Annotated in this window: 54 protein-coding genes (1 of these 54 cut by a window edge); 22 read left to right on the top strand and 32 right to left on the bottom strand. The window is 71.7% G+C overall.

What is annotated here, in order from left to right; translation table 11 throughout:
* The 3 genes from J5Y09_RS11345 to J5Y09_RS11355 all read right to left on the bottom strand — a co-directional run.
* A partial coding sequence (locus J5Y09_RS11345; RefSeq protein ID WP_209351876.1) for a type VI secretion system-associated FHA domain protein occupies positions 1 to 473 on the bottom strand: 473 nt, incomplete at its 3' end.
* A gap of 37 nt (positions 474 to 510) precedes the next feature.
* Positions 511 to 1,194 (bottom strand): DUF6931 family protein, encoded by a 684-nt coding sequence (locus J5Y09_RS11350; protein ID WP_209351877.1) that lies wholly within the window; start codon positions 1,192 to 1,194, stop codon positions 511 to 513.
* A 1-nt stretch (position 1,195) separates the two neighbouring features.
* Positions 1,196 to 3,319 carry a type VI secretion system Vgr family protein gene (locus tag J5Y09_RS11355; RefSeq protein ID WP_209351878.1) on the bottom strand — a complete coding sequence of 708 codons (2,124 nt, stop codon included), beginning with the start codon at positions 3,317 to 3,319 and terminating at the stop codon, positions 1,196 to 1,198.
* Positions 3,320 to 3,497: 178 nt separating this feature from the next.
* Between J5Y09_RS11355 and hemN the strand changes: the two genes are divergently transcribed.
* Positions 3,498 to 4,847, top strand: a complete 1,350-nt coding sequence (gene hemN, locus J5Y09_RS11360) for an oxygen-independent coproporphyrinogen III oxidase (RefSeq protein WP_209351879.1) — start codon at positions 3,498 to 3,500, stop codon at positions 4,845 to 4,847.
* A 22-nt stretch (positions 4,848 to 4,869) separates the two neighbouring features.
* Here hemN and smpB read toward each other — a convergent pair whose 3' ends face one another.
* Together smpB and dapA are read right to left on the bottom strand one after the other, a co-directional pair.
* Positions 4,870 to 5,349: an SsrA-binding protein SmpB gene (gene smpB / locus J5Y09_RS11365; protein ID WP_209351880.1), complete on the bottom strand. Its 480-nt coding sequence runs from the start codon at positions 5,347 to 5,349 to the stop codon at positions 4,870 to 4,872.
* Positions 5,350 to 5,509: 160 nt separating this feature from the next.
* Positions 5,510 to 6,388, bottom strand: a complete 879-nt coding sequence (dapA, locus tag J5Y09_RS11370) for a 4-hydroxy-tetrahydrodipicolinate synthase (protein WP_209351881.1) — start codon at positions 6,386 to 6,388, stop codon at positions 5,510 to 5,512.
* Between the two features lie 91 nt (positions 6,389 to 6,479).
* Here dapA and J5Y09_RS11375 point away from each other — a divergent pair, with 91 nt between their 5' ends.
* From J5Y09_RS11375 to J5Y09_RS11395, 5 genes are all read left to right on the top strand, one after another.
* Positions 6,480 to 8,441: a lytic transglycosylase domain-containing protein gene (locus tag J5Y09_RS11375; protein ID WP_209351882.1), complete on the top strand. Its 1,962-nt coding sequence runs from the start codon at positions 6,480 to 6,482 to the stop codon at positions 8,439 to 8,441.
* Positions 8,442 to 8,452: 11 nt separating this feature from the next.
* Complete coding sequence (locus J5Y09_RS11380) at positions 8,453 to 9,289, top strand: alpha/beta fold hydrolase (protein ID WP_209351883.1); 837 nt, start codon at positions 8,453 to 8,455, stop codon at positions 9,287 to 9,289.
* Positions 9,286 to 9,720 (top strand): phosphatidylglycerophosphatase A family protein, encoded by a 435-nt coding sequence (locus J5Y09_RS11385; protein WP_342451459.1) that lies wholly within the window; start codon positions 9,286 to 9,288, stop codon positions 9,718 to 9,720. The genes J5Y09_RS11380 and J5Y09_RS11385 overlap by 4 nt, the downstream gene beginning before the upstream one ends.
* Positions 9,721 to 9,722: 2 nt before the next feature.
* Complete coding sequence (locus tag J5Y09_RS11390; RefSeq protein WP_209351884.1) at positions 9,723 to 10,202, top strand: CinA family protein; 480 nt, start codon at positions 9,723 to 9,725, stop codon at positions 10,200 to 10,202.
* A gap of 119 nt (positions 10,203 to 10,321) precedes the next feature.
* Positions 10,322 to 10,861, top strand: coding sequence for a YcbK family protein (locus J5Y09_RS11395; RefSeq protein WP_209351885.1), 540 nt, complete (start codon positions 10,322 to 10,324; stop codon positions 10,859 to 10,861).
* 196 nt (positions 10,862 to 11,057) lie between these two features.
* Here the strand turns inward: J5Y09_RS11395 and J5Y09_RS11400 are convergent, their stop codons facing one another.
* Positions 11,058 to 12,122 (bottom strand): threonine aldolase family protein, encoded by a 1,065-nt coding sequence (locus J5Y09_RS11400; protein ID WP_209351886.1) that lies wholly within the window; start codon positions 12,120 to 12,122, stop codon positions 11,058 to 11,060.
* 75 nt (positions 12,123 to 12,197) lie between these two features.
* On the opposite strand from J5Y09_RS11400, the gene J5Y09_RS11405 reads away from it, so the two are divergent.
* From J5Y09_RS11405 to J5Y09_RS11415, 3 genes are all read left to right on the top strand, one after another.
* On the top strand, positions 12,198 to 12,725 hold the full coding sequence (locus J5Y09_RS11405) for an amino acid synthesis family protein (protein ID WP_209351887.1): 528 nt from the start codon (positions 12,198 to 12,200) through the stop codon (positions 12,723 to 12,725).
* A gap of 31 nt (positions 12,726 to 12,756) precedes the next feature.
* Positions 12,757 to 13,602, top strand: coding sequence for a glycosyltransferase 61 family protein (locus tag J5Y09_RS11410; RefSeq protein ID WP_209351888.1), 846 nt, complete (start codon positions 12,757 to 12,759; stop codon positions 13,600 to 13,602).
* 111 nt (positions 13,603 to 13,713) lie between these two features.
* Positions 13,714 to 14,274 (top strand): DUF4337 domain-containing protein, encoded by a 561-nt coding sequence (locus J5Y09_RS11415; protein WP_209351889.1) that lies wholly within the window; start codon positions 13,714 to 13,716, stop codon positions 14,272 to 14,274.
* 39 nt (positions 14,275 to 14,313) lie between these two features.
* Here the strand turns inward: J5Y09_RS11415 and J5Y09_RS11420 are convergent, their stop codons facing one another.
* A complete protein-coding gene (locus J5Y09_RS11420) occupies positions 14,314 to 15,819 on the bottom strand; it encodes an amidohydrolase family protein (protein ID WP_209351890.1) in 1,506 nt (501 codons plus the stop codon).
* 232 nt (positions 15,820 to 16,051) lie between these two features.
* Here J5Y09_RS11420 and J5Y09_RS11425 point away from each other — a divergent pair, with 232 nt between their 5' ends.
* The gene (locus J5Y09_RS11425; RefSeq protein ID WP_209351891.1) at positions 16,052 to 16,714 is read left to right on the top strand and encodes a hypothetical protein; all 663 of its coding nucleotides are present in this window, start codon (positions 16,052 to 16,054) and stop codon (positions 16,712 to 16,714) included.
* Positions 16,715 to 16,721: 7 nt separating this feature from the next.
* Here the strand turns inward: J5Y09_RS11425 and J5Y09_RS11430 are convergent, their stop codons facing one another.
* From J5Y09_RS11430 to J5Y09_RS11480, 11 genes are all read right to left on the bottom strand, one after another.
* On the bottom strand, positions 16,722 to 17,201 hold the full coding sequence (locus tag J5Y09_RS11430) for a type II toxin-antitoxin system RatA family toxin (RefSeq protein ID WP_209351892.1): 480 nt from the start codon (positions 17,199 to 17,201) through the stop codon (positions 16,722 to 16,724).
* Position 17,202: 1 nt separating this feature from the next.
* Entirely contained in the window at positions 17,203 to 18,186 is a 984-nt protein-coding gene (gene lipA / locus J5Y09_RS11435; RefSeq protein WP_209351898.1) for a lipoyl synthase, read from the bottom strand.
* Between the two features lie 124 nt (positions 18,187 to 18,310).
* On the bottom strand, positions 18,311 to 18,721 hold the full coding sequence (locus tag J5Y09_RS11440) for a hypothetical protein (protein ID WP_209351900.1): 411 nt from the start codon (positions 18,719 to 18,721) through the stop codon (positions 18,311 to 18,313).
* 94 nt (positions 18,722 to 18,815) lie between these two features.
* Positions 18,816 to 20,210: a dihydrolipoyl dehydrogenase gene (gene lpdA, locus J5Y09_RS11445; RefSeq protein WP_209351901.1), complete on the bottom strand. Its 1,395-nt coding sequence runs from the start codon at positions 20,208 to 20,210 to the stop codon at positions 18,816 to 18,818.
* Positions 20,210 to 20,698, bottom strand: coding sequence for a GNAT family N-acetyltransferase (locus tag J5Y09_RS11450; RefSeq protein ID WP_209351903.1), 489 nt, complete (start codon positions 20,696 to 20,698; stop codon positions 20,210 to 20,212). The genes lpdA and J5Y09_RS11450 overlap by 1 nt, the downstream gene beginning before the upstream one ends.
* A gap of 49 nt (positions 20,699 to 20,747) precedes the next feature.
* A complete protein-coding gene (locus J5Y09_RS11455) occupies positions 20,748 to 22,031 on the bottom strand; it encodes a pyruvate dehydrogenase complex dihydrolipoamide acetyltransferase (RefSeq protein WP_209351905.1) in 1,284 nt (427 codons plus the stop codon).
* Positions 22,032 to 22,047: 16 nt separating this feature from the next.
* Positions 22,048 to 23,430, bottom strand: a complete 1,383-nt coding sequence (locus tag J5Y09_RS11460) for a pyruvate dehydrogenase complex E1 component subunit beta (RefSeq protein WP_209351906.1) — start codon at positions 23,428 to 23,430, stop codon at positions 22,048 to 22,050.
* A gap of 1 nt (position 23,431) precedes the next feature.
* Entirely contained in the window at positions 23,432 to 24,379 is a 948-nt protein-coding gene (pdhA, locus tag J5Y09_RS11465) for a pyruvate dehydrogenase (acetyl-transferring) E1 component subunit alpha (RefSeq protein ID WP_245217071.1), read from the bottom strand.
* Between the two features lie 390 nt (positions 24,380 to 24,769).
* Entirely contained in the window at positions 24,770 to 25,093 is a 324-nt protein-coding gene (locus J5Y09_RS11470; RefSeq protein WP_209351910.1) for an FtsB family cell division protein, read from the bottom strand.
* Between the two features lie 124 nt (positions 25,094 to 25,217).
* Entirely contained in the window at positions 25,218 to 26,498 is a 1,281-nt protein-coding gene (gene eno, locus J5Y09_RS11475; RefSeq protein ID WP_209351912.1) for a phosphopyruvate hydratase, read from the bottom strand.
* A gap of 71 nt (positions 26,499 to 26,569) precedes the next feature.
* Entirely contained in the window at positions 26,570 to 27,436 is an 867-nt protein-coding gene (locus J5Y09_RS11480; RefSeq protein WP_209351914.1) for a hypothetical protein, read from the bottom strand.
* A gap of 91 nt (positions 27,437 to 27,527) precedes the next feature.
* Between J5Y09_RS11480 and J5Y09_RS11485 the strand changes: the two genes are divergently transcribed.
* A complete protein-coding gene (locus J5Y09_RS11485; RefSeq protein ID WP_209351915.1) occupies positions 27,528 to 27,971 on the top strand; it encodes a MaoC/PaaZ C-terminal domain-containing protein in 444 nt (147 codons plus the stop codon).
* On the opposite strand, the gene J5Y09_RS11490 is transcribed toward J5Y09_RS11485, so the two are convergent.
* Genes J5Y09_RS11490 through J5Y09_RS11500 form a run of 3 tightly spaced genes read right to left on the bottom strand, consistent with a single transcriptional unit; the run spans position 27,961 to position 29,748 of the window.
* Positions 27,961 to 29,253, bottom strand: a complete 1,293-nt coding sequence (locus J5Y09_RS11490; RefSeq protein ID WP_209351916.1) for a hypothetical protein — start codon at positions 29,251 to 29,253, stop codon at positions 27,961 to 27,963. The two genes, J5Y09_RS11485 and J5Y09_RS11490, sit on opposite strands and share 11 nt — an antisense overlap.
* A complete protein-coding gene (locus J5Y09_RS11495) occupies positions 29,250 to 29,495 on the bottom strand; it encodes a hypothetical protein (RefSeq protein WP_198378266.1) in 246 nt (81 codons plus the stop codon). The genes J5Y09_RS11490 and J5Y09_RS11495 overlap by 4 nt, the downstream gene beginning before the upstream one ends.
* A 7-nt stretch (positions 29,496 to 29,502) precedes the next feature.
* Positions 29,503 to 29,748: a hypothetical protein gene (locus tag J5Y09_RS11500; RefSeq protein ID WP_209351918.1), complete on the bottom strand. Its 246-nt coding sequence runs from the start codon at positions 29,746 to 29,748 to the stop codon at positions 29,503 to 29,505.
* Between the two features lie 242 nt (positions 29,749 to 29,990).
* On the opposite strand from J5Y09_RS11500, the gene J5Y09_RS11505 reads away from it, so the two are divergent.
* On the top strand, positions 29,991 to 30,743 hold the full coding sequence (locus tag J5Y09_RS11505) for a class I SAM-dependent methyltransferase (protein ID WP_209351919.1): 753 nt from the start codon (positions 29,991 to 29,993) through the stop codon (positions 30,741 to 30,743).
* 90 nt (positions 30,744 to 30,833) lie between these two features.
* On the opposite strand, the gene fusA is transcribed toward J5Y09_RS11505, so the two are convergent.
* Positions 30,834 to 32,915, bottom strand: coding sequence for an elongation factor G (gene fusA / locus J5Y09_RS11510; RefSeq protein ID WP_209351921.1), 2,082 nt, complete (start codon positions 32,913 to 32,915; stop codon positions 30,834 to 30,836).
* Between the two features lie 218 nt (positions 32,916 to 33,133).
* Here fusA and J5Y09_RS11515 point away from each other — a divergent pair, with 218 nt between their 5' ends.
* The 3 genes from J5Y09_RS11515 to J5Y09_RS11525 all read left to right on the top strand — a co-directional run bounded on the left by J5Y09_RS11515 (position 33,134) and on the right by J5Y09_RS11525 (position 36,480).
* Entirely contained in the window at positions 33,134 to 34,432 is a 1,299-nt protein-coding gene (locus tag J5Y09_RS11515; RefSeq protein WP_209351922.1) for a DUF1800 domain-containing protein, read from the top strand.
* A gap of 38 nt (positions 34,433 to 34,470) precedes the next feature.
* A complete protein-coding gene (locus J5Y09_RS11520; RefSeq protein WP_209351925.1) occupies positions 34,471 to 35,745 on the top strand; it encodes a DUF1501 domain-containing protein in 1,275 nt (424 codons plus the stop codon).
* A gap of 66 nt (positions 35,746 to 35,811) precedes the next feature.
* Positions 35,812 to 36,480, top strand: a complete 669-nt coding sequence (locus tag J5Y09_RS11525) for a hypothetical protein (protein ID WP_209351926.1) — start codon at positions 35,812 to 35,814, stop codon at positions 36,478 to 36,480.
* Between the two features lie 150 nt (positions 36,481 to 36,630).
* Here the strand turns inward: J5Y09_RS11525 and uraH are convergent, their stop codons facing one another.
* The 3 genes from uraH to J5Y09_RS11540 all read right to left on the bottom strand — a co-directional run bounded on the left by uraH (position 36,631) and on the right by J5Y09_RS11540 (position 39,837).
* Positions 36,631 to 36,993: a hydroxyisourate hydrolase gene (uraH, locus tag J5Y09_RS11530; RefSeq protein ID WP_209351927.1), complete on the bottom strand. Its 363-nt coding sequence runs from the start codon at positions 36,991 to 36,993 to the stop codon at positions 36,631 to 36,633.
* A gap of 15 nt (positions 36,994 to 37,008) precedes the next feature.
* Complete coding sequence (locus J5Y09_RS11535; RefSeq protein ID WP_209351929.1) at positions 37,009 to 38,190, bottom strand: urate hydroxylase PuuD; 1,182 nt, start codon at positions 38,188 to 38,190, stop codon at positions 37,009 to 37,011.
* Positions 38,191 to 38,268: 78 nt separating this feature from the next.
* Positions 38,269 to 39,837, bottom strand: a complete 1,569-nt coding sequence (locus J5Y09_RS11540; protein ID WP_209351931.1) for a peroxidase family protein — start codon at positions 39,835 to 39,837, stop codon at positions 38,269 to 38,271.
* Between the two features lie 173 nt (positions 39,838 to 40,010).
* On the opposite strand from J5Y09_RS11540, the gene serA reads away from it, so the two are divergent.
* Complete coding sequence (gene serA / locus J5Y09_RS11545; RefSeq protein ID WP_209351932.1) at positions 40,011 to 41,261, top strand: phosphoglycerate dehydrogenase; 1,251 nt, start codon at positions 40,011 to 40,013, stop codon at positions 41,259 to 41,261.
* 36 nt (positions 41,262 to 41,297) lie between these two features.
* Here serA and J5Y09_RS11550 read toward each other — a convergent pair whose 3' ends face one another.
* From J5Y09_RS11550 to J5Y09_RS11565, 4 genes are all read right to left on the bottom strand, one after another.
* Positions 41,298 to 42,278: a TerC family protein gene (locus tag J5Y09_RS11550; protein WP_342451460.1), complete on the bottom strand. Its 981-nt coding sequence runs from the start codon at positions 42,276 to 42,278 to the stop codon at positions 41,298 to 41,300.
* Between the two features lie 143 nt (positions 42,279 to 42,421).
* A complete protein-coding gene (locus J5Y09_RS11555; RefSeq protein WP_209351933.1) occupies positions 42,422 to 42,721 on the bottom strand; it encodes a hypothetical protein in 300 nt (99 codons plus the stop codon).
* Complete coding sequence (locus tag J5Y09_RS11560) at positions 42,718 to 43,101, bottom strand: hypothetical protein (protein WP_209351935.1); 384 nt, start codon at positions 43,099 to 43,101, stop codon at positions 42,718 to 42,720. Before J5Y09_RS11560 ends, J5Y09_RS11555 begins: the two co-directional genes overlap by 4 nt.
* A gap of 161 nt (positions 43,102 to 43,262) precedes the next feature.
* Complete coding sequence (locus J5Y09_RS11565) at positions 43,263 to 44,285, bottom strand: amino acid ABC transporter substrate-binding protein (protein WP_209351937.1); 1,023 nt, start codon at positions 44,283 to 44,285, stop codon at positions 43,263 to 43,265.
* A 216-nt stretch (positions 44,286 to 44,501) separates the two neighbouring features.
* On the opposite strand from J5Y09_RS11565, the gene J5Y09_RS11570 reads away from it, so the two are divergent.
* Positions 44,502 to 46,175, top strand: coding sequence for a peroxidase family protein (locus tag J5Y09_RS11570; RefSeq protein ID WP_209351939.1), 1,674 nt, complete (start codon positions 44,502 to 44,504; stop codon positions 46,173 to 46,175).
* A gap of 33 nt (positions 46,176 to 46,208) precedes the next feature.
* Here the strand turns inward: J5Y09_RS11570 and J5Y09_RS11575 are convergent, their stop codons facing one another.
* Positions 46,209 to 48,107, bottom strand: coding sequence for a TRAP transporter permease (locus tag J5Y09_RS11575; RefSeq protein WP_209351941.1), 1,899 nt, complete (start codon positions 48,105 to 48,107; stop codon positions 46,209 to 46,211).
* Positions 48,108 to 48,123: 16 nt separating this feature from the next.
* The gene (locus J5Y09_RS11580) at positions 48,124 to 49,125 is read right to left on the bottom strand and encodes a TAXI family TRAP transporter solute-binding subunit (protein ID WP_209351943.1); all 1,002 of its coding nucleotides are present in this window, start codon (positions 49,123 to 49,125) and stop codon (positions 48,124 to 48,126) included.
* 174 nt (positions 49,126 to 49,299) lie between these two features.
* Here J5Y09_RS11580 and J5Y09_RS11585 point away from each other — a divergent pair, with 174 nt between their 5' ends.
* Both J5Y09_RS11585 and J5Y09_RS11590 read left to right on the top strand, forming a co-directional pair.
* Positions 49,300 to 49,719: a CBS domain-containing protein gene (locus J5Y09_RS11585; protein WP_209351945.1), complete on the top strand. Its 420-nt coding sequence runs from the start codon at positions 49,300 to 49,302 to the stop codon at positions 49,717 to 49,719.
* Positions 49,716 to 50,159, top strand: coding sequence for a CBS domain-containing protein (locus J5Y09_RS11590; protein ID WP_209351947.1), 444 nt, complete (start codon positions 49,716 to 49,718; stop codon positions 50,157 to 50,159). Before J5Y09_RS11585 ends, J5Y09_RS11590 begins: the two co-directional genes overlap by 4 nt.
* Positions 50,160 to 50,731: 572 nt before the next feature.
* Here J5Y09_RS11590 and pdxY read toward each other — a convergent pair.
* Positions 50,732 to 51,580 carry a pyridoxal kinase PdxY gene (gene pdxY, locus J5Y09_RS11595; protein ID WP_209351952.1) on the bottom strand — a complete coding sequence of 283 codons (849 nt, stop codon included), beginning with the start codon at positions 51,578 to 51,580 and terminating at the stop codon, positions 50,732 to 50,734.
* A gap of 204 nt (positions 51,581 to 51,784) precedes the next feature.
* Between pdxY and J5Y09_RS11600 the strand changes: the two genes are divergently transcribed.
* The 3 genes in view from J5Y09_RS11600 to J5Y09_RS11610 are tightly spaced (at most 13 nt apart) and all read left to right on the top strand, a layout consistent with a single transcriptional unit that may run on beyond the window.
* A complete protein-coding gene (locus tag J5Y09_RS11600) occupies positions 51,785 to 53,089 on the top strand; it encodes an ABC transporter substrate-binding protein (RefSeq protein WP_209351953.1) in 1,305 nt (434 codons plus the stop codon).
* Positions 53,090 to 53,102: 13 nt separating this feature from the next.
* On the top strand, positions 53,103 to 54,038 hold the full coding sequence (locus J5Y09_RS11605) for a branched-chain amino acid ABC transporter permease (protein WP_209351955.1): 936 nt from the start codon (positions 53,103 to 53,105) through the stop codon (positions 54,036 to 54,038).
* On the top strand, positions 54,035 to 54,625 hold the 5' portion of the coding sequence (locus J5Y09_RS11610) for a branched-chain amino acid ABC transporter permease (RefSeq protein ID WP_209351956.1). Its footprint extends 345 nt past the window's final position; the window shows 591 of its 936 coding nt (coding positions 1–591); its start codon is at positions 54,035 to 54,037; its stop codon lies beyond the right edge, outside the window. The genes J5Y09_RS11605 and J5Y09_RS11610 overlap by 4 nt, the downstream gene beginning before the upstream one ends.

A 54,625-nucleotide genomic window follows, 5' to 3' on the forward strand; every position in this document is an offset into this window, starting at 1 on the left:
GGATGGCCCCAGGCGGGCTGTTCGGGCGCCTGGCCCCAGGCGCCGGGCGGCGGCGCGGCCGGGCCGGCGGCCCAGGCGGGGGGTGCGGCCGGCGCCTGCTGTTCCCAGCCGGTGCCGGGCAGCGCGCCACCGGTCCAGCCGCCCGGCTGGGCCCCGGCCATGGCGACATGCACCTCGATCTCATAGGCGCCGAGCCGCAGCCGGTCGCCATCCTCGAGCATCTTGACCTGGTCGCGCCCGACCGGGACGTCGGCATGGTTCACGAAGGTGCCGTTGGTCGACAGGTCGCGCACCTGCCAGCCGCCGTTGCGGAATTCCACGACGCAATGGTGCTTGGACAGCAGCCGGTCAGGGTCGGGCAGCACCCAGCTCGCATCCGCGCCGCGGCCAATGACGTAGTCGCCCCCGGGCACGCGGCGCTGTTCCGGCACCACGGACTCCGGGCAGCGGATCACGGTCAGCGTCAGTTCCATCGGCGCCCCCTTCCGGTCGCGGGCCCAGGCCCGGGCGTCATTGCAGCCGCACCGGCGGCGCCGGGGGCGGCGGCGCGGGCGGCTTCGGCGGTACGGGCGGCGGCGGCGGCGGCGGGGCCGCGGCGGGCGCGGGCGGCGGATCCTCCGGCTGCAGGCGGCCGGCGCCGCCCACCGCGATGTCGCGCGCGCTCGCGATGAAGCGCGGCAGCCTGTCCTTCTGCTTCGGCGGCTCGTGCCGGACCGAGGCGAGGATCACCGCGCCGGTCACCGCGGTGCCGGTCAGCGTCTCGGCCGGCGGCACCACGGGCTGGCCCTCGGGCGACATGGACCCGCCCGACCAGAAGGCGCCCATGGCGGCCCAGGCCTCGGGCGAGGCGAACTTGGTCTTGTCCGCGCTCGCCTGGCAGGCGCGGCGCGCGGCTTCGTCCGGCTTGCGCACCCAGCCCTCGGCGGCGTCGATCGCGACGCGGTCCTCGGGCGGCAGGGCGGCGTCGGGAACCGACCGCGCGCACATGCAGGCCCACCAGACGGCTTCGCGCTTCGGCAGGGCGTGGGCGATCAGCCGCACCGCGTCCTGGGCGCGGTCGGCGGCGAGGAGCTTGTCGATCGCGGTGGCGGCGTCGGCCACGCCGGCCAGCAGCTTCTGCCCGTCCGCGTCGAGTTCGAGGCGGGGGACGAGAGGCGCGAGGGGGACGGCGAGCTTGGAGGGGGATTGGTTCATCTCAGTTGATCAGGACGACCGCTCCCTTGATCATAGTCGGGCCGCTGCCCTCCACCGTAACCATTGTGCCCTTAAAGGTGGCCGCTAGGCCAGACTCCGCTTTCAGCGCCGTCTGCGCCTTGATCGTCACCATCGGCGCCTCGATGGTCACGCCCATCGTGTCGATCTTGATCGACGACCCCCCGACCTTCAACGTGATGCTCTGCGCGGCGGTGATGTCGATCTTGCCCGCCGTCGCGTCCATCGTGATGTTGCCGGTCTTGGCCTTGGTCGTGATGTTGCTGTTGACCTCGGTGAACTGGTCGCCCTGCTTGACGAAGGTGTTGCTGTCGCCCTGGTCGACCACGAGGGCGCGGTCGCCCTGCTTGACGAAGTCGTTGTAGTCGCCCTGCTCGACGACGGTGCCCCGGTCGCCCTGCTTGACGAACAGGTTGTCGTCGCCCTCGCCCGTGACGCGCGCGTAGTCGCCCTTGTCGACGAAGGTGTTGAAGTCGCCTTCGGCGACCGTCACCCACTTGTCGCCCTTCATGATCTTGTAGGTGTCGTCGCCGTCGTTGTCGCCGACGTTGATGAGTTCCGTCCGCGCATCCTCGACGACGACGTTCATGTCCTTCTGGGCGCGGAGATACACCTCCTCCGCCCCCTTGTTGTCGTCGAAGTAGATGATGTTCGCGAGGCTGCCGGACCCGCCCTTGGACGACCGCGAATGCATCCCCGTGCGCGTCTTCTTGGACGGCATGGGGAAGCTCCCGGCCAGCGGCGCGTCCTCGCTGTAGAGCGAGCCCACCACCACCGGCTTGTCCGGGTCCCCGTCCACGAAGCCGACCAGCACCTCGTCGCCCATGCGCGGCAGGAAGAAGGTGCCGCCCCACTTGCCCGCCGCGGGCTGCGCCACGCGCACCCAGATCTCGCAGGCCGTGTCGTCCTTCTTGGTCAGCCGGTCCCACAGGAAGCGGATCTTGATGCGGCCATAGGCGTCGGTGTGGATTTCCTCCCCCGCCTTGCCCACGACGATCGCCGACTGCAGCCCCGGCACGACGGGCCTGGGGCGCGGCGAGGAAGGGCGAAAGGGCCGCTCGGCCGGGATCATGGTGATCGCGGCCGTGTAGGAGGACCCGCCGCCGTCGGTCAGGTGCGTCTCGTCATGCGCGCTGTGGACCACGCGCGTCAGCAGGTATTCCTTGGTGGTGCCCGGCGCGTTCTGGTCCAGCGCCACCTTGATCTTGCAGCCCGACGTCATCACCGGGTCGAAGGCCACCGCCTGGGCGATGTCGGCCTCGGCCTCGTAGGTCTGCATGGCGCCGACATCGGGCGAGGCCTCGGGCTTCACCTGCTGCCCGCCCGGCCAGGCGCGCATCTCGAAGGACGCGGCGTTCTGGATGTCGGTGATCGCCGTGTTCGTGGTCGAGGTGAAGGGCTGGCTGTGCTTGATCAGGTTGTAGTCCATCGCGGCGACGGCGCCGGGCTGGACCTGCGTGCGATGGCGGAAGCCCGACAGCGCGTTCCAGTCGCTCGATCCGGACTTGACGATGTAGTTGCCGCTGATCGGCAGGTAGTCCGCGGCGGCCGAGGCGACCATCATCGTGTGCTCGCCTTCGCCGAACAGCCAGTAGTAGCCGCAGCCGGTCTCGTCCATCAGCCGCTGGCAGAAGTCGAGGTCGGTCTCGTTGTACTGGATGCAGTAGGGGCGCGGCGTGTCGGGCGCGGACATGAAGACCGGCGCGTCCGCCCCGCCTTCCTGCACCAGCTTCTTCACGATGGTCGGCACCGATTCGTTCTGGAACACCCGGCAGTCCGATGTGCGCGACAGGTTCCAGAACTTGGGCACGATCTCGAGCCCATAGGCGGCGTATTCGGTGCCGAACGACCCGATGACGCGGAAGGCCGAGATGTAGCCGTTGAACCAGCGCGGTTCCTCGCCCTCGCCCCGCTGGATGCTGACCGAGGCGGTGTGGCCGACGACCTCCGATGCCTTGATCGCCTTGTTCTTGCTCAGGACCTCGACCTGCACGAGGAAGGGGCGGGAGATCGCCTCCACGGCCTCGACCCGCCGCAGGACGAATTCCTTGCCGGTCGAGGTCGTGATCGCCAGCGTACGCGGTTCCTGGCTCAGATCGCCGGACATCCAGCCGCTCCTTTATTCCAGCCGTATCCTAGCCGGGCTTTCCCGCGGGGTGGAACAGCCGCTCGGGGGGCGACGCGCCGACGGCTGAAGCGTTTCATCCTTGCCGGCCGCGATATCCAGCATGGCGACTTGCGCCAGCGCAAGGCGTGCCCCGGATCACAGCCGCCAATCTGGCGTCATGAGCGCCACCTCCGCCCCGGCCGAACCCGTCCTCCTCCGCCACGCGGCCACCCCCCTGCCGCGCTACACGAGCTACCCGACGGCGCCGCATTTCGCGCCGATCGACCCCGGCACCTATGCCGGGTGGCTTGGCGCGATCGGGGCGGGGGACGCGCTCTCGCTCTATGTCCACGTGCCCTTCTGCCACGCGCTGTGCTGGTACTGCGGCTGCCACACCTCGGTCACCCGATCCTCCGCCCGCATCGCGCGCTACCGCGCGGGGCTGGAGCGGGAGGCGGAACTGGTCGCGGGGCTGATCCCCGCCCATGCCGGCGTCGCCGCGCTGCACCTGGGCGGCGGCACGCCGACCGCGCTCGGTGCCGAGGGCCTGGCCGCGCTCGCCGCGACGCTGCGCCGGCTTTTCCCCTTCCGCGCGGGGGCGGAGATCGCCGCCGAGCTCGACCCGCGCAGCCTCGACGCGCCGCTGATCGAGGCGCTGGCGTCGCTCGGCCTGACGCGCGCGAGCCTCGGCGTGCAGGACGTGACGCCATCGGTGCAGGCGCTGATCGGACGCGTGCAGCCGACAGCGCAGGTGGAAGCCGCGGTGGCCGGGCTGCGTGCCGCCGGCATCTCCCACATCAACATGGACCTGATCTACGGCCTGCCGGGCCAGGGCATCGCGGAGGTCGAGGCCTCCGCCCGCTTCGCCGCCGAATGCGGCGCGGACCGCATCGCCGTCTTCGGCTATGCGCATGTGCCCTGGATGAAGTCCCACCAGAAGGGCATCCGGGAGGAAGACCTGCCCGGCCCCGCGCTGCGCATGCGCCAGCAGGAAGCCGCGGCGCGCGTGCTGGGGCGGGCGGGCTACGCGGCCATCGGCCTCGACCATTTCGCCCGGCCGGACGACCCGATGACGGTCGCGGCCGTGGCGGGGACGCTGCGGCGCAACTTCCAGGGCTACACGACGGACACCGCCCCGGCGCTGGTCGGCTTCGGCGCCTCGGCGATCGGGCGGTTGCCGCAGGGTTTCGTGCAGAACGAGCCGGACGAGCGCAAATGGCTCGCCGCCGTCGAGGCCGGCCGCCTGCCCGTCGCGCGCGGCCGCGCCCTGACGGGCGAGGACGTGCTGCGCGCGGGGCTGATCGAGCGGGTGATGTGCGACGGCGCGATCGACCTCGCCGCCGTGCCCGACGCCGTCATGCAGGGCGCGGCCGACCGGCTCGCGGCGCTGGAGACGGACGGGCTGGTGCGGCGGGAACCCTCGCGCATCGTCGCGACCGAGGCCGGCCGCCCCTTCCTGCGCCACTTCGCGGCCTGCTTCGACGCCTTCCTGGCGCCACGCCCGGCGCGGCACAGCGCGGCGGTCTAGCGCGGCGCCTGGCCCGGGCGGCCTATTCCCGCCCCTTGTTGCGCATCAGCCGGGACTTGTCGCGCTGCCAATCACGCTCCGCGATGGCGGCGCGCTTGTCGTGCTTCTTCTTGCCCTCGGCCACGCCGAGCAGGATCTTCGCCCGCCCGCGGTCGTTGAAGTGGATGTCGAGCGGGACGAGCGTCGCCCCTTCGCGCGTGATCGCACCCGTCAGGGTCTGCACCTGCTTGCGGTGCAGCAGCAGCTTGCGCGGGCGGCGCGGCTCGAACTTCGCCATGAAGGACCCGGCCTGCCATTCGGGGATGTAGCAGTTGAACAGCCACATCTCCCCGTCCCGCTCGCCGGCCCAGGCTTCGGTCAGCGTGGCGCGGCCGGCGCGCAGGCTTTTCACCTCGGGCCCGATCAGCGCGATGCCGGCCTCGATCGTCTCGCCGATCTTGTAGTCGAAGCGCGCCTTGCGGTTCTGCGCCGCGATGCCGTGGGAGATAAGCTTGGATGTCATGTGCCCTCAAGCGCCGGGCGGCCGGCATCCGCCGGCCTTGGCTGCGCGCCATGCCATGGCGCACCCGGCGCGGAATACAGGTTGGGCGCGGTCGCGCTTCGCGCTCCCGGATCCCGCAGGCGCGGGATCCGCCAGGGATGGCGGCCCTCGGCCGGCGCGCTCAGTTCAGCAGCCCCACCGAGACCATCGCCTCGCGCACCCGCGCCTTGCTCGAATCGGCGATCGGCGCCATCGGCAGCCGGCAATGGTCGGTGCTCTTGCCGAGCAGGCTCGCCGCGTACTTCACCGGGCCGGGGGAGGTCTCGCAGAACAGCGCGTCGTGCAGCGGCACGAGCCGGTCCTGGATCGCCATCGCCTCATCCAGCCGCCCGGTCCGCCACGCCTTGTGCATCTCCGCGCACAGGCGCGGGGCGACATTCGCGGTCACGCTGATGCAGCCCACGCCGCCGGCCGCGTTGAAGGACAGCGCCGTGTGGTCCTCCCCGCTCAGCTGGATGAAATCGGCGCCGCAGGCGCGCTTGGTGTGCAGCGGGCGCGCCAGGTTCGCCGTCGCGTCCTTCACGCCGACGATGTTCGGGTGCTTCGCGAGCCGCGCCATGGTCTCGACCGACATGTCGACCACGCTGCGGCCGGGGATGTTGTAGACGAACATCGGGATGTCGGCGGCGTCGGCGATCGCCGTGAAGTGCAGGAACATCCCTTCCTGCGTCGGCTTGTTGTAGTAGGGCGTCACCACCAGGATCGCATCCGCCCCCGCCTTGCGGGCGTGGCGCGCGAAGTCGATCGCCTCGGCCGTGCTGTTGCTGCCCGCGCCGGCCATGACGGGGACGCGGCCCTTGGCGGCCTCGACGCACATCTCGACGACGCGCTTGTGCTCCTCATGGCTCAGCGTCGGGCTTTCGCCGGTGGTGCCGACCGGGATCAGCCCTTCCGTGCCCTCGGCGATCTGCCATTCGACCAGGTCCTGGAATGCCTTCTCGTCCACGGAGCCATCCGCGCGCATCGGCGTAATGAGCGCAACCAAGGATCCCCTGAACATGACGCTTTCCTCCGGTGCCGGCGACTGGCGGGCAAACTAGGCGTCGCCCCCCCGCGCGACAAGGCCGGAGGGGATTTGGTAGGTATCGGGGATGCGCCGCCTGATCCTCCTCGCCGCCCTCCTCCTGCCGGTCCCCGCCGCCGCCCAGCCCTGGGCGCCCGATGGCGCGCGCGCCGCCGGCCGCCAGGCCATCGCCGCCGCCTCCGCCGGCCGCTGGGGGGAAGCGGAATCCTTCGCCGCCGCGGCCGACCCGCTGGCGGCCAAGCTGGTCCTGTGGATCCGCCTGTCGAACCGCGCCGCCCCGGCCTCGGCGGCCGAACTCGTCGCCTTCCTGGCCGAAAGCCCCGACTGGCCCTTCCCCGACGCCATGGCACGCCGCGCCGAGGCCGCGCTGGCGGCGGAAGGCGACGATGCGCTGGCGCTGCGCCACTTCGCCGGCCAGCCGGCGCGCACGCTGCAGGGCGCGCTGCGGCACGCCGAGGCGCTGGACCGCGCCGGCCGCGCCGCGGATGCCCGCGCCGCCGCCCGCCGCGGCTGGGCCGAGACGACCGGCGACGCGCTGGCCGAGGAGACGATGCTGCTGCGCTTCGGCTCGGCGCTGACCGAGGAGGACCACTGGCTGCGCTTCGACCGGCTGGCCTTCGCGCGCGACGCGGCCGGCGCGGCCCGCGCGGCGCAGCGGCTGTCCGGCGCGCGGCGCTCGGCCGCCGACCTCCGCCTCGCCCTGATGCGGGACGACGAGGCCGGGCTCGCGATGCGCCCGTCCGATATCGGCATCGCCTATGAACAGGCCCGCCTGCTGCGCCGCCGGGACCGGGATGCCGAGGCCGCCGCCGTCTGGGCCGCGGCCGAACGGCTCCAGCAGGGGCTTGCCGGCGACGCGGCGCGGGCGGTCTGGACCGAGCGCCAGGTGCTCTCGCGCAAGCTGCTGCGCCTGGGGCAGGAACGCGACGCCTATCGCGTCGCCGCCGCGCATGGCCAGGCGACGCCGGGCGAACCGCGGCAGGAAGGGGAATTCCTCGCGGGCTTCATCGCGCTGCGGCGGCTGAACGACCCGGCCTCGGCGCAGCGGCACTTCGCCGCCGTGGGGGATGGCAGCCGCTCCGTCATCACCCGCGCGCGCAGCTTCTACTGGGAAGGGCGCGCGCTGGCCGCGCGCGGCGACACGAGCGGGGCGCGCACGCGCTTCGCCAACGGCGCCGAGTTGCCGGTCGCCTTCTACGGCCAGCTCTCCGCGCTGGCGCTGGGGGAGGACGCGGCGCGGGTGTCCGCCCGCATCGCCGCCGCCGCCGTCCCGCCCGTGACGCCGCCGCGCGCGGCGGATTTCGCGGCGCGGGAACTGGCGCGCGCGGTGCTCACCCTGGCCGATCTCGGCGACCCGCGCCGGGCGCGCATCTTCCTCCTTCGGCTCGAGGACCTGGCGAATGACGGGACGGACCGGCGGCTCGCCGCGCGGCTCGCCAACCATATCGGCCGGCCCGACCACGCGGTGTGGGTGGCGCGGCGCGCCGGTGCCGCGGGGGACATGATCCTGCCGGAAGGCTGGCCCGCGCCCTACCGCCCGCCGGTGACGAGCCCCGAGCCCGCCTTCATCCACGCCATCACGCGCCAGGAGAGCAACTTCGACACCGAGGCGGTGAGCAGCGCCAATGCCCGCGGCCTGATGCAGCTGCTGCCTTCGACCGCGACGCTGGTCGCGCGGCGCATCGGCGTGCCCTTCCAGGTCGCGCAGCTGACGGCGAGCCCCGAGACCAACATGCGGCTCGGCGCCGCCTATCTCGAGGACATGCTGGCGCGCTACGGCGGCGCGCTGCCGCTCGCCGCCGCCGCCTACAATGCGGGGCCCGGGCGCGTGGACCAGTGGCTCGGCACCTATGGCGACCCGCGCGGGGGGGATGTCGACATGCTCGACTGGATCGAGCAGATCCCTTTCACCGAGACGCGCAACTACGTCCAGCGCGTGATCGAGAACGTCGTCGTCTATCGCGCATCCGACCCCTCGGCCGCGGCGCGGGAACATCCGCTGGCGCAGTTCCTCCGGCCCGCGCGGTGACGCCACGGCGGTTGGAACTGTCCGCGCGCGACGGGCTGCGGCTGTCGGCGCTGGAATGGCCGGGGCCGGCGGGACGCACGCCGATCCTGTGCCTGAGCGGCATCTGCCGCACCGCGCGCGACTTCACCGCACTCGCCGCGCGCCATGCCTCGCGGCGGCGGATCGTGGCGCTCGACTATGCCGGGCATGGCGACAGCGCGCGGGCGACCGACCCGCGCCGCTACGCGCCGGAGGCGCTGATCCGCGACGTGCTCGACATGATGGCGGCGCTGAACCTGCATCGCGTCGCCCTGGTCGGCACCTCCTTCGGCGGACTCGCGGCCATGGCGATGGGCGTGATGCGGCCGGCGAGCCTCGCCGCCGTGGCGCTGAACGACATCGGGCCGGTGATCGAGCATGTCGGCCGCGAGGCCGTGGTGGACTTCATCGGCCGTGACCCCGCCTTCGCCTCGCTCGACGAAGCCGTCGCGTGGCTGCGCGTGCACCATCCGCCGCTGCCCCTGCTAGACGAGGCGGGATGGCGCGACTTCGCCGAGCGCGGCTACGAACCCGGCGCGGATGGGCGGCTGCACCCGCGCTGGGACATCCGCGTGGGCCAGCAGGCGGTCGGCGCCGCGGCCGGGCGGCCGCCCGACCTCTGGCCCTTCTTCGGCAGCCTGTCGCGCCTGCCGCTGATGCTGGTCTGGGGGGAGGAGAGCCGGCTGCTCTCGGCCGCGACCGTCGCGGCGATGCGGCATGCGCGGCCGGACATGGGCGTGGTCGCGCTGCCGGGCACCGGCCATGCGCCGACGCTGGGGGAACCGGCCGCCGCCGCCGCGCTCGACGCCTTCCTCGAGGCCGTGCCGTGAGCCCCGCGATGCTCGTCGCGACGCTGGGCGGGATCGGGAGGATGCGGCCCGGGCCCGGCACCTGGGGTTCGGCCGCGGTGCTGCCGGCCGCGCTGCTCGGCCCCCTCGCCTGCCTCGGCCTCGCGCTGGCCGTGGCGCTGCTCGGCTGGTGGGCGACGCGCGGGGCGCTGGCGGAAAGCGGCGCGGAGGATCCCGGCTGGATCGTGGTGGACGAGGCGGCGGGGATGCTGCTCGCCCTGGCGGGGCTGGCCGGCATCGGGGACTGGCTCGGCGTCGTCCTCGCCTTCGCCGGCTTCCGCCTGCTCGACATCCTCAAGCCCTGGCCGGTCTCCTGGGCGGATGGGCTGCCGGGGGCGACGGGCGTGATGCTGGACGACATCCTCGCCGGCGCGATCGTCGCGGCGGCGCTGCTCCTGGCGGGAGGGATCTGACCATGCTGCCCGAGGCGACGCTCGACCAGGCACGGCGGCTGCTCGCGGCGCTGGACGCGCGCGGGGAGACGCTGGCGACGGCGGAATCCTGCACCGGCGGGCTGATCGCCGCGGCGCTGACGGCCATCGCGGGCTCGTCCTCGGTCGTCATGGCGGGCTTCGTCACCTATTCCAACGCCGCCAAGGTCGCGATGGTCGGCGTGCAGGAGGCGACGCTCACAGCCCATGGCGCGGTCAGCGAGCCGGTCGCGCGGCAGATGGCCGAAGGGGCGCTGGCGCGCGCGGGCGTCGATGTCGCGGTCTCCTGCACCGGGGTGGCGGGGCCGGGGGGTGGCTCGGCGGAAAAGCCCGTGGGGCTGGTGTTCGTCGCCCGCGCGCGGCGCGGCCGGCCGACGGTCGTGGAACGGCACGTCTTCCCCGGCGACCGGGCGGCTGTGCGCGCGGCGACGGTGGCCGCGGCGCTGCGCATGGCGATGGATTGACCATCGGCGCGAATCGCGCGGCCGCGCTACACGCGATGCACGAAAAGGCGAGGCTGTTGCTCGCCTCCACCGGCCGGGCGCAAAAGGCGTCCCGGGGGCTGAGATCGGAGCGCGGCACGATGGCGCGGTTGGTCGGACGGCGGGCCGCATTGGCGGCGGTGGGCGCGGCCCTGGCGGGCACGGGGACGGCACGCGCCGATGCGCCGCCGCGCGAGCGCTGGCTGTGGGTGCAGAACGGCGCGGGCGAGGAAGTCGCCACCGCCTATCGCTCGGGCCAGGACTACAACCTCGCCGCGCTGGCCCGGCTGCAGCACCTGTTCCGCGACCTGCGCGTGCAGGCGCCGGGGCCGATCCCGCCGCTGCTGATCGACATGCTGTCGCTGCTGCAGGAACGCTTCGGCTACATGCGGCCGATCCGGCTGATCTCCGGCTACCGCACGCCGCAGACCAACGCGATGCTGCCGCATGCCGCGCCGAACAGCCTGCACATGCGCGGCTGGGCGGCGGACATCATCGTGCCCGGCCTGTCGCAGGCCGATGTCTGCACCCAGGCCATGACCTTCTCCAACATGTTCGGCTTCATGGGCGTGGGCTGGTACGGGTCCTTCACGCACATCGACATCGGCCCAAAGGCGTCCTGGGCCCGGTCGATTTCCTGACCCGTCATGCCGGCGGCAGACGCGGCCCGCCGGGAGTCCGGCGAGCCAGGGAAACCGGGGGGTTCCGCCCGGCCCCTGACGGCGCATGAGCACGGATACCGGCGGCACGAGTCTTTGACTCGTGCCGAGCGCCCGAATGGGCGCCGCCGGAAGTCCGGCGAAAGCCAGGGAAACCGGAGGTTTCCGCCCGGCGCGATCAGGCGGCGAGCGCCGTCCTGATCTCGGCCACCGCTTCCTCGATCATCGGCGCCGTCACGTCCAGATGCGTGCAGGCGCGCACGCGGCCACCCAGGCCGCTGACGGCGATGCCGCGCATCTGCAGCTTCGCCTGCAGCTTCTCCACCGTCATGCCCGTGCCGGCGATGTCGAAGAAGACAAGGTTCGTGTCCGGGTCCTCCACCACCACGCCGGGGATCTGCGCGAGGCCGCGGGCGAGCGCCTTGGCGTTCGCGTGGTCATCGGCCAGCCGGTCCACATGGTGGTCGAGCGCATAGAGGCAGGCCGCGGCGCAGATGCCCGCCTGGCGCATCGACCCGCCGAGCCGCTGCTTCCACCGCCAGGCGCGGCCGATGAATTCCTCGCTGCCGCACAGCACGGCGCCGAGCGGCGCGCCCAATCCCTTGGTGAAGTCGAGCCAGACGGAATCGTAGCCCGCGACCATGTCCGCCGGCGCGATGCCCGCGCCCACGCAGGCATTCATCAGCCGCGCGCCGTCCATATGCGTGGACCAGCCCTGTTCGTGCGCGACATCGGCGACGGCGTTCAACTGCGCCAGCGGCCAGATCGCGCCGCCGCCGATATTCGCGGTCTGCTCGACCTCCAGCAGCCGCTGCGGCGGCGCGTAGCGCGTCTTGGGGCGGATCGCGGCGCGCACGTCGTCGGCCGTGAACATCCCGCGCGGGCCCTTCATGGGCATGATCTGCACGCCGGTCAGCGCGGCATGCGTGCCGCCTTCGCTGTGCAGGATGTGGGAGGTCTCGTGCGCGATGACCTCGTCGCCCTTGCCGCAATGGGTGAGGATGGCGATGACGTTGCACATGGTGCCGGAGGGCAGGTACATCGCCGCCTCCTTGCCCATCAGCGCCGCCATGCGGTCGCACAGCGCGTGCACCGTGGGGTCGTCGCCATGCTGCTCGTCGCCGACCTCGGCGCGCATCATCGCGTCCTTCATCGCGGGCGTCGGGCGCGTCTGCGTGTCGGAATAGAGGTTGATGCGAACGGGCGGCGCGCCCGGCGGCGGGCGGTTGGGGGCGTGGACCATGCGTTTCGTCCTGGCTGCGGTTGCGCGAAGGATGCCGCGTGCGCGACCATCCGGCCAGAGGGGGAGGACAGAAGCATGGTCGCCATCCGCAAGATCGCCCTGCTGCGCGAGCAGGCCTTCTCCGACATGGGCCAGGACGCGGCGCGGCCGGTGGTGCGCGCCGTGGCGCTCATCGCCATCGCCAATCCCTTCGCCGGGCGCTTCGTGCGCGACCTGGCCGAGCTGGTCGAGGCCGGGGGCGCGCTGTCCGCCCGGGTCGCGCCCGACCTGCTGCGCATGCTGGACGGGCCGCCGGTCGCCTACGGCAAGGGTGCGATCGTCGGCACGGCGGGGGAGATCGAGCACGGCCACGCCCTGCTCCATCCCAAGATGGGCGCGCCGCTGCGCGCGGCGATCGGCGGCGGCGCGGCGCTGATCCCCTCCGCGGCCAAGATGGGCGCGCCGGGCACCGCGCTCGACCTGCCGCTGGGGCACAAGGACGACGCCTGGTCGCGCGGTCATTTCGACGCGATCACGGTGATGCTGGGGGACGCGCCGCGGGCGGAGGAGATACTTGTCGCCATCGCGCTGGCCGATGGCGGGCGGGTCCTGCACCGGATCTGACGCCCCGCCCCGCGCGGGGGGGCACAGGGCGATGGAACGCGAGACACTGGCGATCATCCCCGCCAACAGGGGCGGGTCGGTCGAGCATTTCTACCATTTCCTGTTCGGCTACCTGCTGCCCTTCATCGAGCTGTGCCACCCGCTGCGCGGCCACCGGCGCTTCCTGCTGCGCGACTGCGGGCCGATGAACCGGCTGCTGCGGGACCTCGACGGCTTCGAGATCGGCCAGCTGCCCGCCTGGATGGTGTTCGGCAGCCTGGTCGGCACCAACCCGTCGCTCGGCGCCATCCCGAAGGTGATCGCGCCGGGCTTCGATGCGCCGGACACCTACGACGCGGCACGGTTCCGGCGCCTGCGCGCGCTGGTGGCGGACCTCTTCGCCGCCCGGCTGGCCGAGGCCGCGGCGCGGCACCCGCGCGCGCAGGCCGACCGGCTGGTGCTGGTGATCGACCGCGCGCAACCGGACGCCTTCTACGCGACGCCGCGCGCCGAGCAGCGCGGCGCCGGGGCCGCGCTGCGCAGCATCCCCAACATCGCCGAGGTCCACGCCGCCATCGCCGCGCGGCACGACGCGATGCTCGTCCGGCTCGAGGCCCTGCCCTTCTTCGACCAGGTGCACCTGTTCTCCCGCGCCTGGCGCGTGGTGGGGCAGCACGGCGCGGGGCTGGCGCACATGATCTGGGCGCGGCAGGACGCGGCGCTGGTCGAGGCCATCCCGAGCCCGGACGGCGTCCCCCCGGACAAGGTCGACTACGCGGTGTTCTTCCGCGGCATCTGCCACGCGCTGGGGATGCGCTGGCAGGGCATCCTGCAGGACGACAACCACGCGCCGCTGCCCCCCGATCGCGTGCTGCGGGGCCTCGACGCGCTGGGCTGACGCCGGGCGGGCCGCACGCCGGAACCTCCTGCGCCCGGCATGGCCCCCTTCCCCGAATCGCCGGGGCTTGGCACGTGGCCTGCACCGAGACGTTTCTGGAAGGACCGGGCCATGGCCGGCGGCGCGCATGTCGATCATCACTCCAACCGGGGCGTCGCGCTGCTGATCGCGGTGCTCGCCCTGTTCCTCGCGCTTGCCGAGACCGGTGCCAAGAGCCAGCAGACCGAGGCGATCAGCCGCAACATCGAGGCGGCGAACCTCTGGGCCTTCTTCCAGGCGCGCACCATCCGCCAGACCACGGTGCGCACCGCGGTGGAACAGGCGGAACTCTCCCTGCCCGCCATGCCCGAGGCCGCGCGCGCCGCCGTGCTGCGCCAGCAGGAGACCTGGCGCGGCTTCGCCGCGCGGTGGGAAAGCGAGCCCGACACCGGCGAGGGCCGGCGCGAATTGATGGCCCGCGCGCGCGCGGCGGAGGAGAAGCGCGACCGGTCGCTGGCGGCCTACCACCAGTACGAGATCGGTTCGGCGGCCTTCCAGGTGGGCATCGTGCTGGCCTCGGCCAGCGTGATCACCGGGGTGGGGTTGCTGGCCGTCGCCGGCGGCGTGCTGGGGGTGATCGGCGTGGGCTTCGCCGCGCTCGGCTTCTTCGCCCCGACCCTGATTCATCTGTGACGGCGGCGGGCGGGGGCCGCGCCCCTGCCCGCCCGCGCATCATCCCGCGAGCACGTAGCCATAGACCTTGTTGCTGCGGTTGCCGCCGGTCGCGGCGTAGTCGCGCTTCACCCGCGCCACGCCGTCATCCTCCAGCCCCGCGCGGCGCCAGTCGAAATTGTACATGCGCGCGGAGGTCTCCCCGAAGATCGCGCGCTTGACCGGCCCGTCGGCGGGGCCCAGCGGGGCGAAGCCGTGCCGGCGCTGCATCTCCTCGGGGATCTCAAGCCGGCGCAGCGCCTCGATCTGCCATTGCGGGGAACCGGTCCAGATCGCATCCGTGCCCCACACCACGTGGTCGGCGCCGAGGCCGCGGATCAGCGTGCCCATCAGCGCGGCGCAGAGGCCGGGCTCGATCACCGTGGTCTGGGCGAAGATCTGGCCGAGGTCGCCGTAGACGTTGGTCACGCCGTACTTGGCGGGGATCTCGGCCAGTTCGGTCGTCCAGTCCACGCGGCCGGTGCGGTTGAACTGCTCCACCCCCATCCCCGCGCCGCCGCCGCCGGTCCAGCGATAGGCGGAGTGGTAGATGACGAAGTTGATCTGCGGCCAGTCCTTCGCCGCCTTGCCGACATCGTCCACGCCGGCGAAGGGCAGCAGGTGCGGGAACTGGTTCGTCACCTGCTGCGGGAACAGCCCCTTGTGGACGCAGACGATGTTGTTCCCCGCGCGCAGGATGCGTTCGTAGAAGGGGTACATCACCCGCTCGTCGTCCATCCGCCAGGGATGGATGGCGAGGTGCTTGTTGGTGTTGTCGCCGATCGTGTAGCCCTTCCAGCTGTCGGGCTTCAGTTGCTCGATGCAGCGTTCCACCTCGTCCATCCAGCCCGGCTTGCCGGGGGTGAAGATGGCGTGGGACAGGCAGCGCCGCCGGCCCGCGGCGTCGTTCACCCGCTTGCGGGCGTCGAACTTCATGTCGTTGGTCAGGAACCAGTCGATCGGTTCCTCGGACGGCGCGCCGGAGATCAACGCGACCTTGGTGTCGGAATCGAGGAAGACCTCCTTGAACCAGTTGGCCTCCATCAGGTCCTGGATGGTCTGGTCGCGCCCGACCAGGTCGGGGTTCCAGCCGGCCTGGCCGACGGCGCGGCGGGCGTTCACGAAGGTCATGATGCGCGTGTCGGGGCGCAGGAAATGCGTGTGCACGTCCATCACGAACTGGTCGCGCAGCGCGGCCGCGCGCGCATCGGCCGCGCCCGGCGTCTGCGCCTCGGCGCGGGACACGGCGTAGAGCGGCCCGTGCACCTCGTTCATCGCGACGAAGGCGGCAGCCATGCCGGCCGCGGTCTGCAGGAAGCGCCGGCGGCCCAGGCCCTGCCTGCCGCCGATCTCGTCGGCCATCGCCTTGATGCGCGCCTCGACCTGCTTCTGCTTCTCGGTCTGCGGCATCGGCCAGAATTCGTCCGAGGAGGCGACCTGGGTCGGGATCGGGGATGGGAACATCGCATCCTCCTCATCCGCCTGGCGCAACTGGTTGAGGTCGTCCTCCGTCAGGAAACCGCCCATCCTTCCGCTCCCTTCCCTGTCGCCCCGCGCCGGCGGGCGGCTTCGATCCGCGCCGGCAATCGTCGCGCCGCGGCGGCGCGAAACGCAAGTGCGGGGCGGAAACGCTTCAGGGGGCGAAGCCGCGCGGCGCGGGGTGTGATGTTGATGACGATCAGCGCAGGGGGCGGCCCGCCGGTGCTTCCATCCCCCGACAGGCCGGGCCTAGGGTTCGGCCGCAGCGACGGAGGACCCCATGGCGGGACTGAACATCAGCAGCGCGGGCGTGGCCGATCTCGCGCTCGGCAAGGAACGGGAAGCGCGGGCGGCGGGCGCGGACGGGCTCGACATCCTGATGTCGCAGCGCTCCGGCATGGACGCGCGGGACATCATGTACCTGCGCGCCTTCACCCGCGAGCGCGGGCTGATGATCATCGTGCGCTGCCCCAAGCGGTCCGCGCGCGCCTTCCACGGCACGGTGCCGGCCAAGACCTTCGCCACCAAGGGCAAGACGAACGAGACGGGCACCGTCTACGGCGCCGGCGGGCACCTGATGGTGTCCGACTACGACATGATGAGCGTCTGGCGCGCGACGGGGACGGGCTGGCAGAAGATCCACGTCTCGGCGCTGACGCCCGGGGCCGCGCGCGGCCCCTGGTCGGCCGAGGCGCGCGACCTGGTCCGGGAGATGAACAGCCACCTGGTGACGCGGCTGCAGCATGGCTGCCAGGACGACTTCCATTCCCCGAACAATCCCGGGGTGAAGATGGCCGACCATTTCCTGGCGCTGAAGGCGGGCGAGCCGACCTACCTGCCCGACCCGATCCATTGCGAGAACTACTATTCCGCGCACGGGCTGTTCTGGCCCTATGGCGTGGGCGGGAAGCATTGCGGGACGGGGCCCGCGGGCAGCGCCTGACCTGGCGTCAGCCGCTGGCCGACGGCGCCGGATGCCCCGGCGCCACCGGACCCGCGTTGCGGCCGTAGAGCACCATGGCGCGGCGTTCGAAGGCGCGCACCATCAGGCGCACCGCCTCGTTGAACACGACGCCGATCGCCATCTGCAGGATGCGCGAGCGGAACTCGAAGTCGACGAAGAAGTCGACCTCCGTCCCCTGCGGCACCGGGCGGAAGCGCCAATGGTTGTTCAGGTAGCGGAAGGGCCCTGTCTCGTAGGTGACGTGGACATGGTCCGGCCGTTCCAGCGCGACGCGGGAGCGGAAGGTCTCCCGGAACATCTTGAAGCCGATCGTCAGGTCGGCGACGAGCTCGGCCTCGCTGCGCGAGAGGATGCGCGCGCCCACGCACCAGGGCAGGAATTCCGGGTAGCGGCGGACATCCGCGACCAGGTCGAACATCTGCTCGGGCGAATAGCGCAGGATGCGCTTCTCGGCATGCGTCGGCATGTCAGGCGCGCACCGCGAGCCGGGCCGCGCGCGCGTCGCGGAGTGCCGCGAAATCGCGGTCGGCATGGTAGCTGCTGCGCGTCAGCGGCGTCGCCGAGACCAGCAGGAAGCCCTTGCCGCGGGCGGCGGCGGCGTAGTCCTCGAACTCCTCGGGTGTCACGAAGCGGTCCACCGCCGCGTGCTTGACCGTGGGCTGCAGGTACTGGCCGATGGTCAGGAAATCGACATCGGCGCTGCGCAGGTCGTCCATCACCTGCAGCACCTCGATCCGCTTTTCCCCAAGGCCCACCATCAGGCCGGACTTGGTGAAGATGGACGGGTCGAGCTGCTTCACCCGGTCGAGCAGCCGCAGCGACTGGTAGTAGCGCGCGCCGGGGCGGATCGTCGGATACAGCGCCGGCACGGTCTCGAGGTTGTGGTTGAAGACGTCGGGGCGGGCTTCCACCACCACCTCCAGCGCGCCGTCCTTGCGCAGGAAGTCGGGCGTCAGGATCTCGATCGTCGTCTCCGGCGCGCTGGCGCGGATCGCGCGGATCGTCTGCGCGAAGTGCTCCGCGCCGCCATCGGGCAGGTCGTCGCGATCCACCGAGGTGATGACCACGTGGCGGAGGCCGAGCGTCGCGACGGCTTCGCCCACCCGCCGCGGCTCGTCAGCGTCGAGCGCCTTGGGCAGGCCGGTCGCGACGTTGCAGAAGGAACAGGCGCGCGTGCAGGTGTCGCCCATGATCATCATGGTGGCGTGGCGCTGCGACCAGCATTCGCCGATGTTGGGGCAGGCCGCTTCCTCGCAGACCGTGACCAGCTTCTGCTCGCGCATCAGCGCCCGGGTCTCGTGGTAGACCGGGTGGGTCGGCGCCTTCACCCGGATCCAGGCGGGCTTGCGCTGGATGGGGTTGTCCGGGCGATTGGCCTTTTCCGGATGCCTTTCGGCTCCGGTGCGGGCGGTGGCACCCTTCGCGCGATGGTCGATTTCGATGCGGGCCATGATGCGTCTCATATAACGCGGGGCGCGGCAAACACAGCCCCGGGTCGGCGCGATCGCGACAGGGCCGCAGGCCGCACGGAGCCCGGTCGCCGCCGCCCCCCGCCGGCGGCCGTCGCACCTGCCGTCAGCACCCGACCCCGAAGAGGATGCTGTCGCCGGACACGGTCTGGTTCGCGCGGACCATCCGGTAATTGATGCCGTTGTGGGCGACCGTGACCTCCGGCGAAGACCAGGTGCGCCCATTGCCGGACTCGGCGAAGAAAAAGAGCGGATAGCCCGTCATGTGCATGATGTTGTCACCACGCTCGGTCAGTCTCGTCGAGGTGTTGGGCCGGATCGTGTAGAAACCGGTGGTGGTGTAGTAGCGCGTATCCTCCGCATGCCGGACCAGCAGGCGGACCTGCGTGCCGCAATTGTTGCGAAAGATCAGGCTGCGGAGCTGCGGCTGCTGCGCGTCAGCCACGGGGGCCCCGGCGACGAGCAAGCCTCCGAAGAAGAGGGCGGCCGCCAGCAGGCGACGGGACAGTCCGAACATGGTCTCTCTCCGGAATCTTCGACGCGGCCGGCTATACCGACACCGAACCGATCGGCCGTCAGGTTTCTTGCCCCGGCGGGGTCATGAACGGCGTCTAGATGTGAATCACGCGGCCATAGGCGTCCAGGACGCTCTCATGCATCGCCTCGCTCACCGTCGGGTGGGGGAAGACGGTGTGCATCAGCTCCGCCTCGGTCGTCTCCAGCGTGCGGGCGATGCCGTAGCCCTGGATCATCTCCGTCACCTCGGGCCCGACCATGTGGGCCCCGAGCAGCGCGCCGGTCTTGGCGTCGAAGACCGTCTTCACGAAGCCCTCGGGCTCGCCCATGGCGATGGCCTTGCCGTTGCCGATGAAGGGGAAGCGGCCGACCTTCAGCTCATAGCCCTTCGCCTTGGCCGCGGCTTCCGTCAGCCCCACGCTGGCGACCTGCGGGCGGCAATAGGTGCAGCCCGGGATGTTCAGCACGTCCATCGCATGGGGGTGCATCCCCGCGATGGCCTCGACCGTGATGATGCCTTCATGGCTCGCCTTATGCGCGAGCCAGGGCGGGCCGGTCAGGTCGCCGATGGCATAGACGCCCGGTTCGCCCGTGCGGCCCATCGCGTCGGTGACGACATGGGTGCGATCCACCTGCACCTTCGTCCCCTCGAGGCCCAGCTCCTCCACGTTGCCGACGATGCCCACGGCGCTGATCAGCCGGTCGGCCTTGATCTCCGTCACCTTGCCGCCGGCTTCCACGATGGCGGCCACACCGTCGCCTTCGCGGCGGACGCCCTGCACCTTGGCGCCGACGATGACCTTCATCTTCTGCTTCTCGAAGGCCTTCTGGACGAAGGCGGAGACCTCGGCGTCCTCGACCGGCAGGATGCGGTCCATCGCCTCGATCAGCGTCACCTCGGACCCCATGTTCAGGTAGAAGGAGGCGAATTCCGACCCGATCGCGCCCGAGCCGATGACGATCAGCCGCTTGGGCAGCGCGGGGGCGACCATCGCCTCCCGGTACGACCAGATGAGCTTGCCGTCCGGCTCCATCCCCGGCAGCACGCGGGCGCGCGCGCCGGTGGCCAGGATGATGTGCTTCGCCGCGATGTCGGCGACCGGCTTGCCGTCCTTCGTGACGGCGAGCTTGCCGGGCCCGGCGAGCCTGCCATGCCCGTCGAAGACCGTGACCTTGTTCTTCTTCAGCAGGTGCTTCACGCCGCCGGACAGCTGCGCCGCCACGCCGCGCGACCGCTTGACCACCTTGGCGAAGTCGAAGCGGACATTGTCGGCCGCGAAGCCATAGGCATCGAGGCTGTGCAGCAGGTGGTTGATCTCGCTCGCGCGCAGCAGCGCCTTGGTCGGGATGCAGCCCCAGTTGAGGCAGATGCCGCCCAGATTCTCGCGCTCCACCAGCGCGACCTTCATCTTGAGCTGGCTCGCGCGGATCGCGGCCACATAGCCGCCCGGGCCGCCGCCCACCACCACCAGGTCGAACTGCTCGGCCATCACGCGGCCTCCTTCGCAAGGGTTGCGAGCGCGTCGCCGGCCAGGCGCCGCGTGATCCATTCCTTCAGCGCTTCCGCCCCCATCGCGTCATAGGTCGCGATGGCCGGCGTGTTCCAGTCGAGCACGCTCCAGGCGAGCCGCCCGCCGCCTTCGGCCAGCGTGTCGCGCGCAAGCCGCGCGAAGAGCGCCTTCGCGATGCCCTGGCGGCGGAAGCGCGGTTCCACCCAAAGGTCTTCGAGCCACCTGCCGTGCTTGGCGAGGAAGGTGGAGAAGGTCCAGTGATACAGCGCGATGCCCGCGGCCTCGCCTTCCACCTCCGCGACGAGGCATCCCGCGCGCTGCGGCGTGCCGAAGATCGCGGCGTGGAAGTCGGCCTCGGTCCCGCGCGCCTCATGCGCCAGCTTCTCGTATTCGGCCAGCGCGTAGACGAAGCGGGTGATAACCGGCACGTCAGCGGGTGTCGCTTCGCGGATGCGCAGTCCGGACATCCGCGTCACGCCTCCGATGCGGGGCGCCGCGCTGCGATCGGATGCCCGGTCACAGCATCAGGCTCAGCGGATCCTCGATGGTGCGCTTCAGCGCCTGCATGAACTCCGCCGCCAGCGCCCCGTCGATCACGCGGTGGTCCACCGACAGGGTGCAGGTCATCACCGTCGCGATCGCCAGCGCGCCATCCTTCACCACCGGCTTCTGCAAGCCCGCGGAGACCGCAAGGATGCCGGCCTGCGGCGGGTTGATGATGGCGCTGAAGTCACTCACGCCATACATCCCCATGTTGGAGATGGAGAAGCCGCCGCCCTGGAATTCCTCGGGCTTCAGCTTGCCGGACTTCGCCCGCGCGGCGAGGTCCTTCATCTCGTTGCTGATCGCCGCCAGGCCCTTCTTGTCCGCCCCCCGCACGATCGGCGTGATCAGCCCTTCGGGGATGCTCACCGCCACCGAGATGTCGACATCATGGTACTGGAGGATCGCGTCCTCGGTCCACGTGGCGTTGCAGGCGGGGAAGCGCCGAAGTGTGGCCGCCGTCGCCTTGATCACCAGGTCGTTGACCGACAGCTTGTACGCACCCGGCCCGTCCTTGGGCGAGCGCGCGTTGAGGTCGGCGCGCAGCTTCAGCAGCGCGTCGATCTCGATGTCCATCGTCACGTAGAAATGCGGGATCGTCGCCTTGGATTCCGACAGGCGGCGCGCGATCACCTTGCGCATCGTGCTGTTGGGCACCGCGGTATGCGGCGCGGTGACGACGACCGGCGCGGCCGCGGGCTTCGGCGCGGCGACAGGCGCGGCGGCGGCGGCAACGGGTGCCGCGGCCGGGCCGCGGGACAGCGCGGCTTCCACATCCGCCTTCACGATCCGCCCGTTCGGGCCGGACCCCTTCACGCGCGTCAGGTCGAGCCCCGCCTGCTGCGCCATGCGCCGCGCGAGCGGGGAGACGAAGACGCGGTCCCCGCCCGAAGGCGGCAGCGGCTGCGGGTTCAGCGCGACCGGCGCGACGGCGGCAGGCGCGGGCGCGGCGGGCGCGGGTGCGGCCGCCGGGGCCGGCGCGGGGGCGGGGTCGCCGGATGCGGGCACCGCCTCCCCGGCCTCGACCAGCACGGCGATGACGTCGTTCACCTTCACGGCCTGCGTGCCGGCGGGCACGACGATCTTGCCGAGGATGCCCTCATCCACGGCTTCCACTTCCATCGTCGCCTTGTCGGTCTCGATCTCGGCGATCACGTCGCCGGCCTTGATGCGCTCGCCTTCCTTCTTCAGCCAGCGCGCCAGGTTGCCCTCCGTCATGGTGGGGGAGAGCGCGGGCATCAGGATGTTCGTGGCCATCGGTGCTTCCCCCGCCTTACTTGTAGGTCACGCGCTTCGCGGCATCGACCACCTGCTCGAGGCGGGGCAGCGCGAGCTTTTCCAGGTTGGCCGCGTAGGGCATCGGGATGTCGAGGCCCGTGACGCGCACCGGCGGCGCATCCAGGTGGTCGAAGCAGGTCTCCATGATCTGCATCGCGACCTCGGCGCCGATGCCGGCATAGGGCCAGCCTTCCTCGAGCGTCACCAGCCGGTTCGTCTTGCGCACCGACGCGGCGATCGTCTCGGTGTCCAGCGGGCGCAGGCTGCGCAGGTTGATCACCTCCGCGCTGATGCCCTGGGCGGCGAGCGCGTCGGCCGCCTGCATCGCCATGCCGACCATGATCGAGAAGGCGACGATGGTCACGTCCGTCCCCGGCCGTTCCACCTTCGCCTTGCCGATCGGCAGGATGAACTCCTCATCCGTCGGGCAGTCGAAGGTCTGCCCGTACATGATCTCGTTCTCGAGCACGATGACCGGGTTGGGGTCGCGGATCGCGGCCCGCAGCAGGCCCTTGGCGTCCGCCGCACTCCAGGGTGCCACCACCTTCAGCCCCGGGCAGTGCGCGTACCACGACGCGTAGCACTGCGAATGCTGCGCGGCGACGCGGGACGCCGCACCGTTCGGGCCGCGGAAGACGATCTGGCAGCCCAGCTGCCCGCCCGACATGTACAGCGTCTTGGCGGCCGAGTTGATGATCTGGTCGATCGCCTGCATCGAGAAGTTGAAGGTCATGAACTCGACGATCGGCTTGAGGCCGGTGAAGGCCGCGCCCACCGCCATGCCGGTGAAGCCGTGTTCGGTGATGGGCATGTCCATCACGCGCTTGGGGCCGAACTCATCCAGCAGGCCCTGGGAGATCTTGTAGGCGCCCTGGTACTGCGCGACCTCCTCGCCGATCAGGAACACGTCGCGGTCACGGCGCATCTCGGCGGCCATGGCGTCGCGCAGCGCCTCGCGCACCGTGATGGCCTTCATCGGGCCCCAGTCGCGCTCGGGCTGCATCTCCGGCGCGCGGGGGGAAGCGGGAATGGTCGCATCCGCGCGCGTCGCGGTGCCGGCATCGGCGATCATCTTCTCGTTCTCGCGCGGGTTCTTGTTGGTGATGCCATGCGCGGTCTTCGCGGCGGTGCCGCCGGCGCCGCCGTCCAGCTCGGCGATCGCGCTGTTCACCTGCACGCCCTCGGTGCCCTCGGGCACCAGGATCGCGGTGATGGTGCCCTCGTCCACCGCCTCGACCTCCATCGTCGCCTTGTCGGTCTCGATCTCGGCGATCACGTCGCCGGACTTCACCGCATCGCCTTCCTTCTTGAGCCAGCGCGCCAGCTTGCCCTCGGTCATGGTGGGCGAAAGGGCCGGCATCAGGATCACGGCACCCATGTCACTTCGCCTCCACGAGCACGTCGGTCCACAATTCGCTCTCCGGCGGCTCGGGGGAGGCCTGCGCGAAATCCGCGCTGTCCTGCACGATCGCCTTCACCTCGTCGTCGATCACCTTCAGCTCGGCCTCGCTCACGCCCAGCTGGTCCAGCAGCATCTTGCGCGCCGTCTCGATGCAGTCGGACTGCTCGCGCATCTTCTGCACTTCCTCCCGCGTGCGGTACTTCGCCGGGTCGGACATGGAATGGCCGCGGTAGCGGTAGGTCTTCATCTCCAGCAGGTACGGCCCCTTGCCCGCGCGGCAGTGGGCGACGGCGCGCTCGCCGGCTTCCCGCACGGCGATCACGTCCATGCCGTTCACCTGCTCGCCGGGGATGCCCCAGGCTGCGCCGTTCTGCGACAGGTCGCGCGACGCGCTGGCGCGCTCCACGCTCGTGCCCATGCCGTACTTGTTGTTCTCGATGATGAAGATGCAGGGCAGCTTGAACAGCGCGGCGAGGTTCAGGCTCTCGAACACCTGGCCCTGGTTCGACGCGCCCTCGCCGAAATAGGTGACGGCGACGTGGCCGTCCTCGCGGTACCAGTTGGCGAAGGCGAGGCCGGCGCCGAGGCTCACCTGCGCGCCGACGATCCCGTGCCCGCCATAGAAGCCCTTCTCGCGGGAGAACATGTGCATGCTCCCGCCCTTGCCCTTGGAATAGCCGCCGATGCGCCCGGTCAGCTCGGCCATGACGCCGCGCGCCTCCATGCCCGTCGCCAGCATGTGCCCGTGGTCGCGGTAGGACGTGATGACCTGGTCGCCGGGCTTGAGGCACATCTGCATGCCCACCACGACCGCTTCCTGGCCGATGTACAGGTGGCAGAAGCCGCCGATCAGGCCCATGCCGTACAGCTGGCCTGCCTTCTCCTCGAAGCGGCGAATCAGCAGCATGTCCCGGTAGGCCTTCATCAGGTCCGCCCGGGCGATCGGCGGTTCCTTGGCCTTCCCGCGGCGCTTCTGTTGGGTCTCTGCGGCCTGGGCCATGCGCGGTTTCCTCCGGGACGACGATCTTTTCCGGACATAGGGCGCCGCATGGCCGCCGCGCAAGCGGCACCGGTCCGAAAAATCCTTCTTTTGCAATGCAATACGACGATTAACCGAATTGCGGTTAAACGCTTGTCCCCGCCTTCGAGGCGCCGCGAGGCATCGCGCCGCGACGAAAGGAAGCCCTCTCAAGCCACCGGCGCCGCGCAACTTTCGCAAAGGGAAGCATCGTCCGGCGGAAGCAGCGGAGCCTGCGGAAGGCGGAAAATTTCCCGTGCGCGGGGCCTCGCCGGGCAGGCCCGCATCGCCCCGCCGCTACTGGTAGAGCCGTCGCTCCGGCCCGTAGGGCACGACGATCTCGTCCCGCCCGACCATGTTCAGCAGCGCCCGGGCCCGCTCGTCCAGCTGGTCGCGGTCGACACGGTCGCCGCGCAGGCCCGTGACGCGCCGCTCGATCGCCTCCCGGTCCGCCTCGGCACGGCTCAACTCGGCCCGTGCGGCGGCGATGTCGGCCATCCGGTGCTCGCGCGCGATCAGGCCGCGCTCGCCGTGCATGGCGTTCCAGATGAAGTATCCGGACAGCGCCAGGAACAGCGACGGCAGGGCGAGAGCCTGGATGACGCGCTTCAGGAAACGCAAAGAGGACAACCCGTGGTGGTGGCGGGACCCGATTCTAGTCGCGCCCGCGAATCCGTGTCACCCGCTTCGTCCAGGAAATCCACGCCGGCGCGTCACTTTTCCGCACCGGCGCGGCAGAAAGGACTCACAGGCGGCGGATCGCGCCGCGCCCGGCATAGCGCGCGGCCGGCCCGAGCCCCTGCTCGATGCGGATCAGCCGGTTGTACTTGGCCAGGCGATCCGACCGCGACAGCGACCCGGTCTTGATCTGCCCGCAATTCGTCGCGACCGCGAGGTCGGCGATGGTCGCATCCTCGCTCTCGCCGGAACGATGGCTCATCACCGAGCGGTAGCCGGCGCGATGGGCGGTCTCGACCGCCTCCAGCGTCTCGGTCAGCGTGCCGATCTGGTTGACCTTCACCAGGATGGCGTTGGCCGTCGCGCGCTCGATCCCCTGGCGCAGCCGCTCGGGGTTCGTCACGAACAGGTCGTCGCCCACCAGCTGGACCTTGGCGCCGATCCGGTCGGTCAGCGCCTTCCATCCGGCCCAGTCATCCTCGCTCATGCCGTCCTCGATCGACACGATCGGCCAGTTGGCGCAGAGGCCGGCCAGGTAGTCGGCCATGCCGCCGGCATCGAGCGTCTTGCCCTCGCCTTCCATCACGTACCTGCCGTCGTGGAAGAACTCGGTCGCGGCGCAGTCCAGCGCGAAAACCACGTCCTCCCCCACCCGGTGCCCGGCCGCCTCGCAGGCCTTGGCGATGAAGCCGAGCGCCTCGTCCGCCGACTTCAGGTTCGGCGCGAAGCCGCCCTCGTCGCCGACATTGGTCGAATGCCCGGCGTCGTGCAGCGCCTTCTTCAGCGCCATGAACACCTCGGAACCGACGCGCACCGCATCGGCGATCGTGCCGGCGCCGACCGGCATGATCATGAATTCCTGGATGTCGATCGGATTGTCCGCGTGCTTGCCGCCGTTGATGATGTTCATCATCGGCACCGGCAGGGTGCGGGCGAAGACGCCGCCGACATGGCGATAGAGCGGGATGTCGAGGTCCGCCGCCGCCGCCTTGGCGACCGCGAGCGAGACGGCGAGCATCGCGTTCGCCCCGAGCCGCGCCTTGTTCGGCGTGCCGTCCAGCTCGATCAGCGTCTCGTCGATCTTGACCTGGTCGAGCGGGTCCATCCCGGAGATCGCGTCGAAGATCTCGCCCTCGACATTGGCGACGGCCTTGAGCACGCCCTTGCCGCCGTAGCGAGCCTTGTCGCCGTCGCGCAGCTCCACCGCCTCATGCGCGCCGGTCGAGGCACCGGAGGGGACGATGGCGTGGCCACGCGCCCCGGTGTCGAGCACCACCTCCGCCTCGACGGTCGGGTTGCCGCGGGAATCGAGGACCTCGCGGGCGATGATGTCGGCGATGGCGGCCATGCGGGCGGCACTCCGGGTCGGGCTGGGGTTGCGGGGTGGCTACACCGCGGATGGCGGCGCGCCAATCCCCCTCAGCGCGCCTGCGCCTCGATCGCCCGCAGCCGCGCGACGGATGTCGCGAAGGCTTCCACCCCCGCCTCGTCGCCCGCCCCGGCGGCGCGGTGCGCGGCCGGCATGGCGGCGAAGACCTGCGCGAGTTCCGCCGCCGCGACATCCGGCGCATCGGCCGCGAGCCGGGCCTGGGTGCGGTTCCACAGCGCCATCCGGTCCTGCGGCGAGAGGTTGCGGTCGTTGCGCGCGGCGGCGAGCACCGCTTCCTGCGCGCCGCGCCAGCCGCGGTGGCGCTCGGCCAGCACCGCGCGCAGGCCGCCGCGCGCGTCGCGCCCGACCAGCGCCTGGAGGAAGCCCGTGGCCTCGGCGACCGCGCCCTGGCGCCCCGCGGCGAAGCCCGCCGCGTCGCTGCCCTGCGGCGCCGGCGCGGCGAGCGCGCGGAAGGCCCCCGCCGCGCGCTGGCGGGCCGCTTCCGCCGGCCAGGGGCCGGGTGTCCCGCGCAGGGCGCCGATGGCGGATTCGACCCGCGCGAGCGCGGCCGTCGCCTCGGCATCCCCCGCGGCGACGCCGCCGAGCGAGAGGGCCGACAGCCGCTGCGCATGGATCAGCAGCAGGTCCATCGCCGGGTCCATCACCGCCCCGGCCGCGGGCACCGCCGGGGGCGGCGGCGTGCGCGGCATGCCGCCGGCGCCGAAGCGCAGCGTCGCGGCCTCCTCCACCTCCCGCCGCTCCCGGAAGGCGAGGTGGTCGACGACGCGCCCGGCCGAGGTGTCGGTCAGCGCGACCAGCCCGGCATGGCGCGCGGCCGGGGTGGGCGGCACGGCGGGCGGGCCCGCGGTGCAGCCCGCGGCGAGCAGGAGCAGGAGGGCGATCATCGGGCGGCGCATGGCGGTTTCCTTCCCTCGGGGCGCGACGGGGCCGCGCGGGCGCGGGTCAGGGGCAGGACAGACCCGGAAGGTGGCGGTAGCGTGGCACCCCATGGATCCGATCCGCTCCCTCGACGACCTCGCCCCCGGCATGGCCTGGGATCTCGGCACGCTCAGCCTCCCGCTCGAGGAGGTGGTGGCCTTCGCCGCGAAATACGACCCGCAATACTTCCACCTCGATGCCGAGGCGGCGCGCGAGAGCATCTTCGGCGAACTCGTGGTCAGCGGGCTGCACACGCTCTCGGCCGTGTTCGGCCGGGTGATGGGCAGCGGGCTGCTCGCCGGCGTCTCGCTCGGCGGCAACCAGATCGACACGAAATGGCCCGCGCCGCTCCGCCCGGGGGAGGAGATCGCGGTGCGCACCGAGGTGCTGGAGGTCCGCCCCTCCCGCTCCGGCCGCCCGCTCGGCATCGCGAAGCTCAGGCACACCGGCCGGCGCGTCGCCGACGGCGTCGTGGTGATCGAGGCGACGGGGACGCATTTCCTCAGGCGCTGAGCGCGAGCTCGGCCACCGCGCCGTCGTCCAGCGCGACCGAGACGATGCGCGCCCCCGCCGTCGCGACAGTGCCGCGCCAGTCGGCGAGCAGCAGGTGCGCAGCACCCGGCAGCACGCTGCGCACCGCGCCGACCGGCAGCGCCGCGCGCCAGGCGATGCGCCCATCGGCGCCGATCCGCATCAGCCCGAGCGGCTGGCCCGGCGCGCCATGCAGCAGCAGCAGCGCATCCGGGGCCGGGCGCAGCGGGTCCGGCGTGCCGGCGGTCAGGAAGCCGGCCAGGTGCAGCCCCGTGGCGCCCGGCACCGCGGCCAGGTCGACCAGGCGCTCGGCCTCCCCGAAGCGGTTCGGCATGTTGGCGGGCCAGTTCGGCGGCGCGGCCGAGGCCATGCGCACCGCGCCGCGCCAGAGCGCCTGCGGCGCGCCCGGCGGCGACACGGCCGGGGCGATGAAGCCGCGCCCGCGCGGGGCCATCGGCCCGGCGAGCTTCTCGGTCTCGGCGGGCAGGCCGAACCAGGCCGGGCCGATCCGCGCCTCGTTCAGCCGGAAGGCGGTGGGGCCGCCCTGCCCGGCCTGGGCCGGGGCGTGCAGCGGCGGCAGCGGCCGAGGCGGGGGCTGGTTGGCCAGGCTCGCCGCGAAGTCCCGCGGGTCGAGCCGCCAGGGCCCGCCCAGCGTCGGCCCCTCGATCACCAGCGCGTCGGCGGTGCGCAGCGCGCCGCGCGCGCGCAGATTGGCGAAGACGACCTGCGGGTTGCGCTCGGCCAGCCCGTCCTGGTCGGCCAGCACGCGCCCATCCACCGCCGAGACGGCGCCGAGGCCGCCGAGCCAGATCCAGACCGTCGCCCCCTGCTCGGCAATCAGCGCGGCATCGCCGAGCGCGCCGCGCGGGACGGAGGCGAGATGCACCTCGAAGCGCGGCGCGAGCGTCCCGGCATCCAGCGCGACCAGCTCGATGCGGTCGCGCGGCGCGGGCGCGTCCGGCGGGTCGGTCGCGTCCTGCTCGGCCCGGCGGGCGAGCATGAACAGCACGTCCGAGGCGCCGACGCGCGCGCGCAGCAGCGGCGGCACCAGCATGCGCGGGCCGAGCCGCTGCGGCGGCGGCGGGCCTTCATCCAGCAGGAACACCGCCCCGGCGCCGAGCGCGGTGAGCACGGTGAAGCCCGCGACACCGGCGAGCAGCCAGCGCCGCCCGCCGCCGCCCGATGGCGGCGCGGCGATGCGCGCCGCCGCTTCGCGCGGCGACACGCGGATGGTCGCGTCGTCGTCGGGCGGCCTGCCCCTCACCGGCAGGAGCAGGAGCCGCCGACGCCGCCGAAATTGCGCCGGGCGAAGTTCTCGGCGTCGGAGCGCGTGCTCATCTGCGGGCCCATCTGGCAGAAGGAGGTGCCGCGCGCGATGCGCATCTGGTCCGGGTCGCGGCCCTCGACCGCGATGCGCCCGCGGTCGCAATAGACCCAGTAGTTGGCGAGCGCGGTCGCGGGGGCGAGCAGCGCGAGGCCGAGCAGCAGCGCGGGGATGTGCCGCATGGCGCCCTCAGCGGCAGGAACAGGGGCGGCCGGCGCCGCCGAAATTGTTCCGCGCGAAATCCTGCGCCGAGGAGAGGAAGCCGAATTTCGGCCCCATCTGGCACACGCCCGAACCGCGCGCGATGCGCATCTGGTTCGGGTCGCGGCTGTCCACCTCGATCCGGTTGTTCGCGCAGTACACGTAGTAGTCGGCAAGGGCGGCGGCCGGCGCGAACAGCACGGCGGCGACGGCGGCGGCGAGCAGCATCCTCATGGGGCGGTCTCCTCTGCCTTTCGGGCCCGGGAAGCATGGCCCCCCGCCTCGCTCGCACGCAAGTGACCGGCGATACGCGAGGGGGGCCAAAGCGGCGTCGCGCGCGCCATGCCGTGAAGCGTTTCGCAGCGCGGCGGGGGTCCGGCGCGGCCGCTCGCTGGAACGCGAGGTGACCGCGCGCCAGCCCGCCGCTACGCCCGGGGGCAAGCGCCCTCGCGGCGCGACACGGTCCCGGACTGGCCATGCAGGGCGACGGCTTCCTCCACCGCTACCTCCTCAACAATGGCGGCAAGGTGCTGGACAAATGGGTCCACTACCTCGACGTCTACGAGCGCCATATCGGGCCCTATCGCGGCCGGTCGCCGGTGATGCTCGAGATCGGCGTCTTCGGCGGCGGGTCGCTGGCGATGTGGAAGGCGTATCTCGGCCCCGGCGCGCGGCTGGTCGGCATCGACATCGACCCCGCCTGCAAGGCGCATGAGGCCGAGGGGATCGAGATCTTCACCGGCAGCCAGGACGACCCGGCGCTGATCGCCGCGGTGCTGGAGAAATACCCCGCCATCGACATCGTGCTCGACGACGGCAGCCACCGGATGGAGCACCTGCGCGCCAGCTTCGAGCTGCTCTATCCGCGCCTGGCGCCGGACGGGCTGTATCTGCTGGAGGACCTGCACACCTGCTACTGGCCCGAATATGGTGGCGGGCTGCGCGCGGCGGGCAGCTTCATGGAGTTCGTGAAGGACAAGCTCGACGAGCTGAACGCGGCGCATGCGCGCGGCGCGGTGGCGATCACCGACTTCACCGCCGCGACGCAGGCGATCTGCGTCTATGACAGCATCGTCGCCTTCGAGCGCCGCCCGCAGGGCCGGCGCCAGGCGCTGGTGACCGAGCCGATGCGCCGCGGCGAGGCAGGGCTGCGCCAGATGGAGGACACCCAGGCGCTGCGGCGGATGGCGATGAAGGCGACGCTGCGCGACATGGGCGGCAAGGGCTGACCGCGCGCCGGAAACGCCGCGCCTGAAACGCGAACGGCGCGGGGGCTTCCCCCCGCGCCGCGTCGCTTCACGCCAGGATCGGGCAGGCGATCAGGCGGACTTCGCCATGATCTCGTCGGCCACGTTGCGCGGCACCGGATCGTAGTGGTGGAACTGCATGGAGAAGGAGGCGCGCCCCTTCGTCATGCCGCGCAGGTTGGAGATGTAGCCGAACATCTCCTTCAGCGGGACATGCGCGCGGACGATGACCGAGGTGCCGGCCATGTCCTGGGACTGGATGACGCCGCGGCGGCGGTTGAGGTCGCCGACCACGTCGCCGACATGGTCCTGCGGCGTCGTGACTTCCACGTCCATGATCGGCTCGAGGATGACCGGGCCGGCCTTCTTCATGCCTTCGCGGAAGCAGGCCTTGGCGGCGATTTCGAACGCGAGCGCCGAGGAGTCGACGTCGTGGTACTTGCCGTCCACCAGGGAGTACTTGAAGTCCACGGTCGGGAAGCCGGCCAGCACGCCGGTGTCGGCCTGCATCTTGATGCCCTTCTCGACCGCCGGGATGTATTCCTTCGGCACCGAGCCGCCGACGACGCCGTTCACGAACTCGATGCCCGTGTTCCGCTCCTTCGGCTCGAAGACGATCTTCACCTCGGCGTACTGGCCCGAGCCACCCGACTGCTTCTTGTGGGTGTAGGTCTCGGTGTGCGGCTTGGTGATCGTCTCGCGGTAGGCGACCTGCGGGGCGCCGATGTTGGCGTCCACGCCGTATTCGCGCTTCAGGCGATCGACGATGATCTCGAGGTGCAGCTCGCCCATGCCGGAGAGGATGGTCTGGCCCGTCTCCTGGTCCGTGCGCAGGCGCAGCGAGGGATCCTCGCCGGCCAGCTTCTGCAGGCCGAGCGTCATCTTCTCGACGCCTTCCTTGGTCTTGGGCTCGACGGAGATGTCGATGACCGGCACCGGGAAGGCCATGCGCTCGAGCACCACGGGGTCCGCCTGGTCGGCGAGCGTGTCGCCCGTGCCGGTGTCCTTCAGGCCCACGAAGGCGGCGATGTCGCCGGCGGAGACTTCCTTGATCTCCTCGCGCTTGTCGGCGTGCATCTGGAACATGCGGCCGATGCGCTCGCGCTGCCCCTTCGTGGTGTTCATCACCATGTCGCCCTGCTTGAGGACGCCGCGGTAGACGCGCACGAAGGTCAGGTTGCCGTACTTGTCGTTGATGATCTTGAAGGCGAGGCCGGCGAAGGGCGCGTTCTCGTCGGCCGGGATCACGCGGCGGTCCGCGGTCTCGTCCTGGCCTTCCTCCGGCGCCACCTTGATGCCCGGGATGTCGACCGGGGAGGGCAGGTAGTCGATCACCGCATCCAGCAGCGGCTGCACGCCCTTGTTCTTGAAGGAGGAGCCGCAGACGACCGGGCGGAACTCGCCGCTGATCGTGCCCTTCTTGATGCAGCGCTTCAGCGTCTCGACCGTGACGTCGCCCTTGTCGAAGTATTCCTCCATCGCCGTCTCGTCGACGCCGACGCAGGTGTCGATCAGGATCTGGCGGTACTCCGCGGCCTTCTCCTTGAGGTCGGCCGGGATCTCGACCTCGTCGTACTTCGCGCCGAGGTCGTCGCCTTCCCAGACCAGCGCCTTCATCTCGACCAGGTCGACGACGCCCTTCAGCGTGTCCTCGATCCCGATCGGGATCTGCAGGGCCACCCAGTTGATGCCGAGCTTCTCGGTCAGCGTCGCCGCCGCGCGGAAGAAGTCCGCGCCCGTGCGGTCGAGCTTGTTGATGTAGATGATGCGCGGGACGTTGTAGCGGTCGGCCAGGCGCCAGTTGGTCTCGGACTGCGGCTGCACGCCGGCCACGCCCTCGATCACGAACACCGCGCCGTCGAGCACGCGCAGGGACCGGTTCACCTCGATGTTGAAGTCGATGTGGCCGGGCGTGTCGATGACGTTGATGCGGTGGCCCTTCCACTCCGCCGTCACGGCGGCGGAGGTGATGGTGATGCCGCGCTCGCGCTCCTGCTCCATGTAGTCGGTCGTCGTGGCACCGTCGTGCACTTCGCCGATCTTGTGCGACTTGCCGGTGTAATAGAGGATGCGCTCGGTCGTGGTGGTCTTGCCGGCGTCGATATGCGCCGTGATCCCGATGTTACGGATCTTCTCAAGCGGGGTGCGCGCCACGATGGGCCTCCATAAGCAGAAACGGGCGCCCGCGCCGGAGCATCGGCTCCGCGCCGCCCGCAAGGGTTCACGCCGGTCAGTTGGTGGGCGCTATCTGCGACGTCCCGGCCCGCTTTGCAAGCGCGGGATGAGGCGATTCGGCTAAGGGCGGCCGATCGGCACCCCCGGCGACGTTCCGTTGCGGACGGGAAACACGAAGCCGGGCTAGGCTTGCCCCCATGCAGCCCGCCACCGTCATCGCCGCCGCCCGCTTCGGCTTCGGCCGCCGGCCGCAGGACCCCGAGCCGGCGGATCCGCGCGCCTGGCTGGCGGGGCAGGTCGCCGCGCCGGCCCCCGCCCCCGCCCTGCCCGAGGGCCACCCGGCCACGCTGCGCGAGATCTTCGCCCTGCAGGCCGAGGACAACGAGACGATGCGCGCCGGCCAGGGCCGGCCGCACCAGCAGCGCATCTGGCGCGCCGAGGCCGCCGCGCACCTCGCCCTCGCCGCGACCGAGGAGGCCGGCTTCCGCGAGAGGCTGGTCCATTTCTGGGCCAACCACTTCACCGTCGGGCGCCAGAAGGTCCCCTACACGGTCGGCCACTTCATCCGCGACGCGATCCGCCCCCATGTGACCGGGCGGTTCGAGGCGATGCTGCTCGCCGTCATCCGCCACCCGGCCATGCTCGCCTATCTCGACAACGCGACCTCGATCGGGCCAGACAGCCGCGCGGGCCAGCGCAGCGGGCGGGGGCTGAACGAGAACCTGGCGCGCGAGATCCTGGAACTGCACACCGTGACACCCGCCGCCGGCTACACCCAGGCCGATGTCGGGGCGCTGGCGCGGATCATCACCGGCTGGTCCTTCGCCCCGCAGCGGGAGCCCTTCGGCTTCCTGTTCCGACCCGCCGCCCACGAACCGGGCGAGAAGCGCCTGCTGGGCCGGACCTTCCCCGAAGGCGAGGCCGGCGGCGTCGAGGCGCTGGCCTTCCTCGCCCGCCACCCGGCGACGCAGCGGCACCTCGCGACCAAGCTGGCGCGGCATTTCGTCGCGGACACGCCCCCACCCATCGCGGTGCGGCGGATCGAGGCGGCGCTGCGCGACAGCGGGGGCGACCTGGGGGCGGCCGCCCGCGCCCTGGTCGCGCTGCCGGAAGCCTGGGACCCGCCGCTGTCGAAGCTGCGGCCGCCGACCGACTACGTGCTGGCCGTGCTGCGCGCCCTGGCCGCGCCGCCGGCGGTGGCGGAACGGGCGGTCGGCACGCTGCAATACCTCGGCCAGCCGGTCTGGAACGCCCGCGCGCCGATCGGCTGGCCGGATGCCGCCGCCGAATGGGCCTCGCCCGAGGCCATGCTCCGCCGCGTCGAATGGGCCAATGGCCTTGCCGCGCGCGGGGCGGAACGCGACGCGGCGGGGCTCGCCGAGGCGGTGCTCGGCCCCCTCGCCCGGCCCGAGACGCTGCGCGCGGCCGCCCGCGCGGGCTCGGCGCGGGAAGCGCTGACGCTTGTCGTCACCAGCCCGGAGTTCCACCGGCGATGAGCAACCCTTCGCGACCGCCGGCCGGGGATGCACGCGGCATGGTCCGTCCCCGCCGGGATGCCGAGGCCGCCGGGGCGGGACAGGCGCGCGGCGCAGGTGGCCCCGGACCGGCTGGCGGCGCGCATCTCCCCGCCCTCGGCCGCCGCGCGGCGCTGCTCGGCCTGTCCGCCGCGCTCGCCTTGCCGCAGGCGCGCGTCGCCTTCGCCCAGGCGCCGGGGGATGCGCGGCTGGTCGTCGTGCTGCTGCGCGGCGGGATGGATGGGCTGCATGCCGTGCAGCCCTATGGCGACGCGGCCTTCGCCGGGCTGCGCGGGCCGCTCGCCCTGCCCCAGCCGGGGCAGGAGGGCGGGCTGCTCGACCTCGGCGGCCATTTCGGCCTGCATCCGCGCCTGGCCGCGCTGCACGCCATGTTCGGCGCGGGGGAGGCGACGATCGTCCACGCCGTCGCCGGCCATTGGCGCACGCGCAGCCATTTCGACGCGCAGGACCTGCTGGAATCAGGCGCCGACCAGCGGCTTTCCAGCGGCTGGCTGAACCGCGCGCTGGCCGCGATACCCGCGCGGCAGGGCGCGCAGCCCGCGGGGCTGTCGGTCGGCACCGACATGCCGCTGCTGATGCGCGGCGCGACGCCAGTCGGCAATTTCGCCCCGCGCGGCAGCGCGACGCCGCCGCCGGACCTTTTCGCGCGCGTGGCCGAACTCAACGCCGCCGACCCGGTGACGGGGCCGGCCATCGCCGAAGGGCTGCGCGTGCGCGGCTACGCCACCGGCACGCTGGGGGAGGACGCGGCGATCCGCCCCGCCCAGGGCGGCGCCTTCCGGGCGCTGGCGCTGGCCGCGGGGCGGCTGCTGTCCCAGCCCGATGGTCCGCGCGTCGCGGCCTTCGAACTCTCCGGCTGGGACACCCATGCGCAGCAGGCGAACCGGCTGAACGCGCCGCTGTCGCAGTTGGATGAGGGGCTGGCGGCGCTGAAGGAATCGCTGGGCACGCATTGGCGGCGCACCGCCGTGCTGGTGGTGACGGAATTCGGCCGCACCGTGCGCGTGAACGGCACGGCGGGGACGGACCACGGGACGGGCGGCGTCGCCTTCCTCGTCGGCGGCGCGGTGGCCGGCGGGCGCGTCGCCGGCACCTGGCCGGGGCTGGCCGAGGCGCAGCTGTTCCAGGGGCGGGATCTCGCGCCGACATCGGACCTGCGATCGCTCGCGAAGGGGTTGCTGCGGGACCATCTGCGCCTGCCCGGCCCGGCGGTCGCGCGCGCCTTCCCCGGCAGCGAGGCGGTCGCGCCGCAGGGCGGGCTGGTCAGGGTGTGAAGCCGGTCACCGCGCGCCCGCGCGCGGCATGGCAGGCTGCCGGCCGCATGTGATGGAGAAGCGGCGATGCGACCGGCCTGGGTGAAGCGGCAGATCGACGACTTCGTCGCCGCCTTCTGCGCGCGCGCCACGCTGATCGGCGTGGCGGGCCTCGAGGAACTCCGCCGCGCCCATCCCGGCGTGCCGGGCTGGCCCGGCGGCGTGAAGGAGGCGATGGGCAACCTCGATGAACCGGAAGGCTTCATCTGGCGGCCCTTCGCCGGCCAGGGCCTGCCGCAGCTCTGGCTCGCGCCGACGAAGACCGGGTATCGCGCGGCGTTCGAACGCTTCGCGCGCCAGGAACTCGGCGCGGCCGGGCTCGATGGCGCGGATGTTCAGATCGACCACGTGTTCCCGAAGCGCGCGGGCTCGCTCGGCGGGCTCGGCTATGTCCGGATGCTGGCGATCCCGCCGGAGTCGAACATGGCGGCGGGACGGACGCTCGAGAAGGTGATGGTCGCGCGGAACGAGGAACTCGGCCCGCGCGGAAAGGCGACGCGGGTCGCCAGCTACTTCAGCATCGGCAAGGCGACGGGCTTCGACGGCTACGACTCGCTCCCCGACGATACGGGGGCCGGCAACCGCGCGATGGTGGGGGCCCTCATGGCCTATCTGCGACACTGGGGGCTGCCGGCCGGCGTGCTGACCGCGCTCGACCAGAGGCTAACCGAGGACACCGCCGGGCGACTGCGCTGACGGGCGGCCGCCGCGAGCCTCATGCCCGGCCGGCACGTGCCGGACCTCCCTCGGCCGCGCGGGAGCCCTGTTCTCGCGCGCGGCCACCCCGTCATCCGCGCGCGCCATCCTGCCGGCCAGCGGTCGGTCCCTCCCCCCGGCCCGTAGCCCTCACGACCCCCGATAGGTCGTGTAGGACCACGGCGTGCACAGCAACGGCACGTGGTAGTGCCCGCGTCCGTCGGCGAGCCCGACATTCACGCTGACCACATCGAGGAACAGCGGCTCCGGCGCGATGCCGCGGCCCTGGAAATAGGCGCCGATGTGGAAGCGCAGCTCGTAGCGCCCGGCGCGGAAGGTGCCGGGCGGCAGCAGCGGGTCGCGCGTGCGGCCATCGGCGTTGGTCACCGTCTCGACCACCTGCGCCGGTTCGGGGTCGAGCCGCCAGAGCTCGACGCGCACGCCTTCGGCGGGCAGCCCCTGGGCGGTGTTGAGCACGTGGGTGGACAGCGTGCCCGGTCCGTTGCCTGCCATGGTGTCGTCCTCCGTTCAATCTGCCGGCGCGCCGGCCGCGACCCAGGCGAGCAGCTTCGCCCGCTCCTCGGCCGTGATCTCGGTGAGGTTGCCCGGCGGCATCGCCTCGGTCTGCACCTGCTGGCGCATGGACGCGGCCCAGCGGCGGACCTGCTGCGGCGTTTCCATCATCACGCCCTTGGGCGGGGCGGCGAAGCCTTCCTGCGTCGGCCGCGCCGCGTGGCAGGACACGCAGCGAGCGGCAACGATGGCCTGCACCTCGGCGAAGGGCGGCGCCTCGGCCGTGCCGCTCGGCCGCTCGGGCGCGCCAGTCCAGATCAGCAGCGCCACCACGGCCGCCGCGCCGGCGGGCAGCCAGGCCGCGTTCCGCCCCTTCTGCCGCAGCACGAAATACTGCCGCACCAGCGCCCCCGCCAGCCCCACCGCCAGCAGCACCACCCAGTTCCAGCGCGACTGGTAGGTCATCGGGTAGTGCGGGGAGATCATGATGAACAGCACGGGCAGCGTCAGGTAGGTGTTGTGCACGCTGCGCTGCTTGCCCCAGCGGCCGTATTTCGGGTCCGGCGCCTCGCCCTTGCCCATCGCCGCGACCATCTTCCGCTGGCCCGGCATGATCACCATCGCGACGTTCGCGACCATGATGGTGCCCGTCATGGCACCCACCTGCAGGAAGGCGCCGCGGCCGCCGAAGACGTGGCAGGCGACGAAGGCGACGACCGCGAGCGCCGCCGCGCCGATCGCGCCGAGCAGCGCCTCGTTCTCGCCGATCTTCGACCGGCACACCTGGTCATAGGCGACCCAGCCGCCCGCCAGCATCGCCGCGCTGATCAGCACCGCGACCCAGGCCGGCATGTCGAGCACCGCGGGGTCGACGAGGTAGGTCGAGGCCTGCCCCCAATAGATCAGCACGAACAGCGAGAAGCCGCTGATCCAGGTCCAATAGGCTTCCCATTTGAACCAGTGCAGCTTCTCGGGCAGCCGCTCCGGCGCCACGAGGTATTTCTGCTTGTGGTAGAAGCCGCCGCCATGGATCGACCATTGCTCCCCGGCCACGCGGGGATTGCCGTCGGCCGGCTTGTCCAGCTGGTTGTCGAGCCCGATGAAGTAGAAGGACGTGCCGATCCAGGCGACGCCGGCGATCAGGTGCAGCCAGCGCAGCAGAAGGTTCGCCCATTCCGAAAGATAGGCAGCGTCCATGAAGCATCCCCGGCGGCCCGTTCCGCCGGCCGCTGCGGCGCAGCATGAAGTGCCACGCCGGAACGGTGCAAGGGGGCGCTACCAGCTATGCTCCCACCCCTCCTGCGTCATGGCGATGCGCGCGCCGCCCGCTCCACCCGGCGCGTTGCGCGCGACGAGGTCGGCGAGCGTCGCCGTCCCCTCGATCGCCGCCATGCCTTCCGCCGTGAAGGTCTCGGCCCGCCAGACATGCTCCGACAGCAGCGGGTTGGTCAGCGCCTGGGAGAAGGCATCGACCGCGACCATCGTGCGGATCAGCGGCGGCAGCGGCGTGTTGGGCGTCGGGTCCTCGGCGAACAGGCCCGGGTAGAACTCCACCAGGTCGGGGGACGGATAGAGCCCGCGCAGGATGCGCAGCACATCGGGGTCGGTGGAGATGTCCTCGAAGCGCCGCGGCGGCTTGAGCCCCACCAGCGCGCGATAGGCGGCGTAGGTGTCGAGCCGCGCGAGCCGCCCCTGGCGGATGGAGGATTCCTCGATCCCCAGCAGCGCGTCGGCCGTGTTGCGCGGGCCGAGCACGCCGGTCGCCTGCGCGCTCATGTCCGCGAAGCCGCGCGCCAACCCGCCTTCGAGCAGCGGCGCGTTGTCGAAGAAGGTGGCGTGGATCGGCACCGTCCGCGTGCCCCAGCGGATCTCGTCCGGCATCAGGGAATGCCAGCGGTAGAGCAGGCTGAACTCGGTCGTGATCCAGTTGGGCCGGTTCCACGGCGCCCGCCAGGCGACGCGCGGGTCGGCCATCAGCCGGATGGGCACGGGGGAGATGTGGTTGATGTACTCCTCCACCACCAGCTTGATGAACATCACGATCACCACGTTGCGCGCGGTCTGGAAGACGCGCTCGTCGTCCCAGTCCGGATGCGCGCGCTCGATCATGCCGGCGATGCGGTTGTGCTCGCGCAGGAACAGCGTGTTCATCATCGAGACCTGCGGCACGCTGTTCGCGCGGTCCCCGCCGAAGGCGAAGATGCGATCGCGCAGGGCCGGGGCGGCCTCGATCTTGTCCCGCCCGAGCGGCGGGTCGAGCACGGCGAATTCCGCCCGGATCGCCGGCCCGTCATACAGGAAGGGCGCCCATTCCTCGCCCGCCAGCACCTGGCTCTTCAGCCGCCCGCGCTCGCCCTTCGCCTCGCTCATCAGCCGCAGCGCGCGGGTCTGCTCCCGCGTCCGGCCATAGAGCGGGCTGAGGTCGATCTGGTGGTTGGAGGTGTTCTGCAGCCGGATCTCCTCCGACTCCCCCGCGGAGCTGTTGGGCATGCGGGTGCGGATGAAGCCGTCCGTCAGGTACTGCGCGAAGGCGGGGAACAGGCAGGTGGACTTGGCCGAAAGCCGCTGCCCGCCCGCCGGCCGGCGGAACAGGTCGGCCACGCGGGCCGTCTCGGGCTGCCCCGGGATGTTCCGGGCCGGCAGGTGCCGGGCGCTGTAGCGCATGTCCGTGAGCGAATCCCAGGACACGTAGTCGTGCACCGTGCTCCAGGGATGCGGGCGCGTTCGCGTCACGCCGACGGACCGGTTGATGGCGATCCGGTTCACCAGGCGATGGAAGCCCGGGAAGATCTCCGTCAGGCGGACCAGGGCCTTGAGCGCCCAGGCGGGCAGCAGGTCGAACATCGGGACGGCCTCCCACATTCTGCGGGCGGCATCGAAACGCCCCGGGCGGCCCCGCCGCAACAACGAAACGGTCCGGCCGCGCCGGCGGGTGATCCAGCGCACGGGACCCGCCCCTTGCCTCGGGGCGCCTCCGGGGGCAGGAAGCGCGGCCCAGCCACGGACCCGGCCCGCCCATGTCCCCTGCCCGCCTCTCCCTCCCCAAGGACAAGATCCGCATCCTGCTGCTGGAAGGCATTTCCGACAGCGCGGTCGAGCGGCTGGCCGATGCCGGCTACACGAACGTCAAGCGGGAATCGAAGGCGCTGGACGGGGCGGCGCTGATCAAGGCGCTGAAGGGCATCCACATCCTCGGCATCCGGTCCCGCACCCAGGTGACGGCCGAGGTGATCGAGGCCGCGGACCGGCTGTTCTCCATCGGCTGCTTCTGCATCGGCACCAACCAGGTGGCGCTGGACGAAGCGGCGATGCGCGGCGTGCCGGTGTTCAACGCGCCGTTTTCGAACACGCGATCGGTCGCCGAGCTCACGCTGGCCGAGATCGTGATGCTGATGCGCGGCATCTTCCCCAAGTCCAACGCCGCGCACAAAGGGGACTGGGACAAGTCCGCCGCCAATTCCTGGGAGCTGCGCGGCAAGACTCTCGGCATCGTCGGCTACGGCAACATCGGCAGCCAGTTGTCCGTGCTGGCCGAGGCCTTCGGCATGCGCGTGATCTACTGGGACCACACCGGCAAGCTGCCGCACGGCAACGCCCAGCCGGTGACGTCGCTGCACGCGCTGCTGGCGGAAGCCGACGCGGTGACGCTGCACGTGCCCGAGACGCCGGAGACGATGAACATCATCGGCCCGGCCGAACTGCGCGCTATGAAGAAGGGCGCGGTGCTGGTCAACAACGCGCGCGGCACGGTCGTCGACCTCGATGCGCTGGCCGCCGCGCTGCGCGACGGCCACATCCTCGGCGCCGCCGTGGACGTCTTCCCCGTCGAGCCCGCCCGCAACGGGGAACCCTTCGTGACGCCGCTGCAGGGCCTGCCCAACGTGATCCTGACGCCGCATATCGGCGGCAGCACGGGGGAGGCGCAGTGGCGCATCGGGGAGGAAGTCAGCCGCAAGCTGATCGAATACTCCGACACGGGGGCGACCTTCGGCGCGGTGAACTTCCCCCAGGTGCAGCTGCCCGCGCGGCCGTCCGGCGCGCGCTACCTGCACGTGCACCGCAACGTCCCCGGCGTGCTGCGCCAGGTGGACGAGGCCTTCGCGCGCCGGCACCTCAACATCTCCGCCCAGTTCCTGCAGACCAGCGGCGGCGTCGGCTACGTGGTCATCGACAGCGACAATGCCCGCGACCAGGCGGAGGCGCTGCTCGAGGACCTGCGCGCGATCGAGGGGACGATCCGCGCGCGGCTGGTCTACGAAAGGCGCTGAGGCCGAGGGCTTCCGCCCCCGGCCCCGCGCGGCGCGTCACGCCTGCGCCGCGCCGCCCGTCCGGCGCGTCTTGAACAGCGAGAACACCACGCCGCCGGCGATCAGCGCCGTGGTGACGGACAGCCCGATCGCCGGGTCCAGCTTCCCGAAGATCTGGTTCCAGAAGATCTTCAGCCCGATGAAGATCAGCACGAGCGACAGCGCGTACTTCAGATAGGCGAAGCGGTGCACCATGGCGGCCAGCGCGAAGTACAGCGCGCGCAGGCCGAGGATGGCGAAGATGTTGCTCGTGTAGACGATGAACGGGTCCTGCGTGATGGCGAAGATCGCCGGCACGCTGTCCACCGCGAAGATCAGGTCGGCGATCTCCACCAGCACCAGCGCCAGCATCAGCGGCGTCAGCCACACCGACACCTTGCCGGTCGTGGGGTCCGGCAGGCGGACGAGGAACTTCTCCCCGTGCAGTTCGTTGGTCACGCGGAAGCGGCGCTTCATGAAGCGCAGCACCGGGTTGTCCTTGATGCTCGGCATGTTGTCGGCCACCACCAGCATCTTCACGCCGGTGGCCAGCAGGAAGGCGCCGAAGATCCACATCACCCAGGCGAACTGCGACACCAGCGCGGCACCCAGCCCGATCATGATCGCGCGCAGCACGATCACGCCGAGGATGCCCCAGAACAGCACCCGGTGCTGGTAGATCGCCGGGATGGCGAAATAGGTGAAGATGAGCGAGATGACGAAGACGTTGTCGAGCGCGAGCGTCTTCTCCACCGCGAAGCCGGTGAAGTACTCCATGCCGCGCTCGGGCCCGAGTTCCCACCACACCCAGCCGCCGAAGGCCGCCGCGACGGCGATGTAGAAGGCCGACATCCACAGGGATTGAGAGACAGGGATCTCCCGCACCTTGCGGTTCAGCACGCCCAGGTCGAAGACGAGCAGCGTGATGACGATGCCGATGAAGGCCAGCCACATCCAGGCGGGCTTGCCCAGCCATTCGGCGAACAGGAACGCATCCACGGGTCAGTTCCTCCAGATGCCGCGCGCGCGCGGCAGGTGAAGGATCCGACATCGCGGCGGGATGTCTCCCCGCCGCCAGAGGGGCCCGGATCCGGATGGCGCGCGAGATCGTTCGCCCGCGCGCCCGATTCAAGGGGTGGGGATTAGCTTTCGATCGCCGACCGCGCGGCGTTCAGCACGGGGCCGCATTCCGGGGCGGCCTGGCGCAGCACCGCCTCGGGGCTCGTCGTGCCGATCCAGGCGCCGAAGGCGGTGCGCATGGCCCACCACGGTTCGGAGGAGGCGCGTTCGACCAGCGCGGGAAGTGCCGCCGTCACGCAGCCTTCCACCTGCGCGACGATCGCGGCCGGCGCGCGCGCGGCGGACAGCCGGTCCTCCAGCGTCGATTGCAGCGGCGCGACCAGGAAGGTCGCGACGAGGAAGGCGATGAGGTCGCCGATCATGCCGAGGCCCCCCGCGTGTCGCGCCGCAGCGCGAGGACCAGGCCCGCCAGGGCCAGGATCGCGAGCGCGGCGGTCGCCGCGCGCGACGCGATGGCCGCCCCCGCCTGGCCGTCCAGCAGCGCCGGCACCTGCGCGAGCGCCGATCCGCCCCCGGCGAAGGCCACGGCGCAGAGCAGCGCCCCGCCCGCCGCGGCAAGGCGCGGGCGCCGCCCGGCGAAGGACAGCAGCAGCGCCGCCGCGCCGAGCCCCGCGGGGATCAGCGCCGTCCAGTGGACGGGCGGCGGCGGCAGGACATAGCCCGCCAGCCCGACGGCCAGCAGCGCGGCGCCGAAGCCGCGCAGCACGGCGGGCACGCGGGATGGTGTGATGGTGTCGCCCATGGCGAACTGCCTCCTCTCCGCCGCGGGCGCGCATGGGACGCGCCCGCCATGGTGGAGGTCCGACATCGCGCCGCGCCCGATGGGCACGCGGCGCCAGAGGGGCCCGGACCGTAGACGCGCAGATGGCCGCGCCGGGCGCCCCGTTCAAGCCCGCCGGCGCGTCAGCGCACCGGCATCGCGTACATCAGCCCGCCGCGCGTCCACAGATCGTTGACCCCGCGCGGCAGCCCGATCGGTGACCCCCGGCCGAGGTTGCGCTCGAAGACCTCGCCATAGTTCCCGACCGCCTTGATCGCGTTGTAGGCCCAGCGCCGGTCGATCCCCATCAGCGGCCCGTGGTCGCCGGCGACGCCGAGCAGGCGGCGGATGGCCGGGTTCGGGCTCGTCAGCATCTCGTCCACATTGGCCTGGGTGATGCCGAGCTCCTCCGCCTCGATCAGCGCGAAGACGGTCCAGCGCACGATGTCGAACCACTGGTCGTCGCCGTGCCGCACCGCGGGGGCGAGCGGTTCCTTCGAGATGATGTCGGGCAGGATGATGTGCTCGGCCGGGTTGCGCAGCGCGGTGCGGATGCCGGCGAGCTGCGAGGCGTCCGTCGTGAAGGCGTCGCAGCGGCCGTTGATGTAGGCGTTGCGCGTCTCCTCGTTCTGGTCGAACACCAGCGGCTGCACCTGCACGTTGTTCGCGCGCGCCCAGTCCGCGAGGTTCAGTTCATTCGTGGTGCCGGAGGTGACGCAGATCGTAGCCCCCGCGAGGTCCCGCGCCCGCTGGACGTTGGCGGACCGGCGCACCAGGAAGCCCTGCCCGTCGTAGAAGTTCACCGCGGTGAAGTTCAGCCCGTTCGCGGTGTCGCGCGTCTGCGTCCAGGTCGTGGTGCGCGACAGCACGTCCACCTGCCCCGATTGCAGCGCGGGCAGCCGCGCCTGGGAAGACAGCACGACCCAGCGCACCTTGTTGCCGTCGCCCAGCACGGCGGCGGCGACGGCGCGGCAGGTGTCGGCGTCCAGCCCGCGATAGACGCCCTGGCTGTCGAGCACGCCGAAGCCCGGCGCGCCGGGATGCGCGCCGCAGATCAGCGCGTCGCGCGACCGCACGGCAGAAAGCGTCGGCCCCGGGCTCGCGGTTTGCGCAAGGGCGGGCAGCGCGGCGCAGAACAGGGCTGCGGTGAGTGCGGGCGTTCGCATGTCGGTTCCTCCCGGAAGCCGCGGCGCGTCGCGCGCCGCTTCGCACGCGCAGCCTAGGCCAGCCGCGCCGCGCTGCCACCCCGCGGCGCGGGCCGAGAATGAATCCGCATAACCCCAGGTTGTGCAGTTCCTCACATTTCCCCTGCGCGCTTGCGCCTAGGACTCCCGCATCACGGGCGAGGGCAGGCCCGGCCGACAGCCAAGGGAGCCTCTGCGATGACGAAGCGCCACAACCGCATCCACTACTACCTGGCCAACAAGGGCATGATCTGCGGGGAGGTCGAACGCCCCGCCACGCCGGCCGAGGAAGCGCGCGCCTTCCGCTTCTCCCGCATCGTGGAAAGCGGCACGCCCGCGGCGTCCGACGCGCTGCTGGAAGCGCTGGCGGACAAGATGGCGGAAGCGGCCCCCGACACGGACAGCGCCATCCCCGCGGGCTTCACCTATCTGGGCCAGTTCGTCGACCACGACCTCACGCGCGACCGCACGCAGGTCGGCCTCGGCACCGCGGTGCCGGTCGAGGACCTGGTGCAGGCGCGCAGCCCGGCGCTCGACCTCGACAGCGTCTATGGCGAAGGCCCGGGCACGGCCTCCTCGGCCGCCTTCTACCAGGCGGATGGGGTGCGGCTGAAGCTCGGCACGACCAAGTCGTCCGGCCCGCCGGCGACGCCCGTCGCGACGCTCGACCTCGACGGCTTCGACCTGCCGCGCAAGGGCGCATCGGGCCCCGCGGAGGAAGCGCGCCAGGCGCTGATCGCCGACCCGCGCAACGACGAGAACCTCGCCGTCGCGCAGACGCATCTCGCCTTCCTGCGCTTCCACAACAAGGTCTGCGACCGGCTGGCCGCCGCCGGCACGCCGTCGGCCGTGCTGTTCGAACGGGCGCGGGAGACGGTGGTCAAGCACTACCAGTGGATGCTGCGCTTCGACTTCCTGCCGCGCATCGTCGACCCCGCCATCGTGACGGACGTGTTCAGCGTGGGTCGCCGCTTCTTCGAGGTGGGGGCGACGGGCTTCCCGACCATGCCCGTGGAATTCTCGGTCGCGGCCTATCGGCTCGGCCATTCCATGATCCGCGACAAGTACGACTGGAACGCGGTCTTCGCCCCCGGTGGCGCGATCGGCGACTTCGGCACGCTCGACAACCTGTTCCGCTTCTCGGGCACCAGCGGCAACCTCTCGCCCGCATCGGACCTCGACAACCCGATCGACGGCCCGTTCGAGCGCCTGCCCACCAACTGGGTCTCGGACTGGACGCGCATGTTCGACTTCGCCAACGAAGGCGTGCCCGCCCTCGCCCCGGAACCCGGCCATGCAGTGAACATGGCGCGGCCCATCGACATCCGGCTGACCGATCCGCTCAAGGTGCTGCCGCTGGGATCCTTCGGCGCGCGGGGCGGCGGCGTGGCCGTGCCGGCGGCGCAGCGCAACCTCGCCTTCCGCAACCTGGTGCGCGGGCGGATGGTGCGGCTGGCGACCGCGCAGGAAGTGGTGAAGGCGATGCAGGATGCGGGCATCGCCATCACGCCGCTGACCTCGGCGCAGATCATCGGCAGCGAGTTCACCGGCCTGCCGCAGGCGCTGCGCGACGAGCTGGTGACCGCGACGCCGCTCTGGTTCTACGTGCTGCGCGAAGCGGGGCTGAATGGCGGGAAGATGGGCAGCATCGGCGGACGGATCGTCGCCGAGGTCTTCCACCGCGCGATCGAGGGCAGCCGCATCTCCATCCTGCGGGACCCCTTCTTCACGCCCACGCTGGGGCGCGTGGCAAACATGTTCCGCATGACGGACCTGCTCGGCATCGCCTTCGACGGGGCGGCGGGGGAATTGCGCCCGCTGTCGCAGAACGCGCCGCGCCCGACGCCGGCGCAGATGCAGCCCGCGCCCTGATGCGCGCCGGGGCCGGCCGCGCGCCGGCCCCGTTCAGGCGGTGCGGTGCCGCGCCGCGCCGAATTGCTGCCAGGCCGCGACGGCGGCGAGCATCCCCACCGCCAGCAGCAGCCGCTGCCAGTCCGGCATCACATGCGCGAAGGCCGCGGCGAGGCCCACGATGCCGAGCGCCGCGCGCAGCGGCACGCCCATCGGGCGCAGCAGGAAGCCGGCGTAGGAGGATGTGATGAGCGTCAGCGCCGCGACCTGGATCGAGGTCGCGGTTACGATCTCTACGATCCCGCCGCGCAGCATGATTCCCGGGTCGTAGATGAAGGCGAAGCCCACGGTGAAGCCGGCGATGCCGAAGCGCGTCGCGTGCACGCTGGTGATGGTCGGGCCCGACTTGGCGATGGCGGCCGCGGCGAAGGCGGCGGCGGCCACCGGCGGCGTCGCGTCCGCGATCACCGCGAAGTAGAAGGTGAACATGTGCGCCTGGAGCATGTCCACGCCGAGCGGCCGCCCCAGTTCCAGGATCGCCGGCACGCCGATGGCCGCGGCGATGATGTAGGACGGCGTGGTCGGGATGCCGAGGCCGAGCACGAGCACGGTGAGCGCCACCAGCACCAGCAGCAGGCCGAGGTTGCCGTCCGCCAGTTCCTTGATGATGCCGCCGAAGGCCACGACCATCCCCGTCGCGGTCAGCGCCGAGACCACCACGCCCGCGCCGGCGATGGACACGGCGAGCGGCGCCATGGTCAGCCCCGCGGCCTCGAGGCTCGACAGGATGGCGCGCCAGCCCATCCGCGTGCGGGCGCGCAGCAGGGAGACGGCGACCATGGCGAGCGTCGCGCAGAAGGCCGCGTAGTTGCCCGACCAGCGTTCCATCATCAGGTAGACCAGCACGCCGATCGGCAGCACCAGGTGCACATCCGCCAGCACTTCCCGCCAGGCGGGGATCTCGGACAGCGGCATCGGCTCCATGCCGGCGCGCTTGGCCTCGAAATGCACGGCGGCGAGGATGGTGAAGTAGTACAGCACCGCGCCGATCGCCGCGGCGACGATGATGTCGCCGTAGGGGATGTTGGTGATCTCCGCCATCACGAAGGCGGCCGCCCCCATCACCGGGGGCATCAGCGCGCCGCCGACCGACGCCGCGCTCTCGATCCCGCCCGCCACCGCGGGGCGGTAGCCCACCTTGACCATCAGCGGGATGGTCATCGCGCCCGTGGTGATGACGTTGGAGACGGAGGATCCGCTCATCGTCCCGAACAGGCCGGAGGTGATGACCGCGACCTTGGCCGGCCCGCCGGAATACCGCCCGGCCGCGACGGCGCCGAGGTTGGAGAACAGCCGCCCCGTCCCGCTGCCCTGCATGAACGCGCCGAACAGGATGAACACCGCGATGGTGGTGGCCACGATGCCGGTCAGCGGCCCGTAGATGCCGCCCGCGGTCGGCACCAGCCAGGCGGACTCGATGATCTCGGGCGTGGTGAAGACGCGGGTGTTGAGCACGCCCGGCAGGTGGTGCCCCACGAACATGTAGAGCAGGCAGCCCGCCACCATCCAGGCGAGGCCCGGTTCGACCGCGCGGCGGATCGCCTCCAGCATCGTGACGATGCAGGTGACGCCGAGCACGATCATCGTCGTCGTGAACTCGTCCACATACTCCATGCGGTCCGCGACCGCGCCGGCATTCACGAAGACCCAGAGATGCGGCACGGCCGAGGCGATCGCCCAGGCCCAGTCGAGGATGGTCGGCCGATCGGACGACGCGCCGGAGGCGAAGGCGGGGTAGAGCAGGAACAGCGGGGGCGTGAACACCAGCAGGTGCAGCGATCGCATCCCGATCGGCTCCGGGAAGCCGAAGCCGCCGAAATACAGGTGCACCGCCGCCCAGCCCGCGAGCCACAGCGTGACCGCGCCCCTCAGCCAGCCCGAGAGTTCCCGCACGCCCCCCGCCCCGCCGTCAGGCCGGCGGGTTCACGCCCGCCGCGCGGAACGCAGCCGCCGCGCCGGGGTGGAAGGCGACGCCGCGATAGGTGACGGCGTGCTGCGGCGTCCAGCCGGCCATGCTGGCATGGATGTTCGAAAGCCGCTGGCCGCGGTTCTTGATCAGCGTCGCGGTGATCTTCTGCACCACCTCGGCCGACACGCTCTCATGCACCAGGATGACGCTGTCCATCGTCGTCACCGGCACGTCGGCCGCCTGCAGCTGCGGATAGGTCGCGGCCGGGATGATGCCCTGGTCGTAGGCGTAGGTCTGGATCAGGTGCTGGCGCACGTCGTCGGGGAACGACACGAGCCGCCCGCCGCGGCGGCCCTGCGCGACCTCGGTCATCATCGCCGCCGGCTTGGCGAGCGCGACGTAGAGGTAGTCCACCTGCCCGTCATTGTACGCGGCGGCGATGTCGGCGTAGGAGCCGGTCAGGTAGCGCCCGCCATCGCTGCGGATCTTGTCCGGGCTGGTGCCGAGGAAGCGCAGGATGCGCTGCAGCGTCATCTCGTCCGTCGCGCTGCGCTGCGCGGTGCCGATGCGCAGGCCGCGCTGCGTCAGGATGGCGCGCATGTCCTCCGGCCCCGCCGCCGTGTGGCGCAGCATGTGGTGCTCGGTCGGCGAATAGCCGGTGCCCAGGCAGCGGATCTTCTCGTGCTTGCGGTTGTAGGGCTCCACGCCCTGCACCGCGGCGGCCGAGAAAGCGTCGATGCCCCAGCCGATCTGCGACTGGTTGTTGTCCACGCGGGTCGGGTTGGCGAGGCCGCCGCCGGGGACGACGCGCACCTGGATGTCGGGATTCTCCTCCCGGATCAGGGCGGCGAGGCCGGCGGCCATGGTGTACCAGCCGCCGCCGAGCGACCCCGCCACCCATTCGACCGTGGTCTGCGCCGAGGCGGTGCGCACCGCCGGTGCCGCGAGCGCGATGCCGATGCCGCCGCGCGCGAGCGCCCGGCGTCCGATGATGAGGGTCATGGCAGCCTCCTTGCCTTCCTGGATTGTCGCGGAAGTATGGACAGGGTTGTCACGCCCCGGCAACGCCACCGGGCGTCACGCCGAATTCGCATTGCAACATCATGACCGGGCGGTCTACACGCCATCGCGGTTGAGGCGGGCAGGCACCATTCCGAACGGAAGGGTACCCGCACCATGGTTGTCGCCACCCTGCTGGAACACCAGCGGACCCCCTGGACCACCCCCGAAACACCGCTGGCGGAAGCCGCGCGCCTGATGGCCGCGACCGGCTACGGCATGCTGCCCGTGCTCTGCCGCGACGGCAGGCTCATCGGCATGGTCGCGGAACGCGACGTGCTGCGCCTGGCGGCCGAGCGCCGCGCGGGGCTGCGCGGCCTTGCGGTCGAAGCGGCGATGTCGCGCGACCCGGCCGCCCTGCCGGCGGGGGCGCCGATCGACGCGGCGCTGCGCGCCATCGCCTCGGCCGAGGCGCGCCATCTGCCCGTCTGCGACAGCGAAGGACGCGTGCTCGGCCTGGTCGGGCTCGCCGATCTGCTGCGCAGCGGCGCCGCCCTGCCCATTCCCGCCACTACCAAGGAGGAGTCCCGCCCATGACCATCGCCGCCGTGCTGCGCCGCAAGGGCGCGGACATCGTCTCCGTCTCCCCCGAGACCCTCGCCGTCGAGGTCGCGCGCATCATCACGTCCCGGCGCATCGGCGCGGTGCTGGTGTGCGAGCCGGATGGCCGCGTCGTCGGCATCATCAGCGAGCGCGACATCGTCCGCGCCGTCGCGGACCGCCCGAACGCGACGCATGGCGTCTTCGTGCGCGACATCATGACGCGCGAGGTCGTCATGGTCGGGCCGGAGACGCCCGTCCAGGCCGCGCTCGAGATCATGGATGAGGGCTATTTCCGCCATCTGCCCGTGGTCGATGGCGAGGGCCGGCTGCTCGGCATCGTCAGCGTGCGCGACCTGGTGCGCCACCGCTTCGCGCAGCAGGCGCAGGATGTGGAGAGCCTCAAGGCCTACGTGACGCGCACGTATATGCATTGACCCTCAGGCGGCGGGCGCCGGCCATCCGGCCGGCTTGCCTGCGCGCCATGCGCTGTCCCGCCCGGCGCGACTGAAGGTCTGGGTGCGGTCGCGCCTTGCGCTCCCGGATCGCGGCGGGGCCGCGATCCGAAGATAACATCGACCCTCAGGCGGCGGGCGCCGGCCATCCGGCCGGCTTGCCTGCGCGCCGAGCACTGTCCCGCCCGGCGCGACTGAAGGTCTGGGCGCGGTCGCGCCTTGCGCTCCCGGATCGCGGCAGGGCCGCGATCCGAAGAGAACATCGACCCTCAGGCGGCGGGCGCCGGCCATCCAGCCGGCTTGCCTGCGCGCCGTGCGCTGTCCCGCCCGGCGCGGCTGAAGGTGTGGGCGCGGTCGCGCCTTGCGCTCCCGGCCCGAGGCCATGCCTCGGGCCGCCTTTATTTGCCCTCAGGCGGCGGGCGCCGGCCATCCGGCCGGCTTGCCTGCGCGCCGAGCAATGTCCCGCCCGGCGCGACTGAAGGTCTGGGCGCGGTCGCGCCTTGCGCTCCCGGATCGCGGCGTGGCCGCGATCCGAAAAAGGGGTCGCGCGCCGCTCAGCACGGCTCGGCGGCGAAGCGGCGCGTGGGGCTGACGAATTCCTCCTGCGCCGCGACGGTCAGGATCTCGCGTGACCCGGCCTCGGCGGTGCGGCGCAGCAGACCGAAGACCGAGGATGCGGCGGACGAGAGCGCCCCCGCCGCGTCGCCGGCGAGGCGGTGGAACAGGAACAGCGCGGCGATCGCATCCCCCGCCCCGTTCACCGACAGCGGCAGCATGGGCGTGGCCAGCCGCCAGAAGCGCCCGCCCTCGCCGGCCAGCATGCCGATCTCGCCCTCCGGCGTGTCGGCCAGCCGCAGCGAGGTGACGAGCACGCAGCGCGGACCCATCGCCTGCAGCGCCGCGATCGCCGCCTTGGCCTCGGCCAGCGTCGTCACGGACCGCCCGGTCAGCCATTCCAGCTCGAACTGGTTGGGCGTGATGATGTCGGCCTCCGGCAGCGCGGCGTCGCGCAGGAATTCGGGGATGCCCGGGCGGACGAAGACGCCGCGGCCGACATCGCCGATCACCGGGTCGCAGCACCACAGCGCGGCCGGGTTGGCCGCCTTCACCCGCCGTGCCGAATCGAGGATCGCCGCGCCGATCTCGGCCGAGCCCATGTAGCCCGACAGCACCGCGTCGCAGCGCGGCAGCGCGCCGCGCTCCTCGATTCCCTCGACGCAGTCGCGGATCAGCTCCGCCCCGAAGACCTGGCCGCGCCAGGCGCCGTAGCCGGTGTGGTTGGAGAACTGGACGGTGTGGATGCCCCAGACCTCCGCCCCCAGGCGCTGGAGGGGGAAGATCGCGCTGGCATTCCCGACATGGCCGTAGGCGACCCAGGACTGGATGGAGAGGATCGAAGGCATGGCGCACCGTCGCGGTGAAGGGCGCGGACGCTAGATCGGCTTCCGCGGGAGTGGAACCCGCCCCCGCCTTCGCGGGCGCGCATCCGCGCGCGCGGGGCCGGATCATTCGGCCGCCACCCGCTTGCGCGCGGCGGCGATCGGCGTCCATCCTGCCCGCCCGACGCCCGGGATCCAACCCGCGGCGCGCCCGAGGGAGGAACCCAGATGACCGACACGTTCTCGCGCCGCGAGGTGCTGGCCGCCGGCTTCGGCGCCGTGATGCTGCCCGCGACGCTCTCGGCCCAGCCGGCCGCGCGCCCGGCCGAATTCAAGATCGGCGTCACCACCTTCCTCTCCGGCCCGGCCTCGGTCTTCGGCGTCCCTTCCCGCCGCGCCTGCGAGATGCTGGTCGACCAGATCAACGCCGCGGGCGGCATCGCCGGCGTGCCTGTGCGCCCGATCTTCGTCGACGAGGGCCCGGGCACGGACCACCTGGTGGGCGAGATCCGCCGCCTCGTGCAGTCCGAAGGCGTGCACGCGCTTTTCCAGTCGATCTCCTCGGGCTCCTGCCTCGCCTGCACGCCGCTGTCGCGCGAACTGTCCAAGGTCAATCTTCTCTGGGACTGCGGCACGCAGCGCATCTTCGAGGAAGGCCGCTGGGACTACGCCTTCCGCACCCAGGGCTACGCGACGCCGGAAGTGCTCGCGCCGCTGCTGTACCTGCTGCGCACCAAGCCCGACATCCGCACCGTCGCCGTGATCAACCAGGACTACGCCTGGGGCCGCGATTCCTGGGAGATCTGGAAGACCGCGATGGACGCGCTGAAGCCCGGCGTGCGCGTGGTGGCCGAGATGTTCCCCCGCTTCGGCTCGACCGACTTCTCGACCGAGATCACCCGCCTGCTCGCGCTGCGCCCGGACGTGGTCTACTCCACCTCCTGGGGCGGGGAACTCGTCACCTTCATCCGGCAGGCGACCGAGCGGCGGCTGCATGAGCGCACCACCTTCGTCCTGCCGGTCGCCGAGGCCTCGCTGCAGATCCTCGGCCGGTCGATGCCCGAAGGCCACATCATCGGCGCGCGCGGTGACCACTGGAACAACCACCCCGCGCCGCGCGACCCGGCCGCCTTCAACGCCTTCGTCAACGCCTACCGCCAGCGCTTCAACGAATACCCGATCTACCCCTGCCACCACATGGCCCAAGCCGTCTGGGCGCTGAAGGCCGCGGTGGAGAAGGCCGTCGCCGCCAAGTCCGGCGGCTGGCCGTCCGATGCCGAACTGGCCGCCGCCTTCCGCGGCCTGACCTTCCCCACGCCGACCTCGACCATCACGCTGCGCGAGGACGGCCAGGGGCTGGAGGACCAGATCGTCGGCACCTCCTCCTTCAACCCGAACTTCCCCTTCGCGGTGCCGAAGGACATGCGGCTGTATCCCGCGGCGCAGGTCTCCGCACCGGTCGGGCAGAAGAGCACCGACTGGCTCAAGACGCTGACGCCGGCGCTGATCCAGTCCGCCGGCCAGTCGATCTGAGCCGGCGCGCGCCATGGCCGACTGGTTCCAGGACAATGGCCTGCTTCTCGGCCTGGCGCTGCTGGACGGGCTTTCCTCGGCGGGGCTGATCTTCCTCGTCGCGGTGGGGCTCAACCTGGTGTTCGGGGTGCTGCGCATCGTCAATGTCGCGCATGGCTCCCTCTATGCGATCGGGGCCTATTCGGCGGCCTCGATCGGCCTTTTCGCCGCCTCGCTCGGCGTGCCGGCCTGGGCCTCGCTGCCGATCCTGCTGCTGTCGGCCGCGCTGGTGGGGGCCATCGTCGGCCCGCTGATCGAACGCTTCCTGCTGCGCCGCATCTACGCGCAGGAGGAAGTGGTGCAGCTGCTGGTCACCTTCGCCCTGTTCATGATCCTCGAGGACGTCCAGAAGCTCGTCTGGGGCGTGCAGCCGATCCACCACGACCAGGCGATGAAGCTCCTGGGGACCATCGACGTGCCCTTCGCGGGGGACTTCATCCCCTTCACCAACTACCAGCTGTTCGTGCTGCCGGGCATCGCGGTCGTCACCCTGGTGGGCCTCGCCTGGTTCCTGCGCCGGACGCTGACCGGGCGCGTCATCGTCGCCGTCACGACCGACCGGGAAGCGGCGACGGCGATGGGGATCGACGCGTCCAAGATCTTCCTCCTCACCTTCACCTTCGGCTCGATGCTGGCAGCGCTCGGCGGCGCGCTCTCCTCCCCCACCGCGGCACTCGTGCCGGGGATCGGGGCGCAGACCATCGTGCTGTCCTTCGCCGTGGTGGCGACGGCGGGGCTGGGGCAGATCGAAGGGGCGGCGCTGACCTCCCTGATGATGGGCCTCGGCCGGTCCATCGCCGTGTATTTCGAGCCGGAGCTGGAAGTCGTCGTGCCCTACATCATCATGGTGCTGGTGCTGCTGGTGCGCCCGCAGGGCCTGTTCGGCGTGACCGAGACGCGGCGCGTATGAAGCGGATAGAACCCTTCCTCGCGCTGGCGCTCGCCGGCGCCATCATCGCCGCCGCCGTGGCCGCCCCCTGGCTGCGCTTCGTGCTGACCATCGCGCTCGCCAAGGGCATCGCGGTGATGGGGATCCTGCTGCTGCTGCGCGCGGGGCAGGTCTCCTTCGGCCATGCGCTGTACATCGCCTTCGGCGCCTACACCGTCGCCTTCCTCGCCCCCCGGGTGGGGGACGCGGCGGTGCTGCTGCCGCTCGCCGCCATCGGCGCGGGCGCGCTCGGCCTGCTGATCGGGCTGTTCGTCACGCGCTACCGGCAGATCTTCTTCGGCATGCTGAACCTGGCCATGTCCATGGTCTTCTACTCGCTGCTCGAGAAGCTCTACGCCCTGACCAAGGGCAGCGACGGCATCCGGGTCGAGATCATGCCCGTGGCGGGCCAGGCGCTCGACCGCATCGCCTATGAATGGACGATCTTCGGCATCGCCCTGGCGCTGGCATTCGCGCTCGCGCTCCTGCTGCGCCTGTACCTCGCCTCCCCGATGGGGGAAGCGCTGGCGGGCATCAAGACGCGGGAGACGCGGCTCGAATTCATGGGC

The organism is Roseomonas nitratireducens, assembly GCF_017813355.1.
GTDB classification, from domain to species: Bacteria; Pseudomonadota; Alphaproteobacteria; order Acetobacterales; family Acetobacteraceae; genus Neoroseomonas; species Neoroseomonas nitratireducens.

Bases quoted from the DNA above. Each gene is read 5' to 3' on its own strand.
- J5Y09_RS11410 (WP_209351888.1), top strand. From the start codon at position 12,757: ATGGAACGCGAGACACTGGCGATCATCCCCGCCAACAGGGGCGGGTCG.
- J5Y09_RS11480 (WP_209351914.1), bottom strand. From the start codon at position 27,436: ATGCGCCGCCCGATGATCGCCCTCCTGCTCCTGCTCGCCGCGGGCTGC.
- J5Y09_RS11440 (WP_209351900.1), bottom strand. From the start codon at position 18,721: ATGTTCGGACTGTCCCGTCGCCTGCTGGCGGCCGCCCTCTTCTTCGGA.
- J5Y09_RS11420 (WP_209351890.1), bottom strand. From the start codon at position 15,819: ATGGGCGGTTTCCTGACGGAGGACGACCTCAACCAGTTGCGCCAGGCG.
- J5Y09_RS11500 (WP_209351918.1), bottom strand. From the start codon at position 29,748: ATGAGGATGCTGCTCGCCGCCGCCGTCGCCGCCGTGCTGTTCGCGCCG.
- J5Y09_RS11585 (WP_209351945.1), top strand. From the start codon at position 49,300: ATGGTTGTCGCCACCCTGCTGGAACACCAGCGGACCCCCTGGACCACC.
- J5Y09_RS11400 (WP_209351886.1), bottom strand. From the start codon at position 12,122: ATGGTCCACGCCCCCAACCGCCCGCCGCCGGGCGCGCCGCCCGTTCGC.
- uraH (WP_209351927.1), bottom strand. From the start codon at position 36,993: ATGGCAGGCAACGGACCGGGCACGCTGTCCACCCACGTGCTCAACACC.
- J5Y09_RS11600 (WP_209351953.1), top strand. From the start codon at position 51,785: ATGACCGACACGTTCTCGCGCCGCGAGGTGCTGGCCGCCGGCTTCGGC.
- J5Y09_RS11520 (WP_209351925.1), top strand. From the start codon at position 34,471: ATGGTCCGTCCCCGCCGGGATGCCGAGGCCGCCGGGGCGGGACAGGCG.
- smpB (WP_209351880.1), bottom strand. From the start codon at position 5,349: ATGACATCCAAGCTTATCTCCCACGGCATCGCGGCGCAGAACCGCAAG.
- J5Y09_RS11605 (WP_209351955.1), top strand. From the start codon at position 53,103: ATGGCCGACTGGTTCCAGGACAATGGCCTGCTTCTCGGCCTGGCGCTG.
- J5Y09_RS11375 (WP_209351882.1), top strand. From the start codon at position 6,480: ATGCGCCGCCTGATCCTCCTCGCCGCCCTCCTCCTGCCGGTCCCCGCC.
- dapA (WP_209351881.1), bottom strand. From the start codon at position 6,388: ATGTTCAGGGGATCCTTGGTTGCGCTCATTACGCCGATGCGCGCGGAT.
- J5Y09_RS11505 (WP_209351919.1), top strand. From the start codon at position 29,991: ATGCAGGGCGACGGCTTCCTCCACCGCTACCTCCTCAACAATGGCGGC.
- J5Y09_RS11495 (WP_198378266.1), bottom strand. From the start codon at position 29,495: ATGCGGCACATCCCCGCGCTGCTGCTCGGCCTCGCGCTGCTCGCCCCC.
- hemN (WP_209351879.1), top strand. From the start codon at position 3,498: ATGAGCGCCACCTCCGCCCCGGCCGAACCCGTCCTCCTCCGCCACGCG.
- lipA (WP_209351898.1), bottom strand. From the start codon at position 18,186: ATGGCCCGCATCGAAATCGACCATCGCGCGAAGGGTGCCACCGCCCGC.
- J5Y09_RS11405 (WP_209351887.1), top strand. From the start codon at position 12,198: ATGGTCGCCATCCGCAAGATCGCCCTGCTGCGCGAGCAGGCCTTCTCC.
- eno (WP_209351912.1), bottom strand. From the start codon at position 26,498: ATGGCCGCCATCGCCGACATCATCGCCCGCGAGGTCCTCGATTCCCGC.
- J5Y09_RS11460 (WP_209351906.1), bottom strand. From the start codon at position 23,430: ATGGGTGCCGTGATCCTGATGCCGGCCCTTTCGCCCACCATGACCGAG.
- J5Y09_RS11455 (WP_209351905.1), bottom strand. From the start codon at position 22,031: ATGGCCACGAACATCCTGATGCCCGCGCTCTCCCCCACCATGACGGAG.
- J5Y09_RS11425 (WP_209351891.1), top strand. From the start codon at position 16,052: ATGGCGGGACTGAACATCAGCAGCGCGGGCGTGGCCGATCTCGCGCTC.
- J5Y09_RS11350 (WP_209351877.1), bottom strand. From the start codon at position 1,194: ATGAACCAATCCCCCTCCAAGCTCGCCGTCCCCCTCGCGCCTCTCGTC.
- J5Y09_RS11580 (WP_209351943.1), bottom strand. From the start codon at position 49,125: ATGACCCTCATCATCGGACGCCGGGCGCTCGCGCGCGGCGGCATCGGC.
- J5Y09_RS11565 (WP_209351937.1), bottom strand. From the start codon at position 44,285: ATGCGAACGCCCGCACTCACCGCAGCCCTGTTCTGCGCCGCGCTGCCC.
- J5Y09_RS11390 (WP_209351884.1), top strand. From the start codon at position 9,723: ATGCTGCCCGAGGCGACGCTCGACCAGGCACGGCGGCTGCTCGCGGCG.
- J5Y09_RS11430 (WP_209351892.1), bottom strand. From the start codon at position 17,201: ATGCCGACGCATGCCGAGAAGCGCATCCTGCGCTATTCGCCCGAGCAG.
- pdxY (WP_209351952.1), bottom strand. From the start codon at position 51,580: ATGCCTTCGATCCTCTCCATCCAGTCCTGGGTCGCCTACGGCCATGTC.
- J5Y09_RS11450 (WP_209351903.1), bottom strand. From the start codon at position 20,698: ATGTCCGGACTGCGCATCCGCGAAGCGACACCCGCTGACGTGCCGGTT.
- J5Y09_RS11395 (WP_209351885.1), top strand. From the start codon at position 10,322: ATGGCGCGGTTGGTCGGACGGCGGGCCGCATTGGCGGCGGTGGGCGCG.
- J5Y09_RS11570 (WP_209351939.1), top strand. From the start codon at position 44,502: ATGACGAAGCGCCACAACCGCATCCACTACTACCTGGCCAACAAGGGC.
- pdhA (WP_245217071.1), bottom strand. From the start codon at position 24,379: ATGAAGGCCTACCGGGACATGCTGCTGATTCGCCGCTTCGAGGAGAAG.
- J5Y09_RS11415 (WP_209351889.1), top strand. From the start codon at position 13,714: ATGGCCGGCGGCGCGCATGTCGATCATCACTCCAACCGGGGCGTCGCG.
- J5Y09_RS11535 (WP_209351929.1), bottom strand. From the start codon at position 38,190: ATGGACGCTGCCTATCTTTCGGAATGGGCGAACCTTCTGCTGCGCTGG.
- J5Y09_RS11540 (WP_209351931.1), bottom strand. From the start codon at position 39,837: ATGTTCGACCTGCTGCCCGCCTGGGCGCTCAAGGCCCTGGTCCGCCTG.
- J5Y09_RS11485 (WP_209351915.1), top strand. From the start codon at position 27,528: ATGGATCCGATCCGCTCCCTCGACGACCTCGCCCCCGGCATGGCCTGG.
- serA (WP_209351932.1), top strand. From the start codon at position 40,011: ATGTCCCCTGCCCGCCTCTCCCTCCCCAAGGACAAGATCCGCATCCTG.
- J5Y09_RS11515 (WP_209351922.1), top strand. From the start codon at position 33,134: ATGCAGCCCGCCACCGTCATCGCCGCCGCCCGCTTCGGCTTCGGCCGC.
- J5Y09_RS11590 (WP_209351947.1), top strand. From the start codon at position 49,716: ATGACCATCGCCGCCGTGCTGCGCCGCAAGGGCGCGGACATCGTCTCC.
- J5Y09_RS11355 (WP_209351878.1), bottom strand. From the start codon at position 3,319: ATGTCCGGCGATCTGAGCCAGGAACCGCGTACGCTGGCGATCACGACC.
- J5Y09_RS11555 (WP_209351933.1), bottom strand. From the start codon at position 42,721: ATGATCGGCGACCTCATCGCCTTCCTCGTCGCGACCTTCCTGGTCGCG.
- J5Y09_RS11525 (WP_209351926.1), top strand. From the start codon at position 35,812: ATGCGACCGGCCTGGGTGAAGCGGCAGATCGACGACTTCGTCGCCGCC.
- lpdA (WP_209351901.1), bottom strand. From the start codon at position 20,210: ATGGCCGAGCAGTTCGACCTGGTGGTGGTGGGCGGCGGCCCGGGCGGC.
- J5Y09_RS11560 (WP_209351935.1), bottom strand. From the start codon at position 43,101: ATGGGCGACACCATCACACCATCCCGCGTGCCCGCCGTGCTGCGCGGC.